This window comes from Pseudomonas sp. AD21, assembly GCF_002878485.1.
Taxonomy (GTDB): Bacteria; Pseudomonadota; Gammaproteobacteria; order Pseudomonadales; family Pseudomonadaceae; genus Aquipseudomonas.
The window spans coordinates 113,817-170,415 of sequence record NZ_NQYG01000009.1 but is presented as its reverse complement, the minus strand read 5'-3'; the positions used below and the strand labels follow the sequence as shown (position 1 = coordinate 170,415).

At 60.4% G+C, this 56,599-nt stretch carries 50 protein-coding genes and 1 pseudogene (1 of these 51 running past the window's edge); 27 read left to right on the top strand and 24 right to left on the bottom strand.

Translation table 11 applies throughout. The features are described from left to right. Positions 1-3,657 (top strand): S-layer family protein (locus PseAD21_RS08570; protein ID WP_146011271.1); only part of this gene is annotated, 3,657 nt, incomplete at its 5' end. Between the two features lie 218 nt (positions 3,658-3,875). On the opposite strand, the pseudogene PseAD21_RS30225 reads toward PseAD21_RS08570, so the two are convergent. From PseAD21_RS30225 to PseAD21_RS08555, 4 genes and pseudogenes are all read right to left on the bottom strand, one after another. Next, a pseudogene (locus PseAD21_RS30225) lies at positions 3,876-4,023 on the bottom strand (DUF6124 family protein); the annotation flags it as partial. After that, on the bottom strand, positions 3,986-5,131 hold the full coding sequence (locus tag PseAD21_RS08565; RefSeq protein ID WP_256588108.1) for an AAA family ATPase: 1,146 nt from the start codon (positions 5,129-5,131) through the stop codon (positions 3,986-3,988). The pseudogene PseAD21_RS30225 and the gene PseAD21_RS08565, both read right to left, overlap by 38 nt. A gap of 124 nt (positions 5,132-5,255) precedes the next feature. Beyond that, positions 5,256-5,651 (bottom strand): YbaN family protein, encoded by a 396-nt coding sequence (locus PseAD21_RS08560; RefSeq protein ID WP_102355311.1) that lies wholly within the window; start codon positions 5,649-5,651, stop codon positions 5,256-5,258. Between the two features lie 10 nt (positions 5,652-5,661). Further along, complete coding sequence (locus PseAD21_RS08555; RefSeq protein ID WP_102355310.1) at positions 5,662-6,249, bottom strand: YecA family protein; 588 nt, start codon at positions 6,247-6,249, stop codon at positions 5,662-5,664. 389 nt (positions 6,250-6,638) lie between these two features. Here PseAD21_RS08555 and recQ point away from each other — a divergent pair, with 389 nt between their 5' ends. The 3 genes from recQ (at position 6,639) to PseAD21_RS08540 (ending at position 11,239) form a co-directional block, all read left to right on the top strand. Continuing rightward, a complete protein-coding gene (gene recQ / locus PseAD21_RS08550) occupies positions 6,639-8,768 on the top strand; it encodes a DNA helicase RecQ (RefSeq protein WP_102355309.1) in 2,130 nt (709 codons plus the stop codon). 133 nt (positions 8,769-8,901) lie between these two features. Continuing rightward, the gene (locus PseAD21_RS08545; RefSeq protein WP_064586519.1) at positions 8,902-9,336 is read left to right on the top strand and encodes a MarR family transcriptional regulator; all 435 of its coding nucleotides are present in this window, start codon (positions 8,902-8,904) and stop codon (positions 9,334-9,336) included. 127 nt (positions 9,337-9,463) lie between these two features. Further along, positions 9,464-11,239: a FimV/HubP family polar landmark protein gene (locus PseAD21_RS08540; protein WP_102355308.1), complete on the top strand. Its 1,776-nt coding sequence runs from the start codon at positions 9,464-9,466 to the stop codon at positions 11,237-11,239. 167 nt (positions 11,240-11,406) lie between these two features. Here PseAD21_RS08540 and PseAD21_RS08535 read toward each other — a convergent pair whose 3' ends face one another. Further along, entirely contained in the window at positions 11,407-13,596 is a 2,190-nt protein-coding gene (locus tag PseAD21_RS08535) for a patatin-like phospholipase family protein (protein WP_102355307.1), read from the bottom strand. 71 nt (positions 13,597-13,667) lie between these two features. Here PseAD21_RS08535 and PseAD21_RS08530 point away from each other — a divergent pair, with 71 nt between their 5' ends. After that, a complete protein-coding gene (locus PseAD21_RS08530) occupies positions 13,668-13,955 on the top strand; it encodes a SelT/SelW/SelH family protein (protein WP_102355306.1) in 288 nt (95 codons plus the stop codon). Here PseAD21_RS08530 and PseAD21_RS08525 read toward each other — a convergent pair. Together PseAD21_RS08525 and PseAD21_RS08520 are read right to left on the bottom strand one after the other, a co-directional pair. Next, positions 13,949-14,842: a DMT family transporter gene (locus tag PseAD21_RS08525; RefSeq protein ID WP_102355305.1), complete on the bottom strand. Its 894-nt coding sequence runs from the start codon at positions 14,840-14,842 to the stop codon at positions 13,949-13,951. The genes PseAD21_RS08530 and PseAD21_RS08525 overlap by 7 nt on opposite strands. A gap of 181 nt (positions 14,843-15,023) precedes the next feature. Further along, complete coding sequence (locus PseAD21_RS08520) at positions 15,024-15,788, bottom strand: AraC family transcriptional regulator (RefSeq protein WP_102355304.1); 765 nt, start codon at positions 15,786-15,788, stop codon at positions 15,024-15,026. Between the two features lie 136 nt (positions 15,789-15,924). Between PseAD21_RS08520 and PseAD21_RS08515 the strand changes: the two genes are divergently transcribed. After that, positions 15,925-16,740, top strand: a complete 816-nt coding sequence (locus PseAD21_RS08515) for a UDP-2,3-diacylglucosamine diphosphatase (RefSeq protein WP_025110572.1) — start codon at positions 15,925-15,927, stop codon at positions 16,738-16,740. A gap of 124 nt (positions 16,741-16,864) precedes the next feature. On the opposite strand, the gene PseAD21_RS08510 is transcribed toward PseAD21_RS08515, so the two are convergent. Together PseAD21_RS08510 and PseAD21_RS08505 are read right to left on the bottom strand one after the other, a co-directional pair. Then, positions 16,865-17,455 carry an HD domain-containing protein gene (locus PseAD21_RS08510; protein ID WP_102355303.1) on the bottom strand — a complete coding sequence of 197 codons (591 nt, stop codon included), beginning with the start codon at positions 17,453-17,455 and terminating at the stop codon, positions 16,865-16,867. 26 nt (positions 17,456-17,481) lie between these two features. After that, positions 17,482-17,793, bottom strand: coding sequence for a DUF962 domain-containing protein (locus PseAD21_RS08505; RefSeq protein WP_102355302.1), 312 nt, complete (start codon positions 17,791-17,793; stop codon positions 17,482-17,484). Positions 17,794-17,957: 164 nt separating this feature from the next. Between PseAD21_RS08505 and PseAD21_RS08500 the strand changes: the two genes are divergently transcribed. Beyond that, complete coding sequence (locus tag PseAD21_RS08500; RefSeq protein WP_218244970.1) at positions 17,958-19,013, top strand: AraC family transcriptional regulator; 1,056 nt, start codon at positions 17,958-17,960, stop codon at positions 19,011-19,013. Here the strand turns inward: PseAD21_RS08500 and PseAD21_RS08495 are convergent. Beyond that, positions 18,970-20,424, bottom strand: a complete 1,455-nt coding sequence (locus tag PseAD21_RS08495) for a TrkH family potassium uptake protein (RefSeq protein WP_102355300.1) — start codon at positions 20,422-20,424, stop codon at positions 18,970-18,972. The two genes, PseAD21_RS08500 and PseAD21_RS08495, sit on opposite strands and share 44 nt — an antisense overlap. 121 nt (positions 20,425-20,545) lie before the next feature. On the opposite strand from PseAD21_RS08495, the gene PseAD21_RS08490 reads away from it, so the two are divergent. Continuing rightward, the gene (locus PseAD21_RS08490) at positions 20,546-21,112 is read left to right on the top strand and encodes a nitroreductase family protein (protein WP_102355299.1); all 567 of its coding nucleotides are present in this window, start codon (positions 20,546-20,548) and stop codon (positions 21,110-21,112) included. Positions 21,113-21,224: 112 nt separating this feature from the next. Here the strand turns inward: PseAD21_RS08490 and PseAD21_RS08480 are convergent, their stop codons facing one another. The 6 genes from PseAD21_RS08480 to PseAD21_RS08455 form a co-directional block, all read right to left on the bottom strand. Continuing rightward, positions 21,225-22,565, bottom strand: coding sequence for a cell wall metabolism sensor histidine kinase WalK (locus PseAD21_RS08480; protein ID WP_102355298.1), 1,341 nt, complete (start codon positions 22,563-22,565; stop codon positions 21,225-21,227). 117 nt (positions 22,566-22,682) lie between these two features. Next, on the bottom strand, positions 22,683-23,132 hold the full coding sequence (locus tag PseAD21_RS08475) for an LTXXQ domain protein (protein WP_102355297.1): 450 nt from the start codon (positions 23,130-23,132) through the stop codon (positions 22,683-22,685). Positions 23,133-23,366: 234 nt separating this feature from the next. Further along, positions 23,367-24,044 (bottom strand): response regulator transcription factor, encoded by a 678-nt coding sequence (locus PseAD21_RS08470; protein ID WP_102355296.1) that lies wholly within the window; start codon positions 24,042-24,044, stop codon positions 23,367-23,369. 7 nt (positions 24,045-24,051) lie between these two features. Then, positions 24,052-24,462: a translation initiation factor 2 gene (locus PseAD21_RS08465; protein WP_102355295.1), complete on the bottom strand. Its 411-nt coding sequence runs from the start codon at positions 24,460-24,462 to the stop codon at positions 24,052-24,054. 290 nt (positions 24,463-24,752) lie between these two features. Next, positions 24,753-25,052, bottom strand: coding sequence for a YciI family protein (locus tag PseAD21_RS08460; RefSeq protein WP_007919677.1), 300 nt, complete (start codon positions 25,050-25,052; stop codon positions 24,753-24,755). Between the two features lies 1 nt (position 25,053). Beyond that, positions 25,054-25,653 (bottom strand): septation protein A, encoded by a 600-nt coding sequence (locus tag PseAD21_RS08455; protein WP_102355294.1) that lies wholly within the window; start codon positions 25,651-25,653, stop codon positions 25,054-25,056. 87 nt (positions 25,654-25,740) lie between these two features. On the opposite strand from PseAD21_RS08455, the gene PseAD21_RS08450 reads away from it, so the two are divergent. From PseAD21_RS08450 to rluB, 6 genes are all read left to right on the top strand, one after another. Then, positions 25,741-26,604: a PHP domain-containing protein gene (locus PseAD21_RS08450; RefSeq protein WP_102355293.1), complete on the top strand. Its 864-nt coding sequence runs from the start codon at positions 25,741-25,743 to the stop codon at positions 26,602-26,604. Positions 26,605-26,617: 13 nt separating this feature from the next. Continuing rightward, positions 26,618-27,247 carry an L-threonylcarbamoyladenylate synthase gene (locus PseAD21_RS08445; RefSeq protein ID WP_102355312.1) on the top strand — a complete coding sequence of 210 codons (630 nt, stop codon included), beginning with the start codon at positions 26,618-26,620 and terminating at the stop codon, positions 27,245-27,247. 123 nt (positions 27,248-27,370) lie between these two features. Beyond that, on the top strand, positions 27,371-28,069 hold the full coding sequence (locus tag PseAD21_RS08440) for a ScpA family protein (RefSeq protein WP_178082106.1): 699 nt from the start codon (positions 27,371-27,373) through the stop codon (positions 28,067-28,069). An 11-nt stretch (positions 28,070-28,080) separates the two neighbouring features. Next, positions 28,081-29,046 carry an SMC-Scp complex subunit ScpB gene (gene scpB / locus PseAD21_RS08435; protein ID WP_102355291.1) on the top strand — a complete coding sequence of 322 codons (966 nt, stop codon included), beginning with the start codon at positions 28,081-28,083 and terminating at the stop codon, positions 29,044-29,046. Between the two features lie 148 nt (positions 29,047-29,194). Next, complete coding sequence (locus tag PseAD21_RS08430; RefSeq protein ID WP_102355290.1) at positions 29,195-29,386, top strand: DUF1289 domain-containing protein; 192 nt, start codon at positions 29,195-29,197, stop codon at positions 29,384-29,386. Between the two features lie 142 nt (positions 29,387-29,528). After that, entirely contained in the window at positions 29,529-30,749 is a 1,221-nt protein-coding gene (gene rluB, locus PseAD21_RS08425) for a 23S rRNA pseudouridine(2605) synthase RluB (protein WP_102355289.1), read from the top strand. 189 nt (positions 30,750-30,938) lie between these two features. Here rluB and PseAD21_RS08420 read toward each other — a convergent pair whose 3' ends face one another. Together PseAD21_RS08420 and PseAD21_RS29740 are read right to left on the bottom strand one after the other, a co-directional pair. Further along, the gene (locus tag PseAD21_RS08420) at positions 30,939-31,904 is read right to left on the bottom strand and encodes a leucyl aminopeptidase (RefSeq protein WP_102355288.1); all 966 of its coding nucleotides are present in this window, start codon (positions 31,902-31,904) and stop codon (positions 30,939-30,941) included. A gap of 70 nt (positions 31,905-31,974) precedes the next feature. Next, positions 31,975-32,112, bottom strand: a complete 138-nt coding sequence (locus tag PseAD21_RS29740; protein WP_003222780.1) for a hypothetical protein — start codon at positions 32,110-32,112, stop codon at positions 31,975-31,977. Between the two features lie 892 nt (positions 32,113-33,004). Between PseAD21_RS29740 and PseAD21_RS08415 the strand changes: the two genes are divergently transcribed. The 3 genes from PseAD21_RS08415 to PseAD21_RS08400 all read left to right on the top strand — a co-directional run bounded on the left by PseAD21_RS08415 (position 33,005) and on the right by PseAD21_RS08400 (position 36,589). Then, entirely contained in the window at positions 33,005-34,423 is a 1,419-nt protein-coding gene (locus PseAD21_RS08415) for an amino acid permease (protein ID WP_102355287.1), read from the top strand. A gap of 223 nt (positions 34,424-34,646) precedes the next feature. Further along, positions 34,647-35,060, top strand: a complete 414-nt coding sequence (gene arfB / locus PseAD21_RS08405) for an alternative ribosome rescue aminoacyl-tRNA hydrolase ArfB (protein WP_095050152.1) — start codon at positions 34,647-34,649, stop codon at positions 35,058-35,060. Positions 35,061-35,293: 233 nt separating this feature from the next. After that, the gene (locus tag PseAD21_RS08400) at positions 35,294-36,589 is read left to right on the top strand and encodes a hypothetical protein (protein WP_146011269.1); all 1,296 of its coding nucleotides are present in this window, start codon (positions 35,294-35,296) and stop codon (positions 36,587-36,589) included. Positions 36,590-36,652: 63 nt separating this feature from the next. Here the strand turns inward: PseAD21_RS08400 and PseAD21_RS08395 are convergent, their stop codons facing one another. The 6 genes from PseAD21_RS08395 to phhA all read right to left on the bottom strand — a co-directional run bounded on the left by PseAD21_RS08395 (position 36,653) and on the right by phhA (position 41,061). Beyond that, on the bottom strand, positions 36,653-37,846 hold the full coding sequence (locus tag PseAD21_RS08395; RefSeq protein WP_102355285.1) for an MFS transporter: 1,194 nt from the start codon (positions 37,844-37,846) through the stop codon (positions 36,653-36,655). 102 nt (positions 37,847-37,948) lie between these two features. Further along, on the bottom strand, positions 37,949-38,131 hold the full coding sequence (locus tag PseAD21_RS08390) for a hypothetical protein (RefSeq protein WP_003222790.1): 183 nt from the start codon (positions 38,129-38,131) through the stop codon (positions 37,949-37,951). Positions 38,132-38,200: 69 nt separating this feature from the next. Beyond that, on the bottom strand, positions 38,201-38,332 hold the full coding sequence (locus PseAD21_RS29980; protein WP_256588107.1) for a hypothetical protein: 132 nt from the start codon (positions 38,330-38,332) through the stop codon (positions 38,201-38,203). Between the two features lie 269 nt (positions 38,333-38,601). Continuing rightward, positions 38,602-39,795 carry an amino acid aminotransferase gene (locus tag PseAD21_RS08385; RefSeq protein ID WP_102355284.1) on the bottom strand — a complete coding sequence of 398 codons (1,194 nt, stop codon included), beginning with the start codon at positions 39,793-39,795 and terminating at the stop codon, positions 38,602-38,604. Continuing rightward, complete coding sequence (locus PseAD21_RS08380; protein ID WP_003222798.1) at positions 39,795-40,151, bottom strand: 4a-hydroxytetrahydrobiopterin dehydratase; 357 nt, start codon at positions 40,149-40,151, stop codon at positions 39,795-39,797. Before PseAD21_RS08380 ends, PseAD21_RS08385 begins: the two co-directional genes overlap by 1 nt. 118 nt (positions 40,152-40,269) lie before the next feature. Next, complete coding sequence (phhA, locus tag PseAD21_RS08375; RefSeq protein WP_047292472.1) at positions 40,270-41,061, bottom strand: phenylalanine 4-monooxygenase; 792 nt, start codon at positions 41,059-41,061, stop codon at positions 40,270-40,272. 384 nt (positions 41,062-41,445) lie between these two features. On the opposite strand from phhA, the gene PseAD21_RS08370 reads away from it, so the two are divergent. The 10 genes from PseAD21_RS08370 to PseAD21_RS08325 form a co-directional block, all read left to right on the top strand. Then, positions 41,446-43,008 (top strand): sigma-54-dependent transcriptional regulator, encoded by a 1,563-nt coding sequence (locus tag PseAD21_RS08370; RefSeq protein ID WP_102355283.1) that lies wholly within the window; start codon positions 41,446-41,448, stop codon positions 43,006-43,008. Positions 43,009-43,318: 310 nt separating this feature from the next. Continuing rightward, positions 43,319-44,059 (top strand): flagellar basal body rod protein FlgF, encoded by a 741-nt coding sequence (locus tag PseAD21_RS08365; RefSeq protein ID WP_102355282.1) that lies wholly within the window; start codon positions 43,319-43,321, stop codon positions 44,057-44,059. A gap of 45 nt (positions 44,060-44,104) precedes the next feature. Further along, the gene (gene flgG / locus PseAD21_RS08360; protein WP_003222804.1) at positions 44,105-44,890 is read left to right on the top strand and encodes a flagellar basal-body rod protein FlgG; all 786 of its coding nucleotides are present in this window, start codon (positions 44,105-44,107) and stop codon (positions 44,888-44,890) included. A gap of 52 nt (positions 44,891-44,942) precedes the next feature. Next, positions 44,943-45,638 (top strand): flagellar basal body L-ring protein FlgH, encoded by a 696-nt coding sequence (flgH, locus tag PseAD21_RS08355; RefSeq protein ID WP_007965503.1) that lies wholly within the window; start codon positions 44,943-44,945, stop codon positions 45,636-45,638. A 27-nt stretch (positions 45,639-45,665) separates the two neighbouring features. After that, the gene (locus PseAD21_RS08350) at positions 45,666-46,754 is read left to right on the top strand and encodes a flagellar basal body P-ring protein FlgI (protein ID WP_161794916.1); all 1,089 of its coding nucleotides are present in this window, start codon (positions 45,666-45,668) and stop codon (positions 46,752-46,754) included. Positions 46,755-46,765: 11 nt separating this feature from the next. Next, positions 46,766-48,043, top strand: coding sequence for a flagellar assembly peptidoglycan hydrolase FlgJ (gene flgJ, locus PseAD21_RS08345; RefSeq protein WP_102355281.1), 1,278 nt, complete (start codon positions 46,766-46,768; stop codon positions 48,041-48,043). Between the two features lie 21 nt (positions 48,044-48,064). Beyond that, positions 48,065-50,110, top strand: a complete 2,046-nt coding sequence (flgK, locus tag PseAD21_RS08340; protein WP_102355280.1) for a flagellar hook-associated protein FlgK — start codon at positions 48,065-48,067, stop codon at positions 50,108-50,110. Positions 50,111-50,123: 13 nt separating this feature from the next. Then, the gene (locus PseAD21_RS08335; RefSeq protein ID WP_102355279.1) at positions 50,124-51,695 is read left to right on the top strand and encodes a flagellar hook-associated protein 3; all 1,572 of its coding nucleotides are present in this window, start codon (positions 50,124-50,126) and stop codon (positions 51,693-51,695) included. Positions 51,696-51,804: 109 nt separating this feature from the next. Next, on the top strand, positions 51,805-55,398 hold the full coding sequence (locus PseAD21_RS08330; protein ID WP_102355278.1) for a glycosyltransferase: 3,594 nt from the start codon (positions 51,805-51,807) through the stop codon (positions 55,396-55,398). 235 nt (positions 55,399-55,633) lie between these two features. Beyond that, positions 55,634-56,599, top strand: the 5' portion of a protein-coding gene (locus PseAD21_RS08325; protein WP_102355277.1) for a calcium-binding protein. It continues 1,041 nt past the right edge of the window; the window shows 966 of its 2,007 coding nt (coding positions 1-966); the start codon lies at positions 55,634-55,636; its stop codon lies off the right edge, out of view.

Below are 56,599 nucleotides of genomic sequence, written 5' to 3'. Positions count from 1 at the left end.
ACCGCGAATCTCGTCCTGCAGATCCACAACAACGACGACCCGGTGATCCTCAACGGCCTCGACGTCAATGGTGGCGAACTCACGGTCTACGAAAAAAACCTCAGCGACGGCAGCAGCCCCAACACCCCGGCCCTGACCCAGAGCGGCACCTTCACCGTGACCGCGCTCGATGGTCTGCAAACCCTCACCGTCGGCGGCATCGCCGTGGTCACCAATGGTGTCGCTGCAGGCTTCCCGCAATCGGTCACTACACCGCTCGGCAGCACGCTGACCATCACCGGTTACAACCCGGCCACGGGCGTGGTGAGTTACAGCTACACGCTGGTGGACAACGAGGCTCACCCGACCGGTAACGGCGCCAACAGCCTCACCGAGAACTTCAACGTGGTCGCCACCGACGGCGATGGCAGCACCGCCTCCGGGCAGATCAACGTCAATATCATCGATGACCTGCCGACCGCGAAAGCCGACACCGGCTCGGTGGTGGAGGGCGGTACGGTCAATGTCAGCGTGCTGGGCAATGACGTTACCGGTGCGGACGGCGCAGCGGCGGGCGGTGCAGTGGTCGGCGTGCGCGCCGGCGGCGACACTTCAAGCTCGGCGATCGGTGGCCTCAACAGCAACATCAACGGCACCTACGGCTACCTGACTCTGGATGCGGCGGGCACCGCCATTTACCACAGCAACCCGAACTCGGTGAGCCCACCGGGTGCCACCGACACCTTCACCTACACCATCCGCGACGGTGACGGCGACGAAAGCACCACCACCATCACCATCAATGTGGCCGACAGCAAACTCGTAGCCTCGGTCGATCAGGATGTGACGGTCTATGAAAAAGCTCTCGACCTGACCAAGGACGGCCAGGATCTGGCCCCCGGAACGGTGACCGGCAGTGATCCGAGCAATACCGGCGAAACCGCCACCGGCACGCTGGTCGGCGCGGTCACTGGCGGCAGCGGGGCGATCACTTACACCCTGGTCGGCAGCGCCACCGGCACTTACGGGCAGATCCAGCTCAACGCCGACGGCACCTACACCTACACCCTGACCTCGGCGCCGAAAACCACGCCGAACGCCAACGACGGCGCCAACACCCTGAGCGAAAGTTTCACCTACAAAGCCACTGATGCGCTGGGCAACAGCACCACCAGTACGCTCGTGGTCAACATCGTCGACGACGTGCCAAAAGCTGTACCTTCGGATCGTTCGGTGGCGGCGGTGGAGATCGATTCGAACCTGCTGATCGTCCTCGACATCTCCGGCAGCATGGTCGATCCGTCAGGCGTGCCGGGGCTGTCGCGGCTGGATCTGGCGAAACAGGCCATCAGTGCCTTGCTCGACAAATATGACGACCTTGGTGATGTGAAGGTGCAACTCGTCACCTTCAGCAGCAGTGCCACCGACAGAACGTCGGTGTGGGTTGACGTCGCAACCGCCAAATCGATTCTCGCCGGCCTCACGGCGGGTGGTGGCACCAACTACGACGCGGCTGTGGCGATGATGCAAAACGCCTTCAACACCTCGGGCAAACTCACCGGGGCGCAGAACGTCGGCTACTTCTTCTCCGACGGCAAACCGACCACCGGCCAGGAGATCGGTACCGCCGACGAGACCGCGCTGAAAAACTTCCTCGATGCCAACAACATCAAGAACTACGCGATTGGCCTGGGCAGCGGCGTGAGCAACGCCAACCTCGACCCGCTGGCCTATGACGGCATCAGCCACACCAACACCAACGCAGTGGTGGTCACCGACCTCAATCAACTCAACTCGGTGCTGTCGGGCACCGTGGAAGGGGCGCCGGTCACCGGTTCGCTGCTGGGCGAGGGCGGTACGTTCGGTGCCGATGGCGGTTTCATCAAATCCATCGTGATCGACGGCACCACCTATACCTATGACCCGCGCGCCAACAGCGGCCAGGGTTCGTTGACCCCAAGCGGCGGCACCAACCACGGCACGTTCAACACGGTGAACAACACGCTGAGCATCGCCACCAACAACAGCGGCACGCTGGTGATCAACCTCGACACTGGCGATTACAGCTACACCTCGCAGAAAACCACCACCACGGTGATCACCGAGAACATCGGTTTCACCCTCAGCGACAACGACGGCGACCTCGCCAGCTCGACGCTGACCGTGAAAGTGATCCCCAACTCGCCACCGGTGGCGGCGGACGATCACGTCATCACCAACGTGCTGTCGAGCAGCGTCACAGTGCCGGGCGAACTGTTGCTGGCCAACGACACCGATCCCGACGGCGACACGCTCAACGCTTCGCCTACCGCGTTCAACACTGGTTGGGTGGCCAAGGGCGCGGACTTCACCGGCACCGGTGCGATCAACTTCGCCGGCACCGGCAACACAGCAGCCAACCAGAGCCTGGCCGATGTGCGCAACGCGTTTGCGGCCAATACCGCAGCGATGACGGCAGTACTGGTGGTCAGCGGCTACCTCGGCGCGGTGACCAACGCCAATGCCAACGATGAAGACCTGATCACCGTCAAACTGAAACAGGGCGAAACCCTGAACCTGGATCACAACCTGGCGGCCGGCCACATCACGATGGAGTACTCGGTCAACGGCGGCGCGTTCACCAGCATCGCCGACGGCGGCACCATCACCGCCAGCGCCGATGGCACTTATCAGATCCATGTGACCAACATCAGCAACACCAGCGGCAGTAACCCGACGGCAGCGGAAAACTACCAACTGACCATGACGGTCAACTACGCCGGCGCCCACGACGTGACGCCGGACTTCAACGGTACCTACACCGCCAACGACAACCACGGCGGCAGCGACACGGCCAATGTCAGCATCACCTATCAGGATGGTCATACCCTCACCGGTACCGCAGGCGACGACATCCTGGTAGCCGGCACTGGCAACAACATCCTCAACGGCGGCGACGGCAATGACGTGCTAACCGCCGGCTCCGGCAATAACGAGATGCACGGCGGCGCCGGCAACGACTTGCTCTACAGCGGCCCGGGCAACGACATTCTCGACGGCGGCACTGGCATCGACACGGTCAGCTATGCCCATGCCACTGCCGGGGTTACGGTCAACCTCGGCCTGCTCGGTGCGCAAAACACCATTGGCGCCGGCACCGACACTCTCAGCAATATCGAAAACCTGGTCGGCTCGAACTTCAACGACACCCTGACCGGCGACAACAATAACAACGTGATCAACGGCGGGCTGGGCAACGACATCCTCAACGGTGGCGGCGGTGACGACCTGCTGATCGGCGGCATGGGCAACAACACCCTGACCGGCGGCCCGGGCGCCGACACCTTCCAGTACCTGAAGGGCAACACCGGCCACGACACCATCACCGACTTTACCCCGGGCACCGACAAGCTCGACCTGTCGCAACTGCTGCAAGGTGAAAACGGCACCACGGCGTCGCTCGACGACTACCTGCACTTCACCGTCACCGGCAGCGGCGCCTCGGTGCTCACCAGCATCGACGTCAGTGCCCTGGCCGGCGCCACGCCGAACCAGACCATCGACCTGGCCGGCGTCAACCTCGCCAGCCACTACGGCGTGACCCCGGGGGCGGGCGGGGTGATTGCCAGCGGGCACGACACGGCGACGATCATCAGCGGGATGTTGAATGATCATTCGCTGAAGGTGGATACGGTGTAAGCGGCTTTTGATTCGGGCCTGAAACGACAAAACCCGCCGCCCCGGTTATGGGGCGGCGGGTTTTGTCTGTCTGATGGTATGGCGTTGCTCATTCGTGATCGTTCCCACGCTCTGCGTGGGTATGCAGCCCGGGACGCTCGGCGTCCTCTCCAGAGCCGAACGCAGAGCGTCCGAAGAGGCATTCCCACGCAGAGCGTGGGAACGATCGGTTGTCTGGCCTACTGCGGCAACTCCAGATTATCCATCACCCGATTCACCGCCAGCTCCCCGAGCATGATCAGTTGGCAACAGCGTCCTGCGCTGCGACGCGGGTATGAGGTGGGCGAAGTCATGAGCGATGGTTCTGGCTGAGGCGAGTGTTTCTGTCTTCAGTTACGGTGTGCAGGACACGGATACACTTTGCCTGAACCGAGGTAATAACTTGCGGGCTATGTGTCGTGACAATGAACTGAATATTTGGAAAGGCACCGAGCAGATCAGGTATGACCGTTTGTTGCCACGCAGGATGAAGGTGCATGTCGACCTCATCGATCAATACCACACCCGTGCATTGGTGAGGCGCGGTAATGCCCAAGTGGGGATTTAGCTTTATGCAGCGATAGGCAATATCTGCCGCCAAAGCGACGATGTTACGGATACCGTCGCTGAGTTGGCTGACTTTCAGCATCCCATGAATTGGATGCTCAAGTACAAGATCGGAAAACTCACTGCTATAAGCCAGATTTCTCCAGCCAGTTTGAGTCGCGAGGACAGCATTTACTGCATTCTGGACAGCCAGTACCGGATGCGCGAACTCATCCTTGACATCAATACTCAGATGTCCGCGTTCAATGTTGCGAATTTGCTCATCGCGGTAACTGCGGAAAATTCGCGTGTACCACTTAGCGAAGTGCTTATAACTGGATGCCGGATCCAGACAATCGCGGTAGGCGTACGTCCTGGAAAATTCGGCGTTTTCCGCCTTCTCGAATGCAGCGGTCAGCTTTTTCTGACTCCAGAGCCGACCGGTGCCGTAGTAGGCCAGAACGGGTAAATCGAATGGAGGCTGGTCCGAAACTGCGCGGTTGAAAATCTGTACCTCTAAGGCTTCGGCTGCTGCCTCAAGCTTGTTGGCCGCGTCATCACCGCGGGTCTGTGTGCCTTTACGAATGCTTTCACGGCGCCGAGTCCACTCCCAGTTTTGTCCATGCAGAGTTGCTTGAGCAGACAGTCGAGCAGGAAGAGATGGTTCCATTTGATGCGCTTTTAGGGGGCGCAAAAAAACGTCTTCCGGATGAATTCCGGTGATGTCATTGGTAGTGCTGCCGAGGTCAAACCCGCGAACGTAAGGCCACAACGCCACCTTGATAGCATCCAACAGACTTGTCTTGCCTTGACCGTTGCGCGCGACCAACAAAGTCAGATGAGTATCGAGTTCAAGTGTCAGCGATGGGAAACAACGGTAGTTTTCCAGCTCCAGCCTGATCAGTTTCACAGACTTTCCTCCATGTAGACCGATGCCAGGCTGCGGCAGTGGTGGTGTTTCCAAGGATCAGATTTGGCGCAAATTCTACTGTGATTGGAAACAGGTGCATACCTGTCCTCTATCCAGTAGTGCATCAAGGTTTGCGCAAGGTCTTCTGCCGCAAAATATAAACCGTCACCAAAACCGCACTCGTCAACATGAACCCCCGCGCCCACGGTAGTGGCACCAGGTAACACGAAAACACAATGCTCGCCCACATCAGGCCGATCGCATAGACCTTGCCCTTGAGCGGAATGCCGTTGCCATTGAGGTAGTCACGGATCCATGGCCCGAGCTTCGGGTGCTCGACCAGCCATTGATAGAAACGCGGAGAGCTGCGCGCGAAGCAGGCCGCTGCGAGCAGGAGGAAGGGCGTGGTGGGCAGGACGGGCAGGAAGATCCCGATCACCCCCAATGCCACGCTGAGCCAGCCGATGGCCAGCAGCAAGTAGCGCAACATCAGGGGACGGTTGCCTATGGGGTTGTCCATAGGCTGGTTCTTAGTGGTGACGTGGCTTGAGGATCGCCGGTTTTTCGTCTGGCGCCTGGCACAGCAGGTACAGCGCGGTCAGGGCTTCCGGGATCTGCACGATCATGTCGTCCATCAGGTTGGCGTCCTTGGCGATGTCTTCGAACTCTGGCTGTTCGTCGAACAGGCCCGAACCGACCATGATCGGCAGGAGCATTTCGCTGACTTCCTCTTCGGCGGTCTCGAACCAGGCGGCTTCACGCAGGAACACGCCTTCCATGAAACCGATGCACCAGCCGCGCAGTTCGGAATCGTCCGGCTCTTCGCCGAGATCCAGGTCACATGGCAGCTCGAATTCTTCATCGGAGGCCAGTTGGCGGGCGATGTGCGCCTTGAGGCCGATCAGCGTGGCTTCGATTTCTGCGCGCTGGGCGTCATCGGCGTAATGCGGTTCTTCAGCGAACAGGGCGTCGATCCACTCACGCTCCGGTACGTCTTCGGCACAGATCGACAACGCGGTCAGGTAACCGTGGGCGGCCACGTAATCCAGCGCCTCTTCGTGCAGCTCGTCGGCGTCGAGAAAGACTTGCAGGCGGGTTAGTTGCTCAGCGAAGGACATTACGGGGCTACCTTGGGGGAATAAACAATGCGGGAATTCTAGGCCTTCTTGAGCGCTCAAGCCAGCCGCACGGCAGATTTGCCGGCTACAACACAAAACCTGTAGGAGTGAGCCTGCTCGCGATAGCGGTGTGTCAGTCACTTTGATGCTGGAAGTGCCGCCGTCATCGCGAGCAGGCTCACTCCTACAGGGAGTTATGTGTGGCAGATTAATCAGTGTCTTCTCAGCGGCACCCCCTGCCGGGGAGGGCTCGGGTATACTGCCGCGTTTTGCGGTCCCTGCCCGTATTGCGGCTGTCATTGCAATGCGCTCTTACGTTTTGTTTAAGCAGCCATGGCTGTCCTGAACCAGCCTGTGCAGGGATGTTTCGGTAGATTTTTGGAGTTTTTATGCTCGAACAGGCTCAACGCGTCCTCAAGGACATCTTCGGCTACGACAGTTTCCGTGGCCGTCAGGGTGCAATCATTGAGCGCGTGGCCAGCGGCGGTGATGCGCTGGTGCTGATGCCTACCGGTGGTGGCAAATCGCTGTGCTTCCAGGTGCCGGCGCTGTTGCGCGAGGGCCTGGCGGTGGTCGTCTCACCGTTGATCGCCCTGATGGACGATCAGGTCGCCACCCTCGAAGAGCTGGGCGTGGCCGCTGCGGCGCTGAACTCCACGCTGAGTGCCGAACAGCAGCGTGATCTGGCGACGCGGATCAAGCGCGGCGAAGTGAAAATGCTCTATCTGGCCCCCGAGCGCCTGGTACAGCCGCGCATGCTGTCGTTCCTGCAAGGCTTGAACATTGCGCTGTTCGCCATCGACGAGGCGCATTGTGTATCGCAATGGGGCCACGATTTCCGTCCGGAATACCTGCAACTGGGCCAGTTGGCGGAAATGTTCCCCGACGTGCCGCGCATCGCCCTGACCGCCACCGCCGACAAGCGCACCCGCGAAGAAATCGTCACCCGGCTGCATCTGCAGAATGCCGAGCGCTTCCTCTCGAGCTTCGATCGCCCGAACATCTTCTACCGCATCGTGCCCAAGGAGCAGCCGCGCAAGCAGTTGCTGGCGTTCCTCGCCGAGCGGCGCAGCGATGCCGGCATCGTCTACTGCCTGTCGCGCAAGAAAGTCGAGGAAGTGGCGACGTTCCTCAGTGAGCAGGGTTTCCCGGCGCTGCCGTATCACGCCGGTCTGCCCAACGATCTGCGGGCGTTCAACCAGAAGCGCTTCCTCAACGAGGAAGGCCTGATCATGGTCGCCACCGTGGCGTTCGGCATGGGCATCGACAAACCCAACGTGCGTTTTGTCGCGCACCTCGATCTGCCGAAATCCCTTGAAGCCTATTACCAGGAAACCGGTCGCGGCGGCCGTGACGGTCTGCCGGCAGATGCGTGGATGGCCTACGGTCTGCAAGACGTGGTGATGCTCAAGCAAATGCTGCAGAACTCCGAAGGCGATGAGCGCCACAAGCGTCTGGAGCAGCACAAGCTCGACGCCATGCTGTCGCTCTGCGAAGAAACCCGTTGCCGTCGTCAGACCCTGCTGGCGTATTTCGATGAAGACATGCCCGAGCCGTGCGGCCATTGCGACAACTGTGTCGATGGCGTGCAGACCTGGGACGCCACTGAACCTGCGCGTCAGGCGTTGTCGGCGATTTTCCGCACGGGGCAGCGGTATGGCGTCGGTCATCTGGTCGACGTGCTGCTGGGCAAGGACAACGAGAAAATTCGCAGTTTCGGCCATCAGCACCTGTCGGTGTGGGGTGTCGGCAAGGCGCTGAGCGAGAGCGAATGGCGCTCGCTGTTCCGCCAGTTGGTGGCGCGAGGGTTGGCGGATGTCGATCACGAAGGTTATGGCGGTCTGCGCCTCAACGACAGTTGCCGGCCATTGCTCAAGGGCGAAGTGAGCCTGGAGCTGCGCCGCGATCTCAAGCCGCAAGTCGCTGCCAAGAGCAACAGCAAGAGCCCGGCCAGCCAACTGGTGCGTGGCGAAGAGCGCGAACAGTGGGAAGCCCTGCGCGCGCTGCGGCGCAAACTCGCCGAAGAACATGGCGTGCCGCCGTACGTCATCTTCCCCGACTCGACGTTGCTGGAAATGCTCCGCAGCCAGCCGACCTCGCTGGCAGACATGGCTCGGGTCAGTGGTGTCGGTGCGCGCAAACTGGAGCGTTACGGCGAGGCCTTCCTCGAAGTGCTCGGCGGCGAGGCCGAGGCGCCGAAAGTGGTGGCCGACGTGCGTCACGAACTGATCACCCTGGCCCGCGCCGGCATGACTCCGATGCAGATCGCCGGGCAGTTGCAGTGCTCGGAGAAGAACGTCTACACGATGCTCGCCGAGGCCATCGGCAAGCAGCAGTTGTCGCTGGAGCAGGCGCTGGACTTACCGGAAGAGCTGATGGGGGAAGTGCAGGACGCGTTCCTCGACGGCGAGGGCGAATTGCCGTCGGTCGCTGAAGTGGCCGAGCTGTTTGCGGGTCGTGTTCCGGAGGGTGTGCTCTATTGCGTAAGGGCTGCGCTGCAATCGGAATTCGAAATGTAAGACGGCGTTTGCGCCAACCGTCAGGCAGTTGTAACGATTCAGTACAGGTCGGCTCTTGCCTATAGCCAAATGTCATGCTTAGCTGACTAATAATTAGTTTTTCTCTATTTGTCAGTCTACTCATGAGTGTTTTATGCCGTTAACCGATCAACACCGCTTTGGCATGCAACTGGCCCAGATGTCCCGTGGCTGGCGTGCCGAACTGGATCGCCGCCTGGCTGGTCTGGGTCTGTCCCAGGCCCGCTGGCTGGTGCTGCTGCATCTGGCGCGATTTGAAGACGCGCCGACCCAACGCGAGCTGGCGCAAAGTGTCGGCGTCGAAGGGCCGACCCTGGCCCGCTTGCTCGATAGCCTGGAAAGCCAGGGCCTGGTGCAACGCCAGTCCGTGATGGAAGACCGTCGGGCGAAAAAAATCGTTCTCTGCGCCCCGGCGCTGCCACTGATCGAACAAATCGAAACCATTGCCACGCAACTACGCAGCGAGCTGTTCGTCGGTATCGACGAGGCGGACATGAAGGTCTGCATGCGGGTTCACGGGCACATTCTGGCCAACCTGGAAAAATCTTGAGGCATAACCGCACGCCGGTTCTTTGAGGGATCGCGCAGAGCAGACTATAAGAACTACTGGGCAATATCGTGTTCGTACCGGATGTGCGAACGCATAGAAGTCGGTTTTGCTTATTTAAGGGATGCTCATGCTCGCAAGTCGGCACGTGGTACTGCGCGGTGGCGCCAAATGGCTGCTGGTCGCTGGCGTATTCAGCTATTCGACCTGGTCGATGGCTCTGGGTCTGGGGGACATCACTGTTCACTCAGGCCTCAATCAGCCGCTCAAGGCCGACATCGCGCTGGTCGATGCCAGTGGCCTCAGTGCCAGCGACCTCTCGGTCAGTCTGGCCACGGCGGAGGAATTCGGCCGGGCCGGGGTCGAGCGGGTGTTCTTCCTCAATGACCTGCGGTTCACCCCGATCCTGCATGGCAATCGCCAGATGATCCGGGTGACCTCGCGCAAACCGGTCAAAGAACCTTTCCTTAATTTTCTGCTGCAGCTCAATCAGCCCAATGGCCGTTTGCTGCGCGAGTACACGCTGCTGATCGATCCGCCGGGTTCTCCGAGCATCGTGCCGGCCACGGATGAACCCGCCCCACGCCCGCAATCCTCTGAATTCCCTACCGTCGACCCCGCCACGGCGGCGCCTCAGGCTGCCCAGGGCAAACGCGACGTTGCCCCTTCAGCGTCGGTGCCACCTGCGGCGGCTGCACCGGCCAACGCGGCGCTGACCGAGCAACTGGCGGCCAACGTGCTGCAGAACCAGCAGCTGCAAAAGACCGTCGACGAACTGAACGCGAAACTGCAGGCGCAGGATGCGCAGATTGCCGATGGCAAAAAGCAGGTCAGTGATCTGCAAACGCGGTTGACCGAGCTGCAAAAGCCACCGGCACCGGTCATATCACCAACGGCACCCGAGCCTGCGCCCGCACCGCCGCAAGCCGAAGACGACGGCCTGAACTGGCCGCTGCTCGGCGGTTTGCTGCTGTTGCTGGGCGTGTTGGGGGGCGGGCTATTCGTGCGCCGTCGCCGTCAATTGGCCCAGGATGTTGCGCCGCTGGCGATTGTCCCGGCAGGCCATGAACCGGATCTGGATGAGACCCCCACCACAGCTTCCACCAGCATCAAAGCAACCACCGAGCATCGTGAAGAGCCGGCGGCGGGCGACGTGCTGGAAGCGGTGGGGATTTACCTGGCCTACGGACGCCTGAACGAGGCTGCCGGGATGCTACGCAATGCCTTGGACAAGGAGCCGAAGCGCATCGATCTGGGGCTGCAATTGCTCGAAGTGCTGGGGCGCCAGGGTGACAGCGCGGCCTATGAGCAACAGGAAACCCAGTTGCGCGGGGCAGGAGTCGATCCGCAGCAACTGGAGGCTATCCGTGCACGTCATCCAAAGCTCAACAGTGCTGCGCCAATGGCACCGGTAGTGCCTGTCGTCGTTGCCGCACCGGTGGCTGCGGCACAACCGGCGCCAGAGGATGATTTCGAATTGAACCTGGGCGAGTTGTCGATGGCGTCCAGCTGGGATCTGGAGGATGGCCGTGCGGCAGCCGATCGGCCGTCAGCAGCCGTCTCCGTGTCGGGTTCGCGCCTTGAGATGTTGCCGACGGACTTTGAATTGCCTGAAGCCGCAGTGAACCATGAGACGGAGCTGGAATGGATCCCCGAGCCAGACGCGCAGCCGCTGGATGACGATTTTCTCAATGAGTTTGGCGATCCGCAGCCATCACTGGGGCTGGAGCCGCTGGCGTGGCAGGAACCGGAACCAGCCGCTGGATCAGTGAAACTCGAACAGGCGCAGACCTGCATTGATGACGGGGATATCGACAGCGCGATTGCGTTGCTCAATGAGTTGCTCAAGGAAGGGGACGAGCCGCTCAAACAGACCGCGCGGACGTTATTGGCGGGGATTCGCTGATGGTTGAGTTACCGGGATTGTTGGGTGACTGAACAATCGCCTTCGCGAGCAAGCCCGCTCCCACAGGTTTTTGTGTCGATCAGAGATATTGTGAACACCTCCGAAACTGTGGGAGCGGGCTTGCTCGCGAAGGCGGCCTGCCAGGCAACATCAATCCTCCTGAGTGCTTAGAACGTCTGCCCCAGATTCAGATAAACCGCCTGCTCGTTCGCATCATTCAAGCCATACGTGAAATTCAACGGCCCCAGCGGCGTATCGAAACCGATGAACACGCTGGCGGCATTGATATAGCCGCTGTCGAATTCATTGTTGTTGTTCCATGCCCGGCCCCGTTCCAGCGAGGCGCCGGCGTACAGCGGGAAGTCCAGCGGCAGGTACGAACGCGGCGTCAGTCGACGGTAATACACGGCGCGCATCAGGCTGATGTTCTGCCCGGAGATCGAGTCCTCACGGAACCCCGACAACTGCCGCGCGCCGCCGAGCAGGAAGCTTGAGGTCACCACGTTGGCATCGTCCAGCGTGCGGGCATAGCGCCCGCCGAGAATCAGCGTGTCCGGGCCATGGCTCATGGCTTTGTCGAGTTTGAATTCCCACTGGCGATAGCGCGTGTCCGAACCCAGGCTCGGTTCGAATTGCTGCAGGGTCAGGCTGACGTCCTTGCCTTCGTGGGGGAAGTAGACGTTGTCCAGCGAGTCGAATGAGTACTTCAGCGAATAGAAACCTTCCTTGAAGTTTTCGCTCGGCAGATCCTGATCGCCGATCCGCACATCCGCTTTGCCCCAGGCTTCACCGACGCCGAAGCGGATTTCGCCGTTGTTGCCGATCTGTCGGCCAAAGTTGAGGCCGAATCCGTAGCGTTCGACGCGGTATTGGGCGATCGGGTCGTTGTCGAGCACGGCATCGACGTTCTGCGCTTCAAACGCTGCATAAGGCGCGACGAAATAGCGCGAGCCGACGTCCAGCGGCTGATAGAACTCGGTGTAGAGCTCCTGTTTGTCGCCGATCTGCGCCCGGGTCAGCCATTCGGCGCCGAGGCGGTTGATGCCGTTGATGCGGTAACTGGCGCCGAGGTTGAAGGCGCTGTCACCGCGCATGTCGTCCGACAGGTTCAGGCCAACCCGCAGGTAATCGGTGCCGCTGCGTTTGCCCCGGGCACTGATCACCAGGGTGTGATCCTGGCCCTTGTGCACCACGCGGTACTGCACCTGTTCGAAGTAGTCGAGGCCGTACAGTGTGCCCATGTCCGAGTGCAGTCGGCCGAGGTCCAGCGGTTCGCCGATGGGCTGGCGGATGTAGTAGCGGATCACGTCGTCGCCGACTTTCGAGTCGTTCTCGACTTTGATTGCGGTGATGATCGGCGTGCGCTGGCCCGGGGCGCGGGCAGCATTGAGTTCGGCGTCCTGGGATTCGCGGGGTTTGAGCACTGCGAGGCGCGCGTCGAGAATCTTCGTGGCGCGGTAACCGGCGTCGATCATCTCCTGGGCCTTGCCGAAATCAGTCACGCCGAACGCCGCCAGTGCCGGCTGGATCAACACATCGGAGGGCTTGAGGGCGGCCAGCTGTTCTTCGGAGTTGCGCCGGGTCATCAGGGTGATCGACTGATTCAGCACATCGACCACGGTGGTCAGTTGCTTGCGGTTGCGCAGCGGGGTGCCGATGTCGACCACGATGGCCACGTCGACGCCCATTTCCCGGGCGACGTCGAGCGGGATGTTGTCGGTCATGCCGCCGTCCACCAGCAGTCGGCCGTCCAGCTCGACCGGAGCAAATACCGCCGGGATCGACATGCTGGCGCGGATCACTTGGGGCAGATGGCCTTTGCGGAACACCACTTTTTCGCCGTTGGCGATGTCGGTGGCGACGGCGCGGAACGGGATCGGCAGTTTGTCGAAGTCCCGGGTGTCGCTGGTGTGCGCCAGCAGGCTTTCGAGCATCAGCGCCAGGTTCTGGCCCTGAATCACCCCCAATGGAAGGCCGAGGCTGCCGTCATCGCGAAAGCTCAGTTGCTGTTTCACCAGAAAATCGCGGTCGTCCTGCTTGCGTCGAAACGGCACGTCTTCGCGTGGCGGAGCGTCGGACAGTGCCTGCTGCCAGTCGATGTTCAGCGCGAGTTTTTCCAGTTCATCGATCTTGTAGCCCGAGGCATACAGGCCGCCGACCACCGCGCCCATGCTGGTGCCGGCAATCGCATCGATCTTGATGCCTTGTTCCTCAAGGGCCTTGAGCACGCCGATGTGCGCCAGACCACGGGCGGCACCACCGGACAGCACCAGGCCGACTTTCGGGCGCGATGCCTCACTGGCGTGAACGAGCAAAGGAAGAAAGCCAAGCAACAGGCAAAACAGCAAACGGCGCATGGTGAGTCTCGGGGCAAGCGATAAAGCCGGCTATTATAGCGGCGCCCTCTGTCTCAGGAGTTTCAGCGAACATGACTGTCGCAAAAGCAGAAGTTGTCATCACCTATTGCACCCAATGCCAGTGGCTGCTGCGCGCCGCGTGGCTGGCGCAGGAACTGCTCAGCACCTTCGCTGACGACCTCGGCAAAGTGTCACTGGTGCCAGGCACCGGCGGGGGATTTCACATCACCTGCGCCGGTGTGCAGATCTGGGAACGCAAGGCCGACGGCGGTTTTCCCGAGGCCAAGGTGTTGAAGCAGCGGGTTCGCGATCAGATTGATCCTGACCGCGATCTCGGTCACAACGACCGCACTCAGTGAGACGCAGCCTCGGCGGCGACGGTTTTCTTGTCGGCATGGCCGGACATCCGCGCTGACACGACGATGGCAACAATGATCAACGCACCGCCGATCAACATCTTCGACGTCGGGTTTTCATTGAACAACAGCCAGGCGACGGTGATGCCGTAGACCGGCTCCAGCGCAAACACTACTGCCGCCGTACGCGCCTTGATCACCGCCAGACTTGCCACAAACAGGCTGTGCGCGACGCCGGTACAGAACACCCCGAGCAGCGCAATCCACAGCCAGTCGAGTGCGCGCACTTCGCTCAGCTGCGGTGCTGCAACTGGGAGTAGACACAGCGCCACCACGACGTTTTGGCACAGCGCCGCTTGCACCGCCGGAATACGCCCGGAGCTGGCGCGGTTGGTCAGTGACAACAGCGAGAACAGCAGTCCTGACAGCACCGACCAAAGCAAGCCGATGGTCGCGCCGCTGCCCAGGTCGAAGGCCGGGGTCACCAGAATCAGGCCGATGCTGACCAGCACCACCAGCACAATTTCATTGGCACGGATGCGTTCTCGGAAGATCAGCCCTTCGAGAATCACCGTGAAGGCCGGGAAACTGGCGAAGCCCAATGTTGCGATGGCGACACCGGCGATCTTCACCGACAGGAAGAAACTCACCCAGTGCCCGGCCAGCAATACGCCGCTGAGGGCCAGGCGCCGCCAATCCACGGCCTGAAGTTTCTGCCAGCCGTGCTGACTGGCAAAACGGGCGAAAAATGCCAAGGCGAGCACGGCGAAAGCAGCGCGACCGAAGACGATCACGGCGGGGGACGCAGCAGCGAGTTTGCCGAACACACCGGTCAGGCCAAACATCAAAGCACCGATATGCAGAGCGCCGAGGGCGGTACGCGGAGTCATCGAAATCCTTCTATCTCAAACACAATTCTTGATCGTTCCCACGCTCTGCGTGGTAACGCCTCTGGGGACGCTCTGCGTCCAGTGACGCGGAGCGTCACGGGCTGCATTCCCACGCGGAGCGTGGGAACGATCAGCAGCGGACACATAATGAGCCGGGGAAGGTCGAAAGTCTGTCGGCGGACTATCGTCGTTTGTCGCAGGAGTCGCGACGAAGCTGGCCGGGTGATGCGCCGAACTCGCGCAGCACGGCGGCCGAGAAGGCACTCTGCGAGCTGTAGCCGACGCGACTGGCAATCTCGCCAATCGGCAGTGCGGTGTCGCGCAGCATTTGCACCGCAAGATGCAGACGTCGGCTGCGGATGTAATCCATCGGCGTCTGCCCGCATTCGGCCATGAAGCGTGCATGCAGGCGCGCGCTTGAGAGCCCGGCAACCCGCGCCAGATCGGCAACCTGCAGCGGATAAGCGGCGTTTTGCTCGATGTGCGCATCCAGCGCCGCATAGGGCAGGCGTCGGGCCGCCAGCTCGGCCGGCCGCGCCTGATTGAGGCTGGCCAGGAGCAACACTGAACCTTGCTGCGCGATCAACGGATCGCTGACCGGACTGTTCGCCAGCCAACTGACCAACTGACTCTGCCCGGAATCCAGCGACAGGCGCGCGGGCTGATCAAGCAAGCGGCGGCTGGCGTCGGCATGATCGCCCAGCGAGTCGACCAGCCATTGCCCGTCAGGAATATCCATCACCAGACAGCGGCTGCCATCGGGACTGCCGCAGGCATGATGAGCGCCGGAAGGGATCACCACGAAGCTCTGCTGACGAACCTGGCTGCCACAACCCTCGACCTCGAAATCCAACGCACCGGACAGCCCGAACACCAGTTGCGCGTGGTCGTGGCTGTGGACGATCAAGTCGTGGGTGTACTGACGCAGGGTGAGGATCGGTCGCATGGCAGGGTCGTCTCCGAAGTGATCGCCAGTCTACACCGACCCACGCCGGATGCGTTGTCACACGACTGACTCACGCTTGTCATGGTCGATTAACCGGACAAGCGCAGAGTGGCGAAAACATCGCAGAGGGTTGCCCATGACCAGCGCCGAGCTCGCCAGACCCAGCCGTAAACAACGGGTGCGTACCCTGTGGATTTCCGACGTGCATTTGGGCACGCGTGATTGCCAGGCCGAGCACTTGTCGCAATTTCTCAAGGGCTACCACGCCGACAAGATCTACCTGGTCGGTGACATCATCGACGGCTGGAAGCTGCGCGGCGGCATGTATTGGCCGCAGGCGCACACCAACGTGATCCGCCGCCTGCTGACCATGAGCAAACGCGGCACCGAGGTGATCTACGTCACCGGCAACCACGACGAGTTTTTGCGTCGTTATTCGAAGCTGATCCTGGGCAACATTCAGTTGGTTGACGAGGCGGTGCACGTCACGGCGGATGGTCGGCACCTGCTGGTGATTCACGGCGATCAGTTCGATGTGATCACCCGTTATCACCGCTGGCTGGCCTTTCTCGGCGACTCGGCCTACGAGTTCACCCTGACCCTCAATCGCTGGCTCAACCACTGGCGGGCCCGGTATGGCTACGGTTACTGGTCGCTGTCGGCGTACCTCAAGCACAAGGTCAAGACCGCGGTGAGTTTCATCAGCGACTTCGAAGAAGCCATTGCCCACGAGTGCGTCAAACGCGAGTTGCACGGCGTGGTCTGCGGGCACATTCACCATGCCGAGATCCGCAAGGTCGGCGAGGTGGACTATCTCAATTGCGGCGATTGGGTGGAGTCTTGCACGGCGTTGATCGAGCACTGGGACGGCACGATCGAGTTGTATCGTCTGGCGGATGCGCAGGCGCGGGAGGCAGAACTCAAGGCTGCCAAAGTGGCAGAGATCGCCTAGACACCAGAGATCCCCTGTGGGAGGGGGCTTGCTCCCGAAGGCGGTGTATCAGTCATTACATGTTTATCTGACACACCGTCTTCGGGAGCGAGCCCCCTCCCACATTTTTGAATGGTGGCAGTCATCAAGCCGGGTTGTGTTCTTCCATCGCCGCCTTGTAGATCGAATGTCTGGGCTGCGCAAACAGCCGCGCCATCATCGGCTCGAAGAAGCTCAGCGGCAGGGTGTCATACGCCGGGTCGAACGCCGCCGCATCGTACTTGGCGCAGAACTGCGCCGTGGCCTGATACTGCGGATGCGCGGCGAATTGCTCGCGCAGGTGCCGATCCATGCCCAGGTGATGGAAGAAGTAGTAGCCCTGAAAGATGCCGTGTTTCTCGACCATCCACAGGTTCTCGGCACTGACGAACGGCTTGAGTATCGCTGCAGCGATGTCCGGATGGTTGTAGGAACCGAGGGTGTCACCGATGTCATGCAGCAGCGCGCACACCACGTATTCCTCATCACGTCCATCGCGATAGGCGCGGGTCGCGGTTTGCAGCGAGTGGGTCAGGCGATCCACCGGGAAGCCGCCGAAATCGCCTTCGAGCAATTTCAGGTGCGCGACGATCCGGGACGGCAGTTGCCGGGCGTAGGCGCTGAAATCTGCAGCGATGATCGCCCAGTCTTCCTGCGTGCCGTCCTTCATGTGGGTGAAGCGGGCATTGGCGCTCATCGGCAAGCCTCCTGGTGTGTCGGGTTTCAGAACGCCACGCGGCCGAGGATCATGTCGCGGTACATGACGAAGTCGCCGAGCAGGCTGTACAGCGGGTGCTGGAAGGTTGCCGGGCGGTTTTTCTCGAAGAAAAAGTGCCCGACCCAGGCGAAGCTGTAACCGGCCAGCGGCAAGGCGAGTAACAACAGCCAGGCGCCTTTGGCGATGGTCATGGCCAGAATGAATATCACCAGCGTAGTGCCGATGAAATGCAATCGCCGGCAGGTACTGTTGCTGTGCTCGCTGAGGTAATACGGGTAGAACTCAGCGAAGCTATTGAACTGCTTGATGTTTTCCACGACCGCGATCTCTGTGGTTATTGTTCTGACGGCAAGTTGTTCGGCGGGTAGCTTATTTGAGTCTAGAGTGAACAGAGTCATCAGCCAGTGACAATGGGCGCCACTTTAGTATCCTTCGCAAATCGGGTCGTAGCATGCGATCCATCATGTAAAAGAATAACGCCATGAGCGAACGAACGACTTCTGCAAGCTGGGCGATGGGGATTGTCAAAGCATTGGAGATGGACGGCCTGGATTGCCGGGTACTGTTCAAGCAACTGGGGCTCGATTACGCGGCCCTGGATGATCCGGATGCGCGCTTCCCGCAAGATTCCATGACCCGACTCTGGCAACGGGCGGTCGAGCTGTCCGGCAACCCGGCGATCGGCCTGAACATGGGCAAGGTGGTGCGACCGGCCTCGTTCCATGTCGCCGGCTACGCCTTGATGTCGAGCAACACCCTGGCCGAAGGCTTTCAGCGCCTGGTGCGTTATCAGCGGATCATCGCCGAAAGCGCCGACTTGAGTTTTCGTCTGATTGAAGAAGGTTATGCGCTGATTCTGACGGTGCATGGCGATCACCTGCCGCCGACCCGACAGAGCGCCGAAGCCTCGCTGGCCTGTGCGCTGGGCCTGTGCGGCTGGCTCACCGGGCGCACGCTGCACCCGGTCAAAGTGTTGTTTCAGGGCGACGAGCCCGATGACCTGCAACCCTACAAACAAGCCTTCCATGCGCCGCTGATGTTCAACGCGCCGTACGATGCGTTGATCTTCGAACGCACCGACATGGAGGCACCGCTGCCCACCGCCAACGAAGCCATGGCGCTGCTGCACGACCGGTTTGCCGGGGAATACCTGGCGCGGTTTTCCGAAAGCCGCGTGACCCACAAGGCACGGCAGGTGCTGTGTCGTTTATTGCCCCAGGGTGAACCCAAGCGCGATACGGTGGCGCAGACCCTGCATCTGTCGCAGCGCACCCTGCAGCGGCGATTGCAGGAGGAGGGCACGAGTTTTCAGCAGTTGCTCGATGACACCCGCCGTGAACTGGCCGAGCAGTACCTGGCGCAGCCAAGCATGACCCTGCTGGAGATTGCCTATCTGTTGGGGTTTGCCGATCCGAGCAACTTCTTCCGCGCCTTCCGCCGCTGGTTCGACACCACGCCCGGCGATTACCGGGCGCGGCTGTTGCAGACGCCGATCAGTGACGCCAAAAGGCCGGAATACACAGCACAAACACCGTAATGATCTCCAGTCGGCCGAGCAGCATGCCGAACGACAGGATCCACTTGGCTGCATCCGGCAGGGTGGCGAAGTTGCCCGCCGGGCCGATGGTCTCGCCCAGGCCCGGGCCGACACCGGAGACGGTGCTGGCGGCGCCGGTCAGTGCAGTCATCCAGTCGACGCCGAGCAGCGACAGCAGCAGGGCGATCACGCAGATGGTGATGGCGAAGAAGAACGAAAAGGTCAGAATCGAGCGCACGATTTCTTCGTCGAGACGGTGGCCGTTGTACTTCTGTTTGATCACTGCACGCGGGTGAATCAACTGGTTAAGGTTGGCCTTGAGCAGGATGTAGGCGACCTGGAATCGGAAGATCTTGATCCCGCCCGCGGTCGAGCCGGAGCAGCCGCCGACAAAGCCCAGATAGAAAAACAGCATCAGCGAGAAGTTGCCCCACAGGCTGTAGTCGCCGAGGGCAAAACCGGTGGTGGTGACCACCGACGTGACGTTCAGCGCCACATGCCGCAATGCATCCAGCCAATGCAGGTTGGTGGTCCACCAGTACCAGGTGCCGAGCACCAGCCAGGTCACCAGCAACATGCCGAGCAAACCCTGCACCTGCTGATCGCGGATCAACGCCTTGCGGTTACCGCGCATGGTCGCCACATACAGGGTGAACGGCAGGCTGCCGAGGATCATGATCACCACCGCGACCCAGTGCACTGCCGGTTGCGTCCACTTCGCCAATGACTGGTCGGAGGTCGAGAATCCACCAGTGGAAATCGCCGACATCGCGTGGTTGATCGCATCGAACGGGCTCATCCCCGCCCACCAGAACGCCAGGCTGCCGAGGATGGTGATGCCGACGTAGGCCGCCACGATCAGGCGCGCCACCATGTGCGAGCGCGGCATGACCTTTTCCGAACGGTCGGACGATTCGGTCTGGAACAGGCGCATGCCACCGATGCGCAGCAACGGCAGAATCGCCACCGCCATACCGATGAAGCCGATGCCGCCGAGCCAGTGCAGCAGCGAGCGCCACATCAGGATCCCCGGCGACATGGTGTCCAGCCCGCTGAGCACGGTCGAGCCGGTGGCGGTGATGCCGGACATGCTTTCGAAGAACGAGTCGGTGTAGCTGATGTGCTGGGTCAGCAAAAACGGCAGCGCGGCGAAAATGCACACCACCAGCCAGCTGCTGACGGTCAGCAGATACATGTCGCGCGGGCGCAGATGAATGTGTTCGGGGCGACCGGGGATTACCAGGGCAAGGCCGGCGACGAAGGTGATCATGCTCGCCCAGAGGAACGACGGCAGGTCGCTGGTGCGCTCGAAAATCACCAGAGTGGCCATGGGCACGACCATGGCGACGGCCAGGGTGATCAGGAAGATGCCGATGATGAAACCAATGATCCGTAAGGTCGGCAACGCCATGAAGTCCGCTCGGGCTGAAGTGGGAAGGGCGCCATTCTACCCGTGGGGGCAGGCATGTAAACCGGCACCCGGTTGGCAGATACCGCTAGAATAGCCGCACATTTTTCTCAGGAGGTGGCCGATGCAGGCTCTCGACGCGTTGCTCAACCGTGTTTCCGTTCCACGACTGGTCGAACCGGCCCCCACCGTGCAGCAGCGCGAAGCCTTGTTCGGTGCAGCTCTGCGTGCGCCGGATCACGGCCACCTGCAGCCGTATCGTTTCCTGACTGTCGAAGGTGCGGCACGCGAGCAAATGGGCGAGTTGCTCGCCGAAGCAGCGCAGATGCAGGACGGCGAAGTCACCGAAGCGATGATCGACAAGGCGCGTAACGGCCCGCTGCGGGCGCCGCTGGTGGTCGTGGTGATCGCGAAACTGCAGGAACATGTCAAGTATCCGAAGGCCGAGCAATTGCTGGCGGCTGGCTGTGCAGCGCACGGGATTTTGCTGGCGGCGTATGCGCAGGGGATTGGTGCGGTGTGGCGCACCGGTGATCTGGCGTATTCGGCGCACGTGGCCAAGGGGCTGGGCCTGGCTGAAGGCGAACAAGTGATTGCCTTCCTGTACCTCGGCACGCCGCAGAAAGAGCCACGAGTGGCGGAGAAGGTTGATCTGGCCGAGTTCGTCAGCGCCTGGCCGTCCAAGGCCTGACACACCACTGATCAAATGTAGGAGTGAGCCTGCTCGCGATAGCGGTGTATCAGTCAATGAATTTTTGTCTGATCCACCGCTATCGCGAGCAGGCTCACTCCTACTGTTTTGATCAGGGTTGAACCACCGCTCCCGGCACCAACGGCAACTCCAGACTGGCAACAAACCCGCCCTCAGGGTGATTGGCCAGCACCAGACTCCCGCCGTGGCGCTCCGCCGCGCGCTTGGCAATCGCCAACCCCAGACCATGTCCTGCCGCCGTCTGCCCCGGCGCCCGATAGAACGGTTCACCCAGCTGGCTCAGATGCTCATCCTGCACGCCCGGCCCGTGGTCGCGGACGCTCACCACAATCCGTTCGCCCTGATGCGCTGCGTGCATTTCGATCGCCTGCCCCTCGGGGTTGAAGCGTTGGGCGTTACGCAGCAGGTTATCGACGGCGCGCTCGATCATGGTCGGCCAGCCGGTCAGGTTCAGGTGCGGCTCGGCGATCAGGCGCACGGTCTGTTCTGGCGAGCCGAGTTGCGCGTCTTTCTGCAACGTGCCGAGTAATGAGTTCAAATCCACGGCTTCGGCGCTGGCGTTGTCGGCATCGACTCGCGCCAGCACCAGAATTTCGCTGATCAACGCTTCCAGCCGATCGCACTCGCGGGTCAGGCGCGGCCAGAGTTTTTCCCGCTCTTCAGGGCTGGCGCGCTCCGCCAGCGCCAAGGCGATGCGCAGCCGTGCCAGCGGTGAGCGCAGTTCGTGGGAGACGTCGCGCAGCAACTGACGCTGGCTGCCGATCAAACTTTGCAGGCGTGCGCCCATGCGGTTGAAGTCAGTGGCGAGCACGCCGAACTCGTCGCGGCGGTTGGCCAGTTTCGCCAGGCTGTTCTGCTGATAGGTGGTTTGCCCCAGATCATGCACCGCGCCGCGCAAACGGCTGAGCGGGCGGGTGATGGAGAGGGTCACCAGCAGGCTGAACAGGGTCAGCACCACCAACGCGATGCCCAGCGCACTCAGTGGCCAGAGCAGGCTTTCGCGGTGCCAGGCGTCGAGTTCCGGGTGCGGGATGCGGAAGATGAACAGGTAGGTATCGCCGGTTGTTTCGCTGGTGAACTCGTCGGTCAGGCGCCGCCATGGCAGGCGTCGGTCATCGTTGTTTTGCCGGGCTTCGAATGCTGCGGCGCGGCGCGGGAAGGTGCCGCGCACCACCGGGTCGCCGCTCTCGTTCAGTACCTGGACGTCGATGTGGTATTGGCGCTTGCGCTGTTGAAGAATTTCCTGCGCAGCGTCTTCGCCTTGGGCTTCGTAGGTTTGCGTCCATTCGGCGGCCAGGGTGTTGAGGCCCGGATGGCGGCTGAGGATCCACGCGTCCTGGTTGAGCATGTGCCCGAGCAGAATGGACAGGCCGGCAACCAGTGCAATGGCCAGCCAGAAGCTCGCGAGAATACGCCAGAACAATGAACGCACAGAAAATCCTCAATCAAACAAAAACTCAACAATGTGGGAGCGAGCAAGCCCGCTCCCACATTTGGATTGAGTGGCAACAGGCCCGACGGGATTAACCGTCGGATCCGGGTCAGAACATTATTGCGTTTTTTGCGGCTGTTGCGCTTTCCACGCCTTGAACTCGGCCCATTCGGCGCGGCGTTCAGCCTGTTTCTTCTGGATCTCGTCGAATTTCTTCTGTTGATCCGGTTTCAGCAGGTTGCGCACGTCGGCTTCGGCTTTCTTGTGGTTGGCCGCCATCTCGTCCTTCATGGCTTTCTGGTCAGCCGGCGAGAGTTTTTCCAGGTACTTCTCGACCACCTGACGACGCTCGTGCATCTGCTCGCCCATGATCTTGCGGATCTGATCGCGCTGTTCGCGGGACAGGTCGAGTTGGCTGTACGGGCCTTTGCCGTGCTCGCCGTGCATCTGACCGCCGTGGCGTGCACCGTCCATCGGGCCACCCATCGGGCCGCCATCCTGTGGCATGGCCATGGCGACGGTTGGCAGAGCGGCAGCGAACATCAGAGCGATAAGAGTCTTGCGCATGGTGTATCTCCTTGTCTCGTTCCCGGTACGTTCCGGATGAGTACAGATTACGGAGATCAAGGTCAGCGGCGGTCAGCGCTGCGTAAAGCTTGGGTAAAGACGTTTTGTTCCCAACCTTACAAACACACCCCCGCAGGAGTGAGCCTGGTCGCGATAGTGGTGTATCTGGCAAGAAAGTCTCGACTGATACACTGCCATCGCGAGCAGGTTCACTCCTGCTGGGGGGGGGCAGGTTCAGAGGCTGTAGTAGTAACCACGGCTGCGCAGGGCGACGATGCGCGGGCGGCCATCGGGGTGCGGGCCGATCTTCTTGCGCAGGTTGCTGACGTGCATGTCGAGGCTGCGGTCGTACAGGGTCAGCTTGCGGCCGAGGGCCAGTTGCGCCAGTTCCTGTTTGTCCAGCGGCTCGCCGGGCTGCTTGAGCAGGGCTTCGAGCAGACGGCTTTCGGAAACGGTGAGGGTCAGTTCTTTCTCGTCGATGCTGACCACGCCGCGCACCGGGCTGAAGCTCAGGTCGCCGAGTTCGAGCTGGGTCGACACCGCGGCCGGATGACTGCGGCGCAGCACGGCGCGCAGGCGGGCGGTGAGCTCGCGTGGGTCGCAGGGCTTGGCCAGATAGTCGTCAGCGCCCAGCTCCAGACCGAGAATGCGGTCCAGTGGTTCACCACGGGCCGAGAGCATCAACACCGGCAGATCGGCGTGTTCGTTGCGCAGTTGCTTGAGCAGTTCCAGGCCGCTGCCATCGGGCAGCATCACGTCCAGCACCACCGCCGCCGGGGCCGATTCGGCCAAAGCTTTGCGGGCGCTCTGGCCATCGTGACAGGCGCGCACCTGGAAGCCTTCCTGGCTCAGCCAGCTACTCAGGAGTTCGCACAACTCCTGGTCATCATCAATCAGTAACAGCTCGCTCATGACTCACTCAATTTAGCCATTGCCGACGTTTTCGGCTTGCTCCACTGGCAAAGATACCGCAGAGCAGCGCCAATAGCGCTACTCCGGCGCCCGTGACGAACCATTGCTGCTGTTCGGTCAACAGACGCGGCAACGGGCTGGCCTGGGCTTCCTTGAGTTGCAGCTTCAGGCGCTGGTTCTCCTGGCGCAATCGGGCAAGCTGGGCGCTTTCACGGGTGTTGTCGGCATTTTGCAGTTGTTTGTTCAGTTCTTCCCGTTGCTGCTCGCTGGCCTTAAGGCGCTGCTGCAACTCGGTAATCTGGCTGCCGGCACTCAACGACAATGGCGTGGAGCTGCCGCTTTCGGTGGTTTCCTCACCATGGGCGGGCGCCATGATCGTCAACGTGACCCACATCAGACACAACGGACCTTTGCGCATTGCGATTCCTGCTAGCAAATGGATATTGGGCAGGTTGTCGGCAGGCAAACGAGAATAATGAGCGATTGAGAGCGGTTAGAACCAGGAAGGTTCAGTGCGGGCGAAGGTGATATTGCGGTTGATGATTTTTGTGGTGAGGGGATTTATCCCCGATGGCCAGCGCAGCTGTCCCAAAACCAGAGCATGCGGAGTACCAGGCATAAGGCACTGGATGGTTTTTGGGTTGCTGCGCAACCCATCGGGGATGAATCCCCTCACCACAGAAATCCCATTTAGCCTTGATTCAAGCCTTATGGCAGGACTTGCTTGAACGGCTTGACCACCACGTTGGCATACACGCCAGCGGCAATGTACGGATCGGCATCGGCCCACGCTTGCGCGGCGCTCAGCGAATCGAACTCGGCAACGATCAGGCTGCCGGTGAAACCTGCCGCGCCCGGATCATTGCTGTCGACCGCCGGGTGTGGGCCGGCCAATACGATGCGGCCTTCGCCCTTGAGCGCTTGCAGGCGTTCCAGATGCGCAGGGCGCGCGGCCAGGCGGGCTTCCAGCGAGTTGGCGACGTCGGTGGCAATGATTGCGTAGAGCATGTCAGTCCTCGGTTTTTGGTGTTGTTGTGGTATCGGCATCGTGCAGATGGCGCGACAGGTAGATGCCCTGTGCGACCAGGAATATCAGGGTCATGCCCAGGCTGCCGAACACCTTGAAGTCCACCCAGTAGCTCTGGAAGGTGAAGGCGACGAACAGGTTGGCGGCCCCGCAGAACAGGAAAAAGGCGATCCAGGCGATGTTCAGGCGGGTCCAGACCGGATCCGGCAGGGTCAGCGCGTGGCCCATGATGCGTTTGATCAGCAGGCGGTCGCCGATGAAGTGGCTACCAATGAATGCGACGGCGAACAGCCAGTTGACCACCGGGGCTTTCCACTTGAGGAAGGTTTCGCTGTGGAAAGCCAGCGTCAGGCTACCGAACACCAGACACGCGATCAGGGTCAGCCATTGGCTCTTTTCCAGCTTGCGCTGTTTGATGAAAAGCGCGCCGTACACCACCAGGGAGCTGATGATCAGCATCGCGGTGGCGCTGTAAATACCGCCTACAGTGACTTCATGGCCCGCGACATCGACCACCCGTGGATCAAGTTTGTAAACGATGAAAAACAGCAGAAGCGGGATGAAATCGATGAATTGTTTCACAGTAAGAGCCAGAAGCTGGATGTGGCGGCATAATAACAAACATATGGGCGCGCGATAGCGCCAGCTGATTTGAGGTTACAACTCACCGTGAATGTTGATTTGCACTGCCACAGCACGGCCTCCGATGGCGCCCTGGCGCCTGCGGTTCTGGTTGCGCGTGCGTTCGAAAACGGCGTGCGAGTCCTGGCGTTGACCGACCACGACACCCTTGAAGGCCTCGCCGAAGCGCGCGCGACCGCCAAAGAATTGGGCATGCAACTGGTCAACGGCGTCGAATTGTCCTGCACCTGGGGCGGCGCGACCATTCATGTGCTGGGCTACGGTTTCGACGTCAACGCCGCTCCGTTGGTCGAGGCCATCGCCAAATTGCACGATGGGCGCTGGCTGCGGTCGGAAGAAATAAGCCGCAAGCTCGCCCTCAAAGGCATGCCCGGCGCCCTCGACGGCGCGCGGAAAATTCAGCAGGAACTGGGCGACAGCGGCAACGCCCCGGCCCGTCCGCATTTCGCCGACTGGATGGTGCGTGAAGGCTTTGTAAAGGATCGCGCCGAGGCGTTCCGCAAATGGCTCGGCGCCGGCAAGCTGGGTGACGTCAAGTTGCACTGGCCAACCCTCGAAGACACCGTCGCCACGTTGCGCGCGGCCGGTGCCTGGGTCAGTCTGGCGCATCCCTGGCACTATGATTTCACCCGCAGCAAGCGCCGAAAGCTGATTGCCGACTATATTCAAGCGGGCGGGCATGCGATTGAAGTGGTCAATGGCTTTCAGCCCGCAGAACAGGTGGGCAGCCTGGCAATCCTTGCCCGTGAGTTCGGTCTGCTGGTCAGCGCCGGCAGTGACTTCCATGGCCCTGGCGGCTGGTCCGAGATCGGCCAGTACCGGCCGGTTCCCGAGGACCTTCCACCCCTGTGGTGTCGGTTCAAACATGACACAGTTATTGCCGCCGTCTGAACAGGTAGAAAATGTGAGTCAATTTTTCCAGATCCATCCGGAAAACCCGCAAGCGCGCCTGATCAAACAGGCCGTCGAGATCATCCGCAAGGGCGGTGTGGTGATTTATCCCACGGATTCTTCCTACGCGATCGGTTGCCAGATCGGCGACAAGACGGCCATCGAGCGTGTACGACGCCTGCGTCAGCTCGATGAAAAGCATAACTTCGCGTTGATCTGCAGCGACCTGTCGCAACTGGGCAACTACGCCAAGATCGACACCGGCACCTTCCGCATTCTCAAGGCCCATCTGCCGGGGCCTTACACCTTTATCCTCAACGCCACCCGCGAAGTGCCGCGCCTGCTGCTGCATGCGAAGAAGCGCACCATCGGCCTGCGGGTGCCGAGTCATCCAATCGCGCTGGCCTTGCTGGCCGAGCTCGGCGAGCCGCTGATGAGTGTGACCCTGATCATGCCGGGCGACGATGATCCGTTGAGCGATCCGTACGAAATGCGCCAATTGCTTGAGCATCAGGTGGACTTGATCATCGACGGCGGTTTCGGCGGAATCAAGGCGTCCACCGTGATCGACCTGACCGGCGACGACCCGGAAGTGATCCGCGTCGGTTGCGGCGACCCCGCGCCGTTCATGGTCGAGGCCTGAATGTCCGCAGTGGAAACCGTTGTTGATCCCCAGGCCGGCGCCCAGCAGGAACTGCCGTTTGCCATGGTCTACGGCCAGGCCGTCATGGAAATGCCGCTGGACCTGTACATCCCGCCGGATGCGCTGGAAGTGTTCCTTGACGCCTTCGAAGGCCCACTCGACCTGCTGCTGTACCTGATCCGCAAGCAGAACATCAACATCCTCGACATTCCGGTGGCGGAAATCACCCGCCAGTACATGGGCTATGTCGAGTTGATGCAGTCGGTGCGTCTGGAGCTGGCCGCCGAGTACCTGGTGATGGCCGCGATGCTCGCCGAGATCAAGTCCCGCATGCTCCTGCCCCGGGCCGAAACCGTCGAAGACGAGGAAGACGACCCGCGCGCCGAGCTGATCCGCCGCTTGCAGGAATACGAGCGCTTCAAGGCCGCCGCCGAAGGTATCGACGGCCTCAGCCGGGTCGGTCGCGACGTGGTGGTGCCCAAGCTCGACGCCCCTGAGGCAAGGGCGCGCAAGCTGTTGCCGGATGTCGCGCTGGAAGAGATTCTGATGTCCATGGCCGAGGTACTGCGCCGTGGCGACATGTTCGAGAGCCATCAGGTCAGCCGCGAGGCGCTGTCGACCCGCGAGCGCATGAGCGATGTGCTGGAACGGCTCAAGGGCGGCGGCTTTGTGCCGTTCGTCGAGCTGTTCACCGCCGAGGAAGGCCGCCTCGGCGTGGTGGTGACCTTTATGGCGATCCTTGAACTGGTCAAGGAATCCTTGGTCGAGCTGGTGCAGAATGAGCCGTTCGCCGCGATCCACGTGCGAGCCCGAGCCGAATAACGAGTCGAAACATGAACCTGACTGAACCCCGCGAGCTGGCGCCCCTGCTTGAAGCCTTTCTGTTGGCCTCGGGAAAGCCGCAATCGCTTGAACGCCTTTTCGAACTGTTCGAAGAGGGCGAACGGCCGGAACCTGCGGTCTTCAAGAAAGCCCTGAGCCTGCTGGCCAAGTCCTGCGAGGGGCGTGCGTTCGAGCTCAAGGAAGTCGCCTCCGGCTACCGCTTGCAGATCCGCGAGAAGTTTTCGCCGTGGGTCGGCCGTTTGTGGGAAGAGCGCCCACAGCGCTATTCCCGTGCGCTGCTGGAAACCATGGCGCTGATTGCCTATCGCCAGCCGATCACCCGGGGCGAGATCGAAGACGTGCGTGGCGTGGCGGTCAACACCAACATCGTCAAGACGTTGATCGAGCGTGAGTGGATCCGCATCGTCGGTTACCGCGACGTCCCGGGCAAACCGGCGATGTTCGCTACCACCAAGGCGTTTCTCGATCACTTCAACCTGAAGAACCTCGAAGACCTGCCACCGCTGGCCGAACTGCGCGAGATGGAAACCGAACCCGTGCTCGACTTCGACGACGCGCCGGTGCCCGCCGGCCTGCAAGAGTTGGCCGATGCCAGCGCCGAGCCGGAGGAGGAGAAGGAAGAGACCAGTTTCCATACGTTGTTGCTGGAACTGGACAGCATGGAGGAGGGGATCAAGACCGACTTCGATGATTTGCTGCGTGATGCGGCTGACGGCGAAGTGTCGACGCCTGAACCTGATGCCGAGATGGCCGGGCCGGCAATTGAAGTTGAAATTGAGCCTGAAGTCGAACCGGAAGAAGACGTGCTTGGCGTTGCACAAGCTCGGGAAAAACTCCTGGCTGCTGTCGCCGCCCTCGAGCAGCCGGCGCCAGAACCAGAACTGAGTGAAGAAGAGGCCGAAGCCCGCGCATTGGCCGAAGCCATCGAAGCCGAACGCCGCGAGTTCGAGGACTGAACACTATCCCCTGAACACCGCCATCCCCCCTGTAGGAGTGAGCCTGCTCGCGATAGCGGTGTATCAGTTCACATTTTCTTGCCTGACACACCGCCATCGCGAGCAGGCTCACTCCTACAAGGGATTTGTGTTTTTTCCGGAGATGTTGATGAGTTCCACCAAAGACCCCTGCATCAGCCTCTGCAAATTCACCGACGACATCTGCCTCGGCTGTGGCCGCAGCAAGCGCGAGATCCGCGCCTGGAAGAAACTCGACAACGACGACAAGCGTACCGTACTGGCCGAAGCCGCACTGCGCATGATCAAACTCGGCCGTGCCGGTCGGCGGAAAAAGAAATAACTGTCGATCGATCAGCTAGTCTCTGATGCGCGATGGCGCACATCCGCGTATGATTCGCGACCCTTCGGCGATCCCTTCGCCCGAATACCCGTTTTCAAAGCTTCAGGCGCCGCCTGAACAGACCACACCGGGAGGTGCCCAGATGAGTGACATCAATCAGAAAGACGACCAGGAAATCGGCCCAGCAGGCGAAAAACTGCAGAAAGTCCTCGCCCGTATCGGCGTCGGCTCGCGCCGTGACGTGGAGTCCTGGATCAGCCAGGGCCGGATCAAGGTCAATGGCAAAGACGCCACCCTCGGTCTGCGCGTCGACATGCATGACGCCATCACCATCGATGGCAAGGTGATCAAGCGCGAAGAGGCTGCCGAGTCGGTCCGCCGCGTGATCATGTACAACAAGCCCGATGGCGAGATCTGCACCCGTGACGACCCGGAAGGCCGTCCGACCGTGTTCGACAAGCTGCCGCGTCCGAAAGAAGGCCGCTGGATCAACATCGGTCGTCTCGACATCAACACCACCGGTCTGCTGATGTTCACCACCGACGGTGAACTGGCCAACCGCCTGATGCACCCGTCTTACGAGATGGACCGTGAGTACGCCGTGCGTGTACGCGGTGAAGTCGACGATGAAATGATCGAGCGCCTGAAGGCCGGCGTCGTGCTGGAAGACGGCCCGGCCAAGTTCACTGACATCAAGCAGGCACCGGGCGGCGAAGGCTTCAACCACTGGTATCACTGCGTGGTGATGGAAGGGCGTAACCGTGAGGTTCGTCGTCTGTGGGAATCGCAAGGTCTGGTGGTCAGCCGTCTGAAGCGCGTGCGTTTCGGTCCGGTGTTCCTCAACTCCGACCTGCCGATGGGCCGCTGGCGCGAAATGAGCCAGTACGAAGTCGACATTCTCAGTGCTGAAGTCGGCCTGACCCCAGTGGCGATGCCGCAACTGAACGCCAAGAGCAAAGACAAGCTTGAGCGTATGCAGCGCAAATCGTCGCGGCCGATGGCCAAGACCGAGCGCGTGCGCACGCTGCGTCCGGTTGCTGGCGCGCCGACTGGCCCACGCCCGAGCCGTGAGCCGCAGATCGAAGGCGAGCGCCCAGGTCGCAAGCCAGTTGCCCGTGACGGCGAGCGCGCTCCGCGTCCGGCTAACGGCCGCACTGAGCGTGGCGAACGTGGTCCCCCTGCCGGTCGCGGCACGCCAGTGGCGGATCGTCCTGCGGACACTACCAACAAGCGTCCGGCCAAGCCTGCGCCGAAGCGTCCTGGGATCAAACTGGTCGACGGTGACAAGCCGTCGGGCAAGCGCCGCGGCGCACCGGCCGGTTCCGGCCAGCGTCCGGGGTTTGGCCGCAAGAAGCCTGAGTGATCGGGTTTAGCGCCAAATGAAAAAACGCCAACCGCAGGGTTGGCGTTTTTTTTCGTCTGGCGCACACCGATCGTTCCCTCGCTCTGCGTGGGAATGCCTCAACGGACGCTCCGCGTTCGGCTCTAGAGGGACGCGGAGCGTCCCAGGCTGCATTCCCACGCGGAGCGTGGGAACGATCAGGTGCCAGCCTTAAAAGACGAAGCGGCCATCAAATACAGGTTTGTCATCCAGTGCCAACACCCCACCGGAGAAAATCAGGTCCAGGTGATGGCTGCCCTTGGCCCCACCGCCAAGCCCAAGATGCAAACCACAATGGCGCTCCTCAAATCCGGCATTGCGCGCATACAAATCCTTCACGCCTTCGTTGGTGCCGATCCCCAACTCTTCAATCCGTCGATTCGACGGATTGGCGTCCAGATACTTGTTGAAATCGTGCTCCAGCCCCGGCACGTCAGTGGCGATGCGGCTGATGGTCGAGTTCTCGATCCACAGTTCCAGCGGCGACTCGAGCACGCCGTACTTGCGCGCAAACGGGATGGTGCTGAGAAACGTGCCCTTGAATTTCACATGACCGTTGATGGCTTCGCTGTGGGTGGCGATTTCGCCGGGGGCCAGGTCGAAGTTGCCGACGCCGTTGATGTCGGTCCACTTCTTGATGCTGCTCAGCGGCGTTTCGAACCATGAGCCGTGGTCGTCCTTGAAACTCAGTGTCGTTGCCTGAGACATGCGCTGGATCAAGTGGCTGTTGAGTCCCGCGATACGTTGCGGGGTGACGCTGAAGGTGTCGTAGAAATAGTCGCCGTAATCCTTGAACAGCAGCGACTTCTTCCAGTTTTCCGCCATCACGCCTTGCAGCGCGCGGACAAATTCCGGGCCGTCGGGGCGCGGGTTGGGCAGGGTGGAAGAGTCGTAGAAGAAAATGTACAGATCGCTGTCGGTAATCGCCGAGGTCAGCGTTGCGGTGCTTTCCAGATCCAGCCGTCGGGCGCTGAAGGTGAAACGCGGATGATCGCCGGCCTGTTCGGCGATGGCCCCGGTCAGCGCTTCGTAATCAGCCGTGTGGCCGAGCAATACCTTCGCCGACTCAAGGCCGACAAGGGCCGGGTGATGTTCGAGGTAGTAAAGGAAATGCGAGATCGCGCGTGGCTTATCCATGTGTCCTCCCTGACTGAACGTGAAGAAAGCGGCAGGCACGACCGGCCGGATCGTGCCCGCCCGGGATGTCTTACAGAGGCCACATCGCCGTGCCGAACGGAACCACCGCGTCGGCTTGCATCATTTCCACGGCGGCCTCATGGGTCGGTGCTTCAAACCATTCGTCCAGTTGCAGTTCGGTATCCAAGTCTTTTTCCAGTGCTTGCATGGTCGATCTCCTAGATGACTTTCACGGTTGTGACTGGCCGGTCGAGGTGGCCGGCAAGACGTGAAGAACCTAGTTCAGGGTGTTTTGTAATGCAAAAAATTATTTATTTAAAATTTAAATAGACTTTTTATTCTGTTTTTTACCGAGCGTTTTCTTATTTGAAAACAAAAAACTAAGTGGTCACTTTGATTAGCAAGCTAGCTACCGTCAATTTGCAGACGTCCTACGGATTTTTCTGAAATGGAAAATTTGCGTTACGGGTCGTAAAGAAATATTTACGAAAAGCACGTTAAAACCCAGTGGATGAGCACCGCTTTCGGTGCTGTAAGGAAAAGCTGCCGAAGCCCGATCAGCCGGGCACTGCGCAAGGCTCTGGCGCGCTTGTTTCAGCAACGTTTGAAGGGTGAGATGCGCCTCATGCCTGTCGTGCAGGTGCATAACAAGAAGGAGGCGCAATGAACGCCGTGATGGATCTTCACTTCTCTCCGTGGGGCGGTTTTTCGCTCGTCCCCGTCGATGGCCTGCAAAGGCCTGACTCAATTTTTGCAGCCGCCCGATTATCTCGAGGCGGACCCACGCAATCCCGGCAAGCGCCACGCTGATCCAGCGGGGTCTGGCAGCAGGGGGTTAGCGGTGTACAATGCGCCGCGTTTTACTGTGACTCCCTGCGTAATCGCGCAAACCTCAAGGCTATCCGCCTTGTTCACTCCGCCGCGTCACAAGCGTGTCGGGTTCGATTTCGTCACAGATAAAAACAAACAGGTGACGCATGACCGTTGTAAAAACGCTGAATTCCTGGTGCTTGCGCTGGGGTTTGATCGGGGTTGTCTGAAATCGCAACCTTGCAGCAACGTCTACTGAACATCATCAAACCTTGCGTGGGACCTTTTTCATGAGTGGACAAAACTCGCAATCAGGCGAGCTGAAACGCGGCCTGAAAAATCGCCATATTCAATTGATCGCCCTCGGTGGCGCGATCGGTACCGGATTGTTCCTGGGCTCTGCCGGGGTCCTGAAATCCGCCGGCCCGTCGATGATCCTCGGCTACGCCATCTGCGGCTTCATCGCCTTCATGATCATGCGCCAGCTCGGTGAGATGATCGTCGAAGAGCCGGTGGCCGGCTCCTTCAGCCATTTTGCGCACAAGTACTGGGGCGGCTTTGCCGGCTTCCTGTCGGGCTGGAACTGCTGGATTCTGTACATTCTGGTGGGCATGTCGGAACTGACTGCGGTCGGCAAGTACATTCACTATTGGGCGCCGGACATTCCGACCTGGGTGTCTGCAGCGGCCTTCTTCGTACTGATCAACGCGATCAACCTGGCCAACGTCAAAGTCTTCGGTGAAGCCGAGTTCTGGTTCGCGATCATCAAGGTCGTGGCCATCGTCGGCATGATCGCCCTGGGCAGCTACCTGCTGGTCAGCGGCAACGGCGGCCCGCAAGCCTCGGTGAGCAACCTGTGGTCGCACGGTGGGTTCTTCCCCAACGGCGTCAATGGTCTGGTGATGGCCATGGCGATCATCATGTTCTCTTTCGGCGGTCTGGAAATGCTCGGTTTCACCGCAGCTGAAGCCGACAAGCCGAAGACCGTGATCCCGAAAGCGATCAATCAGGTGATCTACCGGATCCTGATTTTTTACATCGGCGCGCTGGTGATCCTGCTGTCGCTGACCCCGTGGGACAGCTTGCTGGCCACCCTCAATGCATCCGGTGACTCGTACAGCGGCAGCCCGTTCGTGCAGGTGTTCTCGATGCTGGGCAGCAACACCGCCGCGCACATCCTCAACTTTGTAGTTCTGACCGCAGCACTGTCGGTGTACAACAGCGGCACCTACTGCAACAGCCGCATGCTGCTGGGCATGGCCGAGCAGGGCGATGCGCCGAAAGGTCTGGCGAAAATCGACAAACGCGGTGTGCCGGTGCGTTCGATCCTCGCCTCCGCAGCAGTCACGCTGGTGGCGGTGCTGCTCAACTACCTGATTCCGCAACACGCGCTGGAACTGCTGATGTCGCTGGTGGTTGCGACGCTGGTGATCAACTGGGCGATGATCAGTTTCTCGCACTTCAAGTTCCGCCAGCACATGAACAAGACGAAGCAGACGCCGCTGTTCAAGGCCCTGTGGTATCCGTACGGCAACTACGTCTGCCTGGCGTTCGTGGCGTTCATCCTCTGCGTGATGCTGTTGATCCCGGGCATCCAGATCTCGGTGTACGCGATTCCGGTGTGGGTCGTGTTCATGTGGGTCTGCTACGTGATCAAGAACAAGCGTGGGGCGCAGCAGGCGCTCCACGCGGCCAGTGCTTCGAAGTAAGCGCTGACGCAAAAACGACAAACCCGGCCTGTGTGCCGGGTTTGTCGTTTCTGGGGTTTACACAATCCCTTGTAGGAGTGAGCCTGCTCGCGATAGCGGTGTATCAGTCGACGAATATTTATCTGACTTACCGCTATCGCGAGCAGGCTCACTCCTACAGGGGGGATCGGAGGTTCGGACAGTTTCGCGGTATCCTGCACACTCTGAATACGGACGTTTTTCCATGCTGGTGATTTCCAACAACGTGCATCTGCCGGATGCCGAGATCGAATTGACCGCCATCCGCGCGCAAGGCGCCGGTGGGCAGAACGTCAACAAGGTCTCCAGCGCCGTGCACCTGCGCTTCGACATTCCGGCCTCGTCCTTGCCCGAGTTCTACAAGGAGCGGCTGCTGGCGTTGCGCGACAGTCGCATCACCAGCGATGGCGTGTTGATCATCAAGGCCCAGCAATATCGCACGCAGGAAGCCAACCGTGCGGATGCGCTGGAGCGTCTGGTCGAGCTGATTCTCAGCGCCACCAAAGTCGAAAAGAAGCGTCGCCCGACCAAACCGACCCTCGGCTCAAAGAAGCGTCGGCTTGAGTCGAAAACCAAGCGCGGCAGCATAAAGGCCGGGCGCGGCAAGGTGGACTTTTAGAATCTGGCGTCTTGGAATTATTCCATTTCATCAGGAAGGGGGGGTATACATTGCACACTCCCCGCTCAGATGAACAGCTCCGGAATTGAAGTACACGAGCGAGCGAGAAAACCTGTAGCTGTAATTTCTAATTTCTTATAGCTCATCGGTCTACACACCTGTCATATCTGACAGGTGTGTAGGATTGCTTTAAGCGGTTCACTGAGTTCTGGTTTCCTGATCGAGCAAAGCAGATGACAAGCTCAATTAACCAGCGTGGCACGCCCGATAATTCTTTTGGTGTGCGCAGTCAGGTGCATCTATATGGATCAGGTCGGCGTCTGCAAGCACGGGTCGTAACGGTTCTTGCTGATCCGCACAGGATTCTTTGCGGCGCAACCCAAGAAGACCTGCAACAAACCTACTTGTCGATGCTTGATGAGCGTGGGGGGATTGATGAAAGTTTCGGTGATGGCGGTGCTGCTGTTTTCAAACTGTCGGAGTTCTTCCCGGGTTGGGGGCTGGCGCAGCCATACAGCGTAAAATTTGATAGGGCTCATCATAAGTATGTCGTGGGGTTCTTTGTTCGAAAAAACGGCTTTAACAGTGCTACCGGATTGGCTCGATTTGACTTGAGTGGGAAGCTCGATGAAGGGTTTGGCCGCAAAGGCGTCATGTTGTGGATCCCAAAGGTAAAAGAGGCGGCTCCTGTCAGTTCGGATGACCAGAAGGTGGAGCAACTTCTGACTGATAAAGGCCGCGACTACCATGGGTCTATGGAGTTATTGGACGACGGCGGCGTGTTGCTTCTGACCACGATTGAAGACAGGGTTTATTCCGACGGTGCGTTTGTGGTCAAAGTAAAAAGCGACGGAATGTTGAACGAGGAGTTCGGTGATGGAGGATGGGAAATAGTTCGTCGAGGTTCGAGTATTGTAGTCAGAGGAGAGAGTTTGCTTCGACAAGGTGATAACTATCTTGTCGCGGCTTCTGAGGGTCTTCGTGAGAAGAGCTGGTTTGTTGGCAGATATGATGCCCAAGGTAATCTTGATCCTGATTTTTCGATAAAAGGTTATTTTGATGGAGCCCCTTCGGTTAAAAACGTCATTTTGAAACGGGACGATCGTTCTCAGTTTTATATCGTGGGTACTTCGGATAATGGGGTTCCGCAGTATCTGTATCTCCAGCTTCAATGTCGTGGGTTGAATGGTGAGGAGGATGCTCATTTTGGCCCGCAGGGATGGGGGGCCGATATTAGTTTGGCATTCAATGATATTTATGTGGTGAAGGCGGCCCTTTATGACGCGGCGTCAACCGTTGTAGTGGCGGGTTATGCTCATTTACGTGGGGGGCCGGACAGCCAGGCATTTATTGCCAGCATTGAACAGAACATGGGCTGGGATTTGGGATTTGCTGATGACGGGAAGGTGTTATTTCCCAAGGAGGAGATCATTCATGATCTGGTGATTCAGAAAGATCGAAAGATTGTCTTTGTTTCCAGTCGAAACAGGGATCCCGACAGCTTCGCTATCGTTCGTTGGCATGGTTAAAGTATAAAAACTTGAGTTGTATATTGGCCATTCGCAATCGTCTGAATGGCCAATCGTGCGCGATTAATGATGTTTTGGCGCAATTCGGTACAAATACACACTCAGGATCAGACCGCTCAGCGCGGCGAGGGCGGCGAACAGGAAGATCGAGGCAAAACCAAACCCCGCCGCAATCGCCCCGGCCAATGGCCCGGTGATCCCCAGCGACAAATCGATGAACAGTGAATAAGCGCCGACCGCTGCGCCACGGCTGGAGGCCGGCACCAGGTTCACCGCTTCCACGCCCAGCGCCGGGAACACCAGCGAGAAACCGAAACCGCTCAACGCCGCACCCGCCAGCGCCCAATGCGCGTCCGGTGCCAGCCACAACAGCAACAGGCCCAGGGTCTCCACCGACAGGCAGGCAATCGCCACGCGAAAGCCGCCGAGACGGTTGATCAGGTTGCCGAACAGCAGTCGCGCGCCGATGAAGCTGGCGCCGAACAGGCTCAGGCACAGCACCGCGTTGTCCCAGTGCTGGGTGGCGTAATACAGGGTGATGAAGGTGGCGATGGTGCCGAAACCGATCGAGCCCAGCGCCAGCCCGCAGCCGTGCGGGAACACCCGCCCCAACACATGCATGAACGGCAGGCGCTCGCCGGCGACAATCGGCGCGGCGGTTTTCGGCCACGCCAGCAGCAAGCCCAGCGCCGCCAGCAGGATGATGCTGACGCCCATGCTCCACAGGCCCAACTGGCCGACCAGCCACACCCCGAACGGTGCGCCGACCGCCAGCGCGCCGTAACTGGCGATGCCGTTCCACGAGATCACTTTGGCGGTGTTAGCCGCGCCGACCCGGCCGATGCCCCAGCCGATCGAGCCGGAGCCGACCAGGCTTTCCGCGCTGCCCAATACCAGTCGACCGATCAACAGGCTGATCAGGCTGAGCATCGGCAGGTTCGGTGTCCACGCCGAGATCAGCATGAACACACCGCTCAAGCCACAACCGGCCAGACCGATCATCACCGCGCGTTTGCTGCCCTGATTGTCGATGATCTTGCCGGCGTACGGACGGCTGAGCAGGGTAGCGAGGTATTGCACGCTGATCACCAGCCCCGCAATCACCGCGCCGAAGCCCAGATCACTGTGGACATAGCCTGGCAGCACAGCGAGCGGTATGCCGATGTTCAGGTAGCCGATGAAGGTGAAGAGGACGATGGACACGACTTGCAGCGTGACCGCAAGGGGGCGCTGCGGCTCTGACATAGAGGACGACATGGGAACGATCCACGGGAAAGCAGGATTAGATAGGCTGCTTATGATACCGGCGCGAACGTGTCAGGGGCGGGGAAAAGTAAAACTATTTGCCGCAAGGCCGATTCATGGCTTGGCCGGGGCGACCAGTTGTGTGGTGACGAGGGCGGCGAGGGCGTTTTCTTCGCTGCCGAAACGGGCGAGCAGGGCGGCCTGTTTTTCCGGGGAGAGACGGTTCCAGATCTCGATCATTTTCTCGGTCGCGCCGATCAGGACGGCGGCTTGGCTTTCAGAGAATTCGTCGGTCATGGCGGGCTCGGTTTCAGGCAGTGTGGAAAGCGCATCTTAGCGCTTTCCACACGGTCTGTACGGCGGGTTTTACTCTTCGCTGTCGGCCTTGCGGCTCTCAACGGCTTCTTTCGGCTCGGGTTGCCCCGCGCCGGCTTGTTGCGTGGTCGTCTGCTCAGGTACGTGCAGGCTTGGGAAGGGGAGATTAGGAATCTCGTGCATGGTTGCGCTCCTCGCTAAGTCTGTTGATAGATCTGGTAGATCCGCGCTTCTTGAAAGCCTGCGCAGGATACAGCAGGAAAAATGACAATCAGACTTTTAATTGAAATTAATGCGACAGATGGCCGCAGGGGAGCGCAAAACTGTGGTGATTGATCGTTCCCACGCTCTGCGTGGGAACGCCTCAATGGACGCTCTGCGTCCGCTGTTGGGACGCAGAGCGTCCCGGGCTGCATTCCCACGCGGAGCGTGGGAACGAGCAATGGGAGGGATTATTTGCAGACGCTGGCGATGGCTTCGGCCAGCAATGCGAGGCGCGTGGCATCGATGCCGGCGACGTTGGCCCGGCCCGAGCTGACCATGTACACGCTGTGATGCTCGCGCAGTTGTTTGACCTGCTCCGGCGACAGGCCGGTGTAGGAAAACATCCCGCGTTGCACGCCAATGTGCGCAAAGCGCTCACGCAAGCCATGCGGCTCCAGCGCTTCGACCAGACCGCTGCGCAACTGGGCAATACGCAAGCGCATGGCTTCCACTTCGTCGGCCCAGCGGCTTTTCAGCTCCGGATCGGCGAGGATGGTGGCGACTACTGCCGCGCCGTGATCCGGTGGCGTCGACCACAGGTTGCGGGCGATGTTGGCCAGTTGGCTGCGGATATCGATGAGCTTGTCAGCGGTTTTTGCGCAGACGATCAGCGCGCCAGTACGGTCGCGATACAGGCCGAAGTTCTTCGAGCAGGAGCTGGTGATCAGCACTTCCGGCAATTCGGCGGCGAACAGTCGGGTCGACCACGCATCCTGCTCCAGCCCGTCGCCAAAGCCTTGGTAGGCAAAGTCGATCAGCGGCAGCAGATTGCGGCTGCGCACCACGTCCAGCACGCGCTGCCAGTCGTCGTGGCTCAGGTCGAAACCGGTCGGGTTGTGGCAGCACGCATGCAGCAGCACCACATCGCCTTTCGGTACTTCGTTGAGTACGGCGAGCATCGCATCGACGTCGAGGCGGTTGTCGCTGCCCACGTACGGGTAGTGACTGACCTTGACCCCGGCCGCCGCGAAGATGGTTTCGTGAATCGGCCAGGTCGGGTTGCTCAGCCACACGCCCTTGCCCGGCAGGCATTGGGCAATGAAGTCAGCGGCCAGACGCAGAGCACCGGTACCGCCCGGGGTCTGGGTAGCGCCAGCACGTTGTTCGGCGATCAGTTTCGAGTCGGTGCCGAGCACCAACTCGTTGATGACCTTGCCGAACAACGGATTACCGTGACCACCGATGTAGGTCTTGGTGTCCTGGCTTTCGACTAGTCGCGCCTCGGCGATTTTCACCGCTTCGGGGATCGGCGTCAGGCCTTGGGCATCCTTGTAGACGCCAACGCCGAGGTCGAACTTGCGCGGGTTGCTGTCCTGCGCATAGGCCTCCATCAAACCGAGGATCGGGTCGCCGGGTACCCGGCCGATGGCGTCGAAGTGCATTACTTGCGTCCTTCTGCGGTCTTGGCCACTTCGTCAGTGCGCGCGGCCATGATGAAGTCGTTGCGGTGCAGGCCCTTGATCGAGTGGCTCCACCAGGTCACGGTGACTTTGCCCCACTCGGTCAGCAGGCCCGGGTGGTGACCTTCGGCCTCGGAGATCTCGCCGACCGCATTGGTGAAGGCCAGCGCGTGTTTGAAGTTCTTGAACAGGAAGACTTTCTCCAGCTGCATGATGCTGTCGCGTACTTCGATGTTCCAGTCAGGGATCTGCTTGATCAGGATCGGCAGTTCTTCGTCGCTGACTTGTGGCGCATCGGCACGGCAGGCTTCGCAGTGGGCTTGGTTCAAAGTGGACATGGTGTGATTCCTGAAATCGAGTGTGTTTTTTTTATTAAAGCGTTTGGGCCGTCAGTGCCGTCACGCTAAACCAAAGTGGCGGCGACTGACAGACTCAATTGTCAGCAAAAGTCGCGGATCACGCGGCTTTCGGTTTTGGCGGAAACTTCGGAGCGTGCAACCCCAGCTGCATGCCTTGCTTGACCATACCCATGATGTCTTCGTGGGCCAGGTCGAACAGGCGCTTGAGGTTCGGCAGGACAAAGTACAGCGGCTGCAGGATGTCGATGCGGTACGGAGTGCGCATGGCTTCCAGCGGATCGAAGGCCTGATGCTCGGGTTCGTCCGACAGTGAGTAAACGGTTTCTTTTGGCGAGGACAGAATGCCGCCGCCATAGATGCGTTGGCCTTGCGGGGTGTCGACCAGACCGAACTCGATGGTCATCCAGTACAGACGCGCCAGATACACGCGTTCTTCCTTGGTGGCCTGCAGGCCGAGCTTGCCGTAGGTGTGGGTGAATTCGGCGAACCAGGGGTTGGTCAGCAGCGGGCAGTGGCCGAAGATCTCGTGGAAAATGTCCGGCTCTTGCAGGTAGTCCAGCTCTTCGCGGGTACGAATGAACGTGGCCACCGGAAACTGTTTGCTGGCGAGCAATTCGAAGAAGGTCTGGAAGGGGATCAGCGCCGGGACACGAGCAACCTGCCAGCCGGTGGTTTCGCCGAGCACCTTGTTGATCTCGCCCAGTTGCGGAATGCGGTCGTGGGGCAGACCGAGTTTTTCGATACCGTCCAGGTATTCCTGGCACGCGCGACCCTCGATCACTTTCAACTGGCGGGTGATCAGCGTGTTCCACACCGCATGTTCTTCGGCGGGGTAGTCGATAAAACCTTGCGCATCGGGCTCGCGGGCCACGTATTGCGTCTGCTTCATACTGCTCTCCTGCTAGGGGAATTCGTTCTTGTTATGTCCAGCGATGGACTGAGAATTACCCGAGAGTGGGGTGGGATGCAGCAGGTTGAACGCGTGCCTTGTAGGAACAATCGCCATATTTCGTAAAAAAATCGTTACGCTTTGGCCGGTATCTCGCGTTTGCGGTGATTTGCAGGTTTGAAAAGGGCCGTGGCTGTCACATAATCTTGACAATTATCTGCGCGCCTCGACAGAAAAGTCTGGCGCTAACACCTGTGGGAGCGAGCCTGCTCGCGAATGCGGTCTGTCTGACACATCTATGCTGAGTGTGCAGCCGCCTTCGCGAGCAGGCTCGCTCCCACAGGTCTGTGTTCAACCTTATTGCTGGTTTGTCGAGTCATTCATATGCGTATCAAAGTCCACTGCCAGAACCGCATCGGCATCCTGCGCGACATCCTCAACCTGCTGGTGGAGTACGGGATCAACGTCGCGCGCGGCGAGGTCGGTGGCGAGCACGGCAACGCGATCTACCTGCACTGCCCGAACCTGATCAACATTCAGTTCCAGGCGCTGCGGCCGAAGTTCGAGGCGATTGCCGGGGTGTTTGGCGTCAAGCGCGTCGGGTTGATGCCCAGCGAGCGCCGGCACATGGAATTGAACGCGTTGCTCGGCGCACTGGAGTTCCCGGTACTGTCGATCGACATGGGCGGCTCGATCGTTGCCGCCAACCGTGCGGCGGCGCAGTTGCTCGGGGTGCGCGTGGACGAGGTGCCGGGGATTCCGTTGTCACGGTATGCCGAGGATTTCGACCTGCCGGAACTGGTGCGCGCCAACAAATCGCGGATCAACGGCATGCGCGTCAAGGTCAGGGGCGACATCTTTCTCGCCGACATCGCGCCGCTGCAATCGGAGCATGACGACAGCGAAGCCATGGCCGGTGCGGTACTGACCTTGCACCGCGCCGACCGCGTCGGCGAACGCATCTATAACGTGCGCAAGCAGGAGCTGCGTGGTTTCGACAGCATCTTCCAGAGTTCCAAAGTCATGGCGGCGGTGGTGCGCGAAGCACGACGCATGGCGCCGCTGGATGCACCGCTATTGATAGAAGGCGAAACCGGCACCGGCAAAGAATTGCTGGCGCGTGCCTGCCACCTCGCCAGCCCGCGCGGGCAGTCGCCGTTGATGGCGCTCAACTGCGCGGGGCTGCCGGAGTCGATGGCCGAGACCGAGTTGTTCGGCTATGGCCCGGGAGCCTTCGAAGGTGCACGCGCCGAGGGCAAACTAGGACTGCTGGAATTGACCGCGGGCGGCACGCTGTTTCTTGACGGTGTCGGCGAGATGAGCCCGCGCCTTCAAGTGAAGCTGCTGCGCTTTTTGCAGGATGGCTGCTTCCGCCGGGTCGGCAGTGATGAAGAGGTTTATCTGGATGTGCGGGTGATCTGCGCGACCCAGGTCGACTTGTCCGAACTGTGCGCGCGCGGTGAGTTTCGCCAGGACCTGTATCACCGTTTAAATGTGCTTTCGTTGCACATTCCGCCGCTGCGCGAATGCCTCGATGGATTGACGCCGCTGGTCGAGCACTTTCTCGATCAGGCCAGTCGGCAGATTGGCTGCTCACTGCCAAAACTGGCGCCGGCGGCGATGGATCGCCTCAGCCACTATCACTGGCCGGGCAACGTGCGGCAGTTGGAGAACGTGCTGTTTCAGGCGGTTTCCCTGTGCGACGGCGGCACGGTCAAGGCCGAGCATATTCGCTTGCCGGATTACGGCGTGCGTCAGCCGCTTGGCGATTTCTCGCTGGAAGGTGGGCTGGATGAAATTGTCGGGCGCTTTGAGAAAGCCGTGCTGGAGCGGCTGTATTCCGAGCATCCGAGTAGTCGGCAATTGGGCAAGCGGTTGGGGGTTTCGCATACCACGATTGCCAACAAGCTGCGCGAGTATGAAGTCGGCAAAGACCCTGCCGAGTAACAATGCGTGATCGTTCCCACGCTCTGCGTGGGAATGCAGCCCGGGGCGCTCCGCGTCCCAAAGCGGACGCAGAGCGTCCATTGAGGCATTCCCACGCAGAGCGTGGGAACGATCATTAGCCGGGATTGCCGCGAAGCGGCATAACACCGCCGGTTTTTCGACTTCGATACATTTCAAATTTCCCCTCGCTTGCCCTCAAGTCCTTTGTTTACCGGGCCGCAAGCCGCCAGAAAAAAGTTGGTCTGCAAATTGCTTATGGCTCAGCAGTACAGCGGTGGGCGGCAAACGTCCGGCATGCAGAGGAAAGAGTGTGGACAAGTACCTTTATGTGGCAATGACCGGCGCCAGTCAGAACGCACTGGCGCAAAAGGCGCATGCCAACAACCTGGCGAACATCTCCACCAATGGTTTTCAACGCGACCTGGAGCAGGCGCGTTCGATGCCGGTGTTCGGTGACAGCTTTCCGGCGCGTGCGTTTGCCATGAGCGAACGGCCTGCCACTGACTTCTCGCCTGGCTCGCTGGTGCAGACCGGCCGTGACCTCGACGTCGCGGTGACCGGCAACGGTTTTATTGCCGTGCAAAACCCTAATGGCGGTGAAAGCTACGTGCGCACCGGCAGCCTCAACATCGACGCCCTCGGCGTACTGCGTGCCGGCAACGGCATGGCCGTGATGGGCAACGGCGGGCCGATTGCCGTGCCGCCAGAGCAGCAGGTCGAAGTCGGTGAAGACGGCACCATCAGTATTCGTGCGATGGGTGAAGGCCCGCGCGTCATGGCGGAAGTCGACCGGATCAAACTGGTCAACCCGGACATCAAGAACATGAACAAGGGCCTCGACGGTTCGATCTACACCAAGGACGGCCAGCCTGCGCCGGCCGATGCCAACGTCAAGCTGGTGTCGGGTTTCCTTGAGTCGAGCAACGTCAACGCCGTGGAAGAAATGACCTCGGTGCTGGCCCTGGCCAAGCAGTTCGAGTTGCACGTCAAGATGATGAACACCGCCAAAGACGACGACCAGGCCATGGCTCGGGTCTTGCAGATCAGCTAATTATCAGAACGTCGCGCCGTAAAACAGGCGCACGAGGAGAATCGAATGCTTCCGGCTCTATGGGTTGCCAAAACCGGTCTGTCCGCCCAGGACACCAACCTGACCACCATTTCCAACAACCTGGCGAACGTTTCGACCACGGGTTTCAAACGTGATCGTGCCGAGTTCCAGGACCTGCTGTATCAGATCAAGCGTCAGCCAGGTGCCCAGTCGACCCAGGACAGCGAACTGCCGTCGGGTCTGCAACTGGGTACCGGTGTGCGCATCGTCGGCACCCAGAAAAACTTCACCGCCGGCAGCCTGCAAACCACCGAGCAGCCGCTGGACATGGCCATCGACGGTCGCGGTTTCTTCCAGATCCTGCAGCCGGACGGCACCACGTCCTATACCCGTGACGGTACTTTCCATCTCGACTCCAATGGCCAGATCGTCAACGCCAGCGGTTTCGCCCTGGAGCCGGCCATCGTCATCCCGAACAACGCGCAGAGCTTCACCGTCGGCACCGACGGCACCGTGTCGATCACTGTGCCAGGCAACCCTGCCGCTCAGGTGATCGGCAACCTGCAAACCGCTGACTTCATCAACCCGGCCGGTCTGCAAGCGGTGGGCAACAACCTGTTCCTGGAGACCGCTGCTTCGGGCGCGCCGCAAATCGGCACCCCGGGCCTGAACGGTTTCGGTACCACGCTGCAGAACACCCTGGAAGGTTCCAACGTCAGCACCGTTGAAGAGATGGTCAACATGATCACCACTCAACGCGCCTACGAGATGAACTCCAAGGTGATCTCCACCGCCGACCAGATGCTCTCGTTCGTAACGCAGAATCTGTAATCAAGTCTATGGGGCGGCCATGAGGCCGCCAGCAACACCGTGAGGTAGGGTCATGAAACGCTTCGTATCTGTTCTGGCATTGGGTGGGGTCGTCTCGCTCGCGGGCTGCGTCGCACCGACGCCCAAGCCCAATGACCCTTACTACGCCCCGGTGTTGCCGCGCACGCCATTACCGGCTGCGGCCAATAACGGCTCGATCTATCAGGCCGGCTTCGAGCAGAACCTGTACAGCGACCGCAAGGCGTTCCGGGTCGGTGACATCATCACCATCACCCTGAACGAGAAGACCCAGGCGAGCAAGAACGCCAACTCGCAAGTGGCCAAGAACAGCAAGACCGGCATCGGCCTGACCTCGCTGTTCGGCGGCAGCGGTACCACCAACAACCCGTTGGGCGGTAACGACCTGAGCCTGGACGTTGGCTACAGCGGCGACCGCGCGACCAAGGGCGACAGCAAGGCTGCGCAGGGCAACACCCTGACCGGTTCGATCACCGTGACGGTGGCCGACGTGCTGCCCAACGGCATCATCGCTGTGCGCGGCGAGAAGTGGATGACCCTCAACACCGGCGACGAACTGGTGCGGATAGCCGGTCTGGTGCGCGCCGATGACATCGCGACCGACAACACTGTGTCGTCGACCCGTGTCGCCGATGCGCGCATCACCTACTCGGGCACCGGTTCGTTTGCCGATGCGAGTCAGCCAGGCTGGTTCGACCGTTTCTTCCTCAGCCCGCTGTTCCCTTTCTAGGTGGCGACTTTGAATTTCAAGAGCCTCATGCTGGCTGCGGCCCTGTTGTCCGCAGCCTTTGGTGCCCACGCCGAGCGGCTGAAAGATATCGCCAGTATTTCCGGCGTGCGCTCCAACCAGTTGATCGGTTACGGCCTGGTGGTCGGGCTTAACGGCACCGGCGACCAGACGACGCAAACCCCGTTCACCCTGCAGACCTTCAACAACATGCTCTCGCAGTTCGGCATCAAGGTGCCGCCTGGATCGGGCAACGTGCAGTTGAAAAACGTCGCGGCGGTGTCGGTCAGTGCCGATCTGCCAGCGTTCGCCAAACCGGGTCAGCAGGTCGACATCACCGTGTCTTCGATCGGTAACTCCAAGAGCCTGCGCGGCGGCACCCTGTTGCTGACCCCGCTCAAGGGGATCGACGGCAACGTCTACGCCATCGCCCAGGGCAACCTGGTGGTGGGTGGTTTCGATGCCGAAGGGCGCGACGGTTCGAAGATCACCGTCAACGTTCCCTCGGCCGGTCGGATCCCCGGTGGTGCTTCGGTGGAGCGTTCGGTGCCGAGCGGTTTCAACCAGGGCAACAGCCTGACGCTGAACCTCAACCGTTCCGACTTCACCACGGCCAAGCGCATCGTCGACAAGATCAATGACATGCTCGGCCCTGGCGTGGCGCAAGCTATCGACGGCGGTTCGATCCGTGTGACGGCGCCGCTCGATCCGAGCCAGCGTGTCGACTATCTGTCGATCCTGGAAAACCTCGAAGTTGACCCGGGGCAGGCGGTGGCGAAAGTCATCATCAACTCGCGCACTGGCACCATCGTCATCGGCCAGAACGTGAAAGTCTCGCCGGCCGCCGTGACCCACGGCAGCCTGACCGTGACCATCACCGAAGACCCGATCGTCAGTCAGCCGGGTCCGCTGTCCAACGGGCAGACCGCTGTTGTGCCGCGTTCGCGGGTCAATGCTCAGCAGGAAGCCAAACCGATGTTCAAGTTCGGCCCGGGTACCACTCTCGACGAAATCGTACGGGCGGTGAACCAGGTCGGCGCGGCACCGGGTGACCTGATGGCGATTCTCGAAGCACTGAAGCAGGCCGGCGCGTTGCAAGCCGACCTGATCGTGATCTGAGGACGGCGACCATGGATATGCGCAAAGGCAGTCTGGTGGGCACCGGCGATTCGGGTTCCTACTCCGACCTCAATCGTCTGAACCAGCTCAAGGTCGGCGACAAGAACAGCGATGCGAACATGCGCAAGGTGGCGCAGGAATTCGAATCGCTGTTCCTTGGCGAAATGCTCAAGTCGATGCGTTCGGCCACCGAGGCGTTGGGTAAAGACAACCCGATGAACACCCCGGCCGCCAAGCAGTATCAGGAAATGTACGACCAGCAACTGGCGGTGTCGCTGTCCCGCGAGGGTGGTGGTATTGGCCTCGCCGACGTGCTGATGAAGCAGATGTCGAGGAACAAACCGCTAGCGCCGGGTGAGGCTGCGGCCGCGTCCGCCGCCAAGCAGGAAGCCGCGAAAGCCGCTGCGGTGCAGACGCCGATTGCTGCTGGCACCACGGGCACCGGCCCGCTGTCGCGGCTCAATGGCGAGCGCCCGTTGTGGGCATCGCGTTCGCTGCATGCGCCGAACACTCAGTTGGCGCACGCCAACGACATGGAAATGATCAACAAGCGTCGTCTGGCACTGCCGCCGAAACTGGCCGATCGTTTGCTCGCCGGTCTGGTGCCTTCCGCTACACCGACTGCCGCCAATGCCTTGCCGCAACGCACCGCGACCGCCACCGGCGCCGGCCCGCTGTACAACGGCGACTGGCTGACCCGTGCCGAAGGCGCCAAAGCGTCCGGCGGGCAGATGCAGATTTACGGCCGGGCGATGGCGCAGATTCCGCTGGCTCCGGCCAAGCGCGCCTTCAGCTCCGCCGACGAATTCGTCAACACCATGCTGCCGATGGCCAAAGAGGCCGCCGCCAGAATTGGCGTCGATCCGCGTTATCTGGTGGCGCAAGCCGCGCTGGAAACCGGCTGGGGCAAATCGGTCATGCGCGCCCAGGACGGCAGCAGCAGCCACAACCTGTTCGGCATCAAGGCCAGCAGCAACTGGACCGGCGATTCGGCGCGGGCGATCACCAGCGAATTCCGCAATGGGCAGATGGTCAAGGAGACGGCGCAGTTCCGTTCCTACGCCTCGTACAAAGACAGTTTCCACGATCTGGTGACTTTGCTGCAGACCAACAATCGCTATCAAGATGTTGTGAAGTCGGCCGATAACCCAGAACAGTTTGTACGCGAGTTGCAAAAGGCCGGTTACGCAACCGACCCGCACTACGCGACGAAGATTTCGCAGATTGCCAAGCAGATGAACAGTTTCGAAAACTACGCTGCGGCCGGCGTTTCAACGACGCCTCTATAAACATACGGTAAGGTTTGAATCATGAGTTTGCTCAATATCGGGATGTCGGGGTTGGCCGCGAGCTCTTCCTCTCTGGCGACGACAGGTAACAACATTGCCAACGTCGACACCGCCGGTTATTCACGCCAGCAAACCGTGCAGGGCACCAAGTCCTCGCAGCAATTCGGCAACGTCTTCATCGGTACGGGGACGACCCTGGCCGACGTGCGCCGGGTCTACAACTCCTACCTCGAAACCCAGCTGCACACCGCCACCTCGCTCAATAGCGAAGCGGCTGCGTACGGTACCCAGGCGACCGCGCTGGATGCCTCGCTGTCCGATTCCAACACCGGCCTGACCGGTGTGCTGCAGAAGTTCTTCACCTCGATGCAAGGTGTGGCGACGTCGGCGACCGACGACACCTCCCGTCAGTCGGTGTTGACCGGTGCGCAGGCCCTGACCAGCCGTTTCAATGCACTGGCCAAACAGCTGAACGATCAGAACACGACGATCAACGGCAACCTTGGCGACATGACGTCCCAAGTGAACAAGCTGGCCACCTCGATCGCCACGCTCAACCAGAAGATCGGCGAGATTTCCACCAGCGGCGGCCAGCCGAACGATCTGCTCGACAGCCGTAACGAAGCGGTGCGCCAGCTCTCCGAGCTGACCGGTGCGCAGGTCGTTGAACGTGGCAGCAGTTTTGATGTGTATATCGGTACCGGCCAGCCGCTGGTGATCGGCAACACCACCAACACCCTGAGCACCGTGCCGAGCAAGGACGATCCGACGCGCATGGCCATTCAGTTGGACCGAGGCTCAAGCGTGATCGACATCACGTCGGCCATGAGCGGTGGCGAAATCGGTGGCCTGCTGACCTACCGCAAGGAAGTGCTCGACCCTTCGCTCAATGAGTTGGGGCGTGTCGCACTGGTGGTGGCCGATCAGGTCAACAGCCAGCAAGCCCAGGGTATCGACAAGAACGGTGACTTCGGCGCGGCAATCTTCAACAACATCAACAGTGCCGCGCTGGTCAGCCAGCGCAGTATTGCGCAGTCGACCAATAGCGCCGGTTCGGGCAACCTCGATGTCACCATCAAGGACACCGGCAAGCTGACCACCAGCGATTACCAGGTGACCTTCACCAGTGCCACCAACTATTCGGTCAAGCGTTCCGATGGCACCGACATGGGGGCGTTCAGCACCACGACCACTCCACCGCCTGTGATCGACGGCTTCACCCTGGCCCTCAACGGTGGCGCCCTCAGCGCTGGCGATACCTTCAAGGTGACCCCGACCCGTAACGCGGCAACCTCGATTCAGACCGTACTGACCGATCCGAAGAAAGTCGCGGCGGCAGCACCGTTGACTGGCGTGGCCAGTGCCAACAATTCCGGCACTTACACCCAGCCGACGCTGACCGATACCGTCGACATCTATAACCCGGCGTCCCAGGCCGAGCTGCAGAATGCGCTCAAGTATTCGACGCCGGTCAAACTGGTGTTCGGTGCGGTCGCCAGCGGCAGCCAGTCGTACAACATGGTCGACGCCAAGGGCAACACCATCGGTTCGGGCACCATCGTGCCGGGGCAGGCCAACACCTTGAACCTCAAGGTCGGCATGGTTGATTCCACCGATGCTCCGGTGATGGACACCACTGTCACGCCGAACGTGCAGAAGACTTTCACCGTGCAGACCACCGTGGGCGCGACGCCGAAGTCCGGCGAAACCTTCACGATCAACCTGACCGGCGCGGCCTCTTCGGACAACCGCAACGCACAGGCGCTGGTTGGCCTGCAGACCAAACAGACCGTGGACACCGGCACCGGCAGCAAAGGCATCAGTCTGACTGACGCTTACAACAAACTGGTGACCAACGTCGGTACCAAGGCCGCGCAGAGCAAGTCCGACAACGACGCCACCTCGGTGATCCTGGATCAGGCCAAGGGCGCGCGCGACTCGTTGTCCCAGGTCAACCTCGATGAAGAGACCGGCAACCTGGTCAAGTATCAGCAGTACTACACAGCGTCTTCGCAGATCATCAAAGCTGCGCAGGAAACATTCGCCACGCTGATCAACAGTCTTTAAGGAGTCGTAATTCATGCGCATTTCCACCGCCCAGTATTACGCGACGCAAGCTGCTCAATATCAGCGCAACTACAGCAAGACTGTCGCGACCGCCAACGAAGCGAGCAGCCTGCAGCGCATCAATACCGCCGCCGACGATCCGGTTGGCGCTGGCCGTCTGCTCAAGCTGGGTCAGCAAAGTGCGATGCTCGATCAGTATCAGGGCAACATCGATACCACCAAGAGCGCCCTGACCGTGCAGGAGTCTACGTTGAACTCCATTACCACGGCTTTGCAGCGCGCCAAGGAAATCGGCCTGGCGGCCAACAATGGCATCGCCACTGACGATAACCGCAAGGCTTACGCGGCGGAGCTGGGCCAGATCCAGCAGCAAGTGCTGGGCCTGATGAACTCCAAGGATGCCAACGGCAACTATCTGTTCTCCGGTTCCAAGACCGATACCGCGCCGTACTCGCAAAATGTCGACGGCACCTACACCTACAACGGTGACCAGACCCAGATCAACCTGGGCATTGGCGACGGCATGTCGGTCGCGACCAATACCACCGGTTGGGACGCCTTCCAGCAGACCATCAACACCAGCCGCACCCAGACCACCATGACCGCTCCGGCGGTGGATGACGGTCGTGTGGTGCTGTCCAACGGTACGGTCGGCACCGCGGCGACCTACAACGCCAAGTTCACCGGCGGCCAGCCGTACACGGTCAGCTTTCTCAGCAGCACTCAGTTGAAAATCACTGATGCCCTGGGCAACGACGTGACGTCCGAGGCCAGCCAGAACGGCTTGATCAGCAACAGCAACGGTGCCAACCAGACCGTCAGCTTCCGTGGCGTCGATATGAAGTTGAACATCAACCTCAAGGCCGGCGACACCAACCCGGACGCGGTCATCGCCGGTCACAGCTTCCAGCTGTCGGCCACGCCAGACTCATTCACCACGGCGCGCAGCCCGGGCAACCCGTCGACCGCCGTCATCACCGGCTCCAGCATGACCAACCAGGCAGCCTACAGCGCGGCCTTCCCGTCGGGTGGTGGCGCGGTGTTGAAGTTCACCAGCGCCACCGATTTCGATCTGTACGCGGCGCCCGTGACCGCTGACAGCAAGCCAGTATCGTCGGGCACCATGGTCGGCACCAACGCCACGGCCGCCGGTGTGACCTTCGCCATTGGCGGTACGCCGGGCGCGGGCGATCAGTTCTCGATCCAGTCCAACAACCACCAGACCCAGAACGTGCTCGACACCCTGAGCCAGATGGTCACGGCGCTGAACCTGCCGGTCGATGGTGATCCGGTGGTCAAGCAAAAATTCCAGGGAGCCATGGAGTCGGCGTTGGGCAACATCGACAGCGCGTCCAACCAGATTGGCGCTGCGGTGACCTCGATCGGTGCGCGGGGTCAGTCGCTGGATGACCAGAACACCACCAACCAGAGCCTGATCCAGGCCAACACCACGACCCAGGGTTCGATCCGTGATTCGGATCCGGCCGAGGTGATGACCCGCCTGACTTTGCAGCAGACCATGCTGCAAGCCTCGCAACTGGCCTTCAGCAAGATCAGTCAATTGGGTCTGTTCAACAAGATCTGACGTTGGACGGGCGCGCAGGCGCTCGTTTGTCTCGTCACTCAGTTAATGTTTTTTCGCGGTTTCATGGGCTCGCTTTACCGAGCGGGCTCGTACCGCCTGTGAGCCCGCCGTGAATCCACTTCCTCTCGTCAGTCTGCTCATTCCCGCCTTCAATCCGCGCTTCTTCGAGCGGACCTTGAACAGTGCGGTGAGCCAGACGTATGGCCAACTCGAAATCATTGTGTGCGATGACAGTCGCGGCAGCGAGATCGAAGACATCGTAGTGTCTGTGACCGGGCAGACAGGCGTTGCCGTGCGTTACGTGCGTAATCCGCGGACCTTGGGCATGGTCGGCAATCTCAAGGCCTGCCTGGAACAGGCGCAGGGCCAACTCATCAAGTTTGTGTGCGACGACGACCATCTCTACGCCGCCTGTATCGAACAGCAAGCGCAGGAAATGGCGCGCGAGGAAGTCCGCCTGGTGCTGGCTCAACGTCTGTTCTGGGACGCCGACGACATCATTCTTCCGGCGCGTCTGGAAAACACTTCGCTGTCTCCGGTCAGTGGCCTTTTCAAGGGCGACGACCTGCTGGGCATCTTTGAAAAGTTTCCAGTGAATGTGCTGGGTGGCTTCACCAATGCGCTGTTCCGTCGTGAAGATCTTGTCGAGTTGCTGCCGGCGTTGACCCAGGAAGGCCACTGTTTTGTCGCGAGCCTGGATTTCGCGCTGTTTGTCTGCCTGATGCGACGCGGCAATGTGGCGGTGTCCAACAATGTGCTCAGTGCCGAGCGACTTTACCCGGAGCGCCTGAGCGCCCAACAATCGATGAAAGATGCGGTTGAAGTCGAGCGCGAGTGGATTCTGCAAATGCTCAATGCGCGCAGCGGCGAATCTGCGCCTGCGCCGGGCTGGGTCCGCTACATCCCGCTGAGCAAGGCGGACGAAATGCCGCGAGTCTGGGAGGAGCTGCCTCTGAGCCGCACGCTCGGTACCAAGCAGAGTCGCCAGGAGTGGTGTGTCGGTATCGACAGCTGGAGTTTTGCCGATCTCTATGCGCAATGGCTGGAGTGCCGAGTGCTCACCGAGGGACAGCGCAAGTTGCTTCCGGAGACCCTGGCCGCCTGGTCGCATCAGCCGCGCATCGTCCCGATCGTCATCGATCGCGATGGCAGTCGCGACGGCGTCGAGCGCACGCTGGAGGCGCTTGCCGCACAGGATTATCTGCCGGAACTGATCCTCGTGTTGTCGGCTGCCTGTTCCGAGGCGGAGCTCGACGGACGGGTGTTCCGCATGCCGTTGCAGGACGACGGGCTGGAGCAGCTCAACGCGTTGTTGCCGCAACTGGAAGGGGCTGACTGGTTCTACCTGTTGCAGGCTGGCGATCGTCTTGTGGTGCCGGCGTTATTGATCATGGCCGAGCGCATCGCCCATCGCCCGGCGCTGACGTGTCTGTACAGCGATGAAGGCAGTCTGCGCAACGGCGAATCGGTAGAGCCAGCATTCAAACCGGATTTCAACCTCGACCTGATGCGCAGCTATCCCTATGTCGGACGAGCGCTGGCGTTCAAGCGCGAACGCTTTCTGGCGCTGGGCGGGTTCGAGGCGACGTTCGCCGAACTGGCCCCGCATGACATGCTGTGGCGCATGGTCGAAAGCGACGGTACGCAGGTGGTCGGGCATGTCGCCGAAGTGCTGCTGCAATCGCCATTCGATCTGTCCGCCTGGCTCGCCGCCCCAGCGGTCATCGAACAGAACCCGCGGCTACTCGAGGCTCACCTCAAGCGTCTGGGGGTGGCCCATGGCATTCGCCGCGGCAGTTCCGCACTGCTCAACCGCATTGACTATCAGCACGCCCGGCGTCCCCTGGTGTCGATCATTATTGTGACCAAGGACCAGACGGCTGCCCTGCAGCGCTGCGTCGAAACGCTGCTGGAAAAGACCGCTTACTCCGAATACGAGCTGTTGCTGGTCGACAACGGCAGTGAAAGCGCTGAAGCGCGGGCATGGCTTGATGGCATGGCGCACTTGGCCGGCGAGCGGATTCGTGTCCTGAGCTATCCGCAGCAGGGCAACGCGGCGGCGCTGCATAACTTTGCGGTAGGTCAGGCGTGTGGCGAATATGTGCTGCTGCTCAATTCGTTTGCGGTAATCACCCAGGCTGACTGGCTCGACGAACTGCTCAACCATGCGCAGCGTCCGGAAGTCGGCGTGGTCGGTGCCAAGCTGTTCAATCCCGATGGATGTGTGTTGCACGCCGGTCTGATTCTTGGCTTGCAGGGCGCGGTGGGTTTGCCGTTCTATGGTCAGTCACTGCAATCGGATGGCTACATGTTCCGGCTGCAGGCGGCCCATGACCTGAGTGCCGTGGGTGGCGACTGTCTGATGGTGCGAAAGGTGGTTTATGAGTCTGTCGCCGGGCTTGATGAGCAAGCGCTGAAACAGACGCTGAATGTCGTGGATCTGTGCCTGCGGATCGGTCAGGAAGGTTACCTGGTCGTGTGGACTCCTTATGCCTTGTTGGCGCTGGGCGCACGCCCCGGAGCTCTGGCGACGGTAGAAGAGGAGCAATTGCAGCTCCAGGAGCAGGAAACTTTCTACAAACGCTGGTTGCCGCGCATTGCCCGTGACCCGGCGTTCAACGTCAATCTGACGTTACAGGGTGTTGGCGCGACGAGTTTCAGCCTGGAGCCGGGCTTGCGTACCGGCTGGAGTGCATTTTCCCGGGCGCAGTTGCCGAACGTGCTGGCCGTGCCAATCAATGCTTCGGCCATCGGTCATTACCGCATGAGCCAGCCACTGATCGAACTGGAAGCGGCCAACCGCGCCGAAGGGCGGATTTGCTATGGCCTGCCATCGATCATTGATATCGAGCGTCAGTCCCCGGACGTGATTGTTCTGCAAGGGCGTTATTCGCAAGGTGCCATCGATGAAATTCCGCCGCTGAAGAAGTTCTGCCATGCCCGGCGCATCTATGAACTGGATGATTATGTGGTCGACGTTCCGCACCGCAATGCACATATCCGCAACATGCCCAACAAGCAGGAAATGGAGCGGATGGTGCGCCGCGCGATCGGTCTGTGTGATCGGGTGGTGGTATCGACCCAGCCACTGGCCAACGCTTTGTCGGGCATGCATCACGACATTCGCGTCGTCCCTAATATGCTCGCCCGCAACTTGTGGACCGGCCTGCGCGGCCAGCGCCGCACCTCGAAAAAACCGCGGGTCGGCTGGGGCGGTGGCACCAGCCACCACGGTGACCTGGCGGTGATTGCCGATGTCGTGCGTGAGCTGGCCAATGAAGTCGACTGGGTGTTCTTCGGCATGTGCCCGGATGACCTGCGTCCCTACATGCATGAGTTCCACGGCGTGATTCCGTTGGAGGTATATCCGGCGAAACTGGCGAGCCTGAACCTCGACCTCGCGCTGGCACCGCTGGAGTTCCACATCTTCAACGACTGCAAGAGTAACCTGCGGCTGTTGGAGTACGGCGCTTGCGGCTACCCGGTTGTCTGCACCGACACCGAAGCCTATCGCGGTTATCTGCCGTGTACCCGGGTCAAGACCAACACTACCGATGAGTGGCTGCAGGCGATCCGCATGCACCTGGCCGATCCGGACGCCAGCTACCGCATGGGGGACGAACTGCGTGAGGTGGTGCTGCGCGACTACGTGTTGCGTGGCGATAACTTGCGTTACTGGGAGAACGGCTGGCTGGCGGATTGATCGATTTGCGTACGGCCCTATGAGAAACAGGCGACTTTCGAGTCGCCTGTTTTTTTTGCGTGGCAAAAAGGTTTTTGTATCAGGCCGGATACTTTTTTGGCGGTGGGTTCAAGCATTGGGATTTTTCTGTCGATACCTTTCCATGCGCTCAATTGGCACGGTCAGTGAAGATCTGTCCGGCCAGTGTCTGAGGTGACCGATTTCCGGATTCGACAACAACGCAAGGAAGAAGCAGATGGCAGTAGTGAATGGAACGAGTGAAGCGGATAACCTGGTGGGCACCGAGGGCAATGACGAACTCTACGGACTGGAGTCGGATGATCGGATCTGGGGGACCACGGGGTCCGATTTGCTGAATGGCGGAGAAGGATTCGATTCGGTGAGTTATCAGATGATGTCCAAGGGTGTCAGTGTCGATTTCCGTGAGGGGTTGGCCAATGTCACCAAGGCGGACGGCTCCGTCGATACCCAGGTCGGCATCGAAAAAGTCATCGGCAGCTTTGACAATGACACCTTGGTCAGTTCGGTCAGCGGTATCACGCTGGAAGGTGATAACGGCGATGACGTGTACATCGTCGGTAGCGAAGGTGTGACCATCGTCGAAGAGGAGCGCGGCGGTTACGACGAGCTGCGCACCAGCGTCAACACCCAGAGGATGGATCCGTTCCTGGACAAAATGATCTTCACCGGCACCGGCGACTTCAAGGGCTACGGCAATGCGGAGGCGAACGTGATTGTCGCCGGTGCAGGCAATGACGTGCTGTGGGGCGGCGACGGCGGCGATCAGTTCATGGGGGGTGAGGGCTTCGACACTGTCAGCTATACCGACAGCCTTGAAGGCGTAAGCATCGAGCTCTCAAGCACGTGGGGCGCCACCGGTATTGCATTCGGCGATACCTACTCGAGCATCGAGGCCGTGCAGGGTTCGAACTTCAACGACGTGATCTTCGCTGGCGAAAGCGCGATGGTGGTGGACGGTGCCGAGGGTTTTGACGCCGTCGATTACAGCCGTTCGAACGATGCGGTCAGCATCGAGTTTCGTGATGGCAAGGGCTTCGGTTCCGGCGGTTACGCCGAGGGCGATACCTTGATCAATGTGGAGAAGGTTGTCGGGACGAACCTGGACGATCACTTCACCGCCAATAGCACTGGCGTGACCTTCGAAGGTGGTTGGGGCAGCGATGTCTACACGGTCAACAGC

Coding starts and splice junctions, on each gene's coding strand:
- PseAD21_RS08545 (WP_064586519.1), top strand. CDS start 8,902: ATGCCGTTAACCGATCAACACCGCTTTGGCATGCAACTGGCCCAGATG.
- flgK (WP_102355280.1), top strand. CDS start 48,065: ATGAGTTTGCTCAATATCGGGATGTCGGGGTTGGCCGCGAGCTCTTCC.
- PseAD21_RS08420 (WP_102355288.1), bottom strand. CDS start 31,904: ATGGATAAGCCACGCGCGATCTCGCATTTCCTTTACTACCTCGAACAT.
- PseAD21_RS08500 (WP_218244970.1), top strand. CDS start 17,958: ATGAGCGAACGAACGACTTCTGCAAGCTGGGCGATGGGGATTGTCAAA.
- PseAD21_RS08465 (WP_102355295.1), bottom strand. CDS start 24,462: ATGCGCAAAGGTCCGTTGTGTCTGATGTGGGTCACGTTGACGATCATG.
- PseAD21_RS08555 (WP_102355310.1), bottom strand. CDS start 6,249: ATGTCCTTCGCTGAGCAACTAACCCGCCTGCAAGTCTTTCTCGACGCC.
- PseAD21_RS08395 (WP_102355285.1), bottom strand. CDS start 37,846: ATGTCGTCCTCTATGTCAGAGCCGCAGCGCCCCCTTGCGGTCACGCTG.
- PseAD21_RS29740 (WP_003222780.1), bottom strand. CDS start 32,112: ATGCAAGCACTGGAAAAAGACTTGGATACCGAACTGCAACTGGACGAA.
- PseAD21_RS08490 (WP_102355299.1), top strand. CDS start 20,546: ATGCAGGCTCTCGACGCGTTGCTCAACCGTGTTTCCGTTCCACGACTG.
- PseAD21_RS08530 (WP_102355306.1), top strand. CDS start 13,668: ATGACTGTCGCAAAAGCAGAAGTTGTCATCACCTATTGCACCCAATGC.
- PseAD21_RS29980 (WP_256588107.1), bottom strand. CDS start 38,332: ATGCACGAGATTCCTAATCTCCCCTTCCCAAGCCTGCACGTACCTGAG.
- PseAD21_RS08535 (WP_102355307.1), bottom strand. CDS start 13,596: ATGCGCCGTTTGCTGTTTTGCCTGTTGCTTGGCTTTCTTCCTTTGCTC.
- PseAD21_RS08470 (WP_102355296.1), bottom strand. CDS start 24,044: ATGAGCGAGCTGTTACTGATTGATGATGACCAGGAGTTGTGCGAACTC.
- PseAD21_RS08510 (WP_102355303.1), bottom strand. CDS start 17,455: ATGAGCGCCAATGCCCGCTTCACCCACATGAAGGACGGCACGCAGGAA.
- PseAD21_RS08475 (WP_102355297.1), bottom strand. CDS start 23,132: ATGCGCAAGACTCTTATCGCTCTGATGTTCGCTGCCGCTCTGCCAACC.
- PseAD21_RS08350 (WP_161794916.1), top strand. CDS start 45,666: ATGCTGGCTGCGGCCCTGTTGTCCGCAGCCTTTGGTGCCCACGCCGAG.
- PseAD21_RS08525 (WP_102355305.1), bottom strand. CDS start 14,842: ATGACTCCGCGTACCGCCCTCGGCGCTCTGCATATCGGTGCTTTGATG.
- scpB (WP_102355291.1), top strand. CDS start 28,081: ATGAACCTGACTGAACCCCGCGAGCTGGCGCCCCTGCTTGAAGCCTTT.
- PseAD21_RS08335 (WP_102355279.1), top strand. CDS start 50,124: ATGCGCATTTCCACCGCCCAGTATTACGCGACGCAAGCTGCTCAATAT.
- PseAD21_RS08385 (WP_102355284.1), bottom strand. CDS start 39,795: ATGCACTTCGACGCCATCGGCCGGGTACCCGGCGACCCGATCCTCGGT.
- PseAD21_RS08430 (WP_102355290.1), top strand. CDS start 29,195: ATGAGTTCCACCAAAGACCCCTGCATCAGCCTCTGCAAATTCACCGAC.
- PseAD21_RS08495 (WP_102355300.1), bottom strand. CDS start 20,424: ATGGCGTTGCCGACCTTACGGATCATTGGTTTCATCATCGGCATCTTC.
- PseAD21_RS08520 (WP_102355304.1), bottom strand. CDS start 15,788: ATGCGACCGATCCTCACCCTGCGTCAGTACACCCACGACTTGATCGTC.
- recQ (WP_102355309.1), top strand. CDS start 6,639: ATGCTCGAACAGGCTCAACGCGTCCTCAAGGACATCTTCGGCTACGAC.
- arfB (WP_095050152.1), top strand. CDS start 34,647: ATGCTGGTGATTTCCAACAACGTGCATCTGCCGGATGCCGAGATCGAA.
- flgJ (WP_102355281.1), top strand. CDS start 46,766: ATGGATATGCGCAAAGGCAGTCTGGTGGGCACCGGCGATTCGGGTTCC.
- flgH (WP_007965503.1), top strand. CDS start 44,943: ATGAAACGCTTCGTATCTGTTCTGGCATTGGGTGGGGTCGTCTCGCTC.
- PseAD21_RS08515 (WP_025110572.1), top strand. CDS start 15,925: ATGACCAGCGCCGAGCTCGCCAGACCCAGCCGTAAACAACGGGTGCGT.
- phhA (WP_047292472.1), bottom strand. CDS start 41,061: ATGAAGCAGACGCAATACGTGGCCCGCGAGCCCGATGCGCAAGGTTTT.
- PseAD21_RS08415 (WP_102355287.1), top strand. CDS start 33,005: ATGAGTGGACAAAACTCGCAATCAGGCGAGCTGAAACGCGGCCTGAAA.
- rluB (WP_102355289.1), top strand. CDS start 29,529: ATGAGTGACATCAATCAGAAAGACGACCAGGAAATCGGCCCAGCAGGC.
- PseAD21_RS08370 (WP_102355283.1), top strand. CDS start 41,446: ATGCGTATCAAAGTCCACTGCCAGAACCGCATCGGCATCCTGCGCGAC.
- PseAD21_RS08540 (WP_102355308.1), top strand. CDS start 9,464: ATGCTCGCAAGTCGGCACGTGGTACTGCGCGGTGGCGCCAAATGGCTG.
- PseAD21_RS08390 (WP_003222790.1), bottom strand. CDS start 38,131: ATGACCGACGAATTCTCTGAAAGCCAAGCCGCCGTCCTGATCGGCGCG.
- PseAD21_RS08560 (WP_102355311.1), bottom strand. CDS start 5,651: ATGGACAACCCCATAGGCAACCGTCCCCTGATGTTGCGCTACTTGCTG.
- flgG (WP_003222804.1), top strand. CDS start 44,105: ATGCTTCCGGCTCTATGGGTTGCCAAAACCGGTCTGTCCGCCCAGGAC.
- PseAD21_RS08380 (WP_003222798.1), bottom strand. CDS start 40,151: ATGTCCACTTTGAACCAAGCCCACTGCGAAGCCTGCCGTGCCGATGCG.
- PseAD21_RS08400 (WP_146011269.1), top strand. CDS start 35,294: ATGACAAGCTCAATTAACCAGCGTGGCACGCCCGATAATTCTTTTGGT.
- PseAD21_RS08460 (WP_007919677.1), bottom strand. CDS start 25,052: ATGCTCTACGCAATCATTGCCACCGACGTCGCCAACTCGCTGGAAGCC.